The 55,108-nt window shown below is 62.4% G+C and carries 55 protein-coding genes, 2 tRNA genes and 1 pseudogene (2 of these 58 cut by a window edge); 35 read left to right on the forward strand and 23 right to left on the reverse strand.

Translation table 11 applies throughout. The features are described from left to right. A protein-coding gene (locus tag NKI19_RS25115; RefSeq protein WP_352490650.1) for an aminotransferase-like domain-containing protein crosses the window boundary here: on the reverse strand, window positions 1–1,127 show its 5' portion. 277 nt of this gene lie to the left of the window's left edge; only the first 1,127 of its 1,404 coding nucleotides appear in the window; its start codon is at window positions 1,125–1,127; the stop codon falls past the left edge of the window. Between the two features lie 105 nt (window positions 1,128–1,232). On the opposite strand from NKI19_RS25115, the gene NKI19_RS25120 reads away from it, so the two are divergent. Further along, a complete protein-coding gene (locus NKI19_RS25120) occupies window positions 1,233–2,111 on the forward strand; it encodes a DMT family transporter (RefSeq protein WP_352490649.1) in 879 nt (292 codons plus the stop codon). Between the two features lie 42 nt (window positions 2,112–2,153). Here the strand turns inward: NKI19_RS25120 and NKI19_RS25125 are convergent, their stop codons facing one another. After that, on the reverse strand, window positions 2,154–3,614 hold the full coding sequence (locus tag NKI19_RS25125) for an MFS transporter (protein ID WP_352490648.1): 1,461 nt from the start codon (window positions 3,612–3,614) through the stop codon (window positions 2,154–2,156). A gap of 140 nt (window positions 3,615–3,754) precedes the next feature. Here NKI19_RS25125 and NKI19_RS25130 point away from each other — a divergent pair, with 140 nt between their 5' ends. Then, on the forward strand, window positions 3,755–4,648 hold the full coding sequence (locus NKI19_RS25130) for a LysR family transcriptional regulator (RefSeq protein WP_352490757.1): 894 nt from the start codon (window positions 3,755–3,757) through the stop codon (window positions 4,646–4,648). A gap of 19 nt (window positions 4,649–4,667) precedes the next feature. On the opposite strand, the gene NKI19_RS25135 is transcribed toward NKI19_RS25130, so the two are convergent. The 3 genes from NKI19_RS25135 to NKI19_RS25145 are packed head-to-tail and all read right to left on the reverse strand — an operon-like array spanning window position 4,668 to window position 7,107. Beyond that, complete coding sequence (locus NKI19_RS25135) at window positions 4,668–5,708, reverse strand: zinc-dependent alcohol dehydrogenase family protein (RefSeq protein WP_352490647.1); 1,041 nt, start codon at window positions 5,706–5,708, stop codon at window positions 4,668–4,670. Between the two features lie 33 nt (window positions 5,709–5,741). Then, entirely contained in the window at window positions 5,742–6,392 is a 651-nt protein-coding gene (gene maiA / locus NKI19_RS25140; protein ID WP_352490646.1) for a maleylacetoacetate isomerase, read from the reverse strand. A gap of 4 nt (window positions 6,393–6,396) precedes the next feature. Further along, window positions 6,397–7,107: a fumarylacetoacetate hydrolase family protein gene (locus NKI19_RS25145; RefSeq protein WP_352490645.1), complete on the reverse strand. Its 711-nt coding sequence runs from the start codon at window positions 7,105–7,107 to the stop codon at window positions 6,397–6,399. 370 nt (window positions 7,108–7,477) lie between these two features. Between NKI19_RS25145 and NKI19_RS25150 the strand changes: the two genes are divergently transcribed. Then, on the forward strand, window positions 7,478–8,500 hold the full coding sequence (locus tag NKI19_RS25150; protein WP_352490644.1) for an acyltransferase family protein: 1,023 nt from the start codon (window positions 7,478–7,480) through the stop codon (window positions 8,498–8,500). Between the two features lie 19 nt (window positions 8,501–8,519). Here NKI19_RS25150 and NKI19_RS25155 read toward each other — a convergent pair whose 3' ends face one another. After that, window positions 8,520–9,017 carry a GNAT family N-acetyltransferase gene (locus tag NKI19_RS25155; RefSeq protein WP_352490643.1) on the reverse strand — a complete coding sequence of 166 codons (498 nt, stop codon included), beginning with the start codon at window positions 9,015–9,017 and terminating at the stop codon, window positions 8,520–8,522. A gap of 22 nt (window positions 9,018–9,039) precedes the next feature. Beyond that, window positions 9,040–9,804 carry a copper homeostasis protein CutC gene (locus NKI19_RS25160; RefSeq protein ID WP_352490642.1) on the reverse strand — a complete coding sequence of 255 codons (765 nt, stop codon included), beginning with the start codon at window positions 9,802–9,804 and terminating at the stop codon, window positions 9,040–9,042. Between the two features lie 242 nt (window positions 9,805–10,046). Between NKI19_RS25160 and NKI19_RS25165 the strand changes: the two genes are divergently transcribed. Next, window positions 10,047–10,502 (forward strand): carboxymuconolactone decarboxylase family protein, encoded by a 456-nt coding sequence (locus NKI19_RS25165; RefSeq protein WP_352490641.1) that lies wholly within the window; start codon window positions 10,047–10,049, stop codon window positions 10,500–10,502. A gap of 26 nt (window positions 10,503–10,528) precedes the next feature. On the opposite strand, the gene NKI19_RS25170 is transcribed toward NKI19_RS25165, so the two are convergent. Next, on the reverse strand, window positions 10,529–11,437 hold the full coding sequence (locus NKI19_RS25170; RefSeq protein ID WP_352565435.1) for a LysR family transcriptional regulator: 909 nt from the start codon (window positions 11,435–11,437) through the stop codon (window positions 10,529–10,531). A gap of 128 nt (window positions 11,438–11,565) precedes the next feature. On the opposite strand from NKI19_RS25170, the gene NKI19_RS25175 reads away from it, so the two are divergent. Genes NKI19_RS25175 through NKI19_RS25185 form a run of 3 tightly spaced genes read left to right on the forward strand, consistent with a single transcriptional unit; the run spans window position 11,566 to window position 13,666 of the window. Further along, window positions 11,566–12,069, forward strand: a complete 504-nt coding sequence (locus NKI19_RS25175) for a nuclear transport factor 2 family protein (RefSeq protein WP_352565433.1) — start codon at window positions 11,566–11,568, stop codon at window positions 12,067–12,069. A 59-nt stretch (window positions 12,070–12,128) separates the two neighbouring features. Then, on the forward strand, window positions 12,129–13,112 hold the full coding sequence (locus NKI19_RS25180) for an alpha/beta hydrolase (protein WP_352565431.1): 984 nt from the start codon (window positions 12,129–12,131) through the stop codon (window positions 13,110–13,112). Next, window positions 13,109–13,666, forward strand: coding sequence for a nuclear transport factor 2 family protein (locus tag NKI19_RS25185; RefSeq protein WP_352565429.1), 558 nt, complete (start codon window positions 13,109–13,111; stop codon window positions 13,664–13,666). The genes NKI19_RS25180 and NKI19_RS25185 overlap by 4 nt, the downstream gene beginning before the upstream one ends. A 31-nt stretch (window positions 13,667–13,697) precedes the next feature. Here the strand turns inward: NKI19_RS25185 and NKI19_RS25190 are convergent, their stop codons facing one another. The 3 genes from NKI19_RS25190 to NKI19_RS25200 form a co-directional block, all read right to left on the reverse strand. After that, complete coding sequence (locus NKI19_RS25190; protein ID WP_352490636.1) at window positions 13,698–14,300, reverse strand: DUF922 domain-containing protein; 603 nt, start codon at window positions 14,298–14,300, stop codon at window positions 13,698–13,700. 50 nt (window positions 14,301–14,350) lie between these two features. Next, the gene (locus NKI19_RS25195; protein ID WP_352490635.1) at window positions 14,351–14,782 is read right to left on the reverse strand and encodes a cupin domain-containing protein; all 432 of its coding nucleotides are present in this window, start codon (window positions 14,780–14,782) and stop codon (window positions 14,351–14,353) included. Window positions 14,783–14,853: 71 nt separating this feature from the next. Further along, the gene (locus tag NKI19_RS25200; RefSeq protein WP_352490634.1) at window positions 14,854–15,684 is read right to left on the reverse strand and encodes an AraC family transcriptional regulator; all 831 of its coding nucleotides are present in this window, start codon (window positions 15,682–15,684) and stop codon (window positions 14,854–14,856) included. 85 nt (window positions 15,685–15,769) lie between these two features. Between NKI19_RS25200 and NKI19_RS25205 the strand changes: the two genes are divergently transcribed. Then, window positions 15,770–16,969 (forward strand): amidohydrolase, encoded by a 1,200-nt coding sequence (locus NKI19_RS25205; protein WP_352490633.1) that lies wholly within the window; start codon window positions 15,770–15,772, stop codon window positions 16,967–16,969. Here the strand turns inward: NKI19_RS25205 and NKI19_RS25210 are convergent. The 4 genes from NKI19_RS25210 to NKI19_RS25225 all read right to left on the reverse strand — a co-directional run bounded on the left by NKI19_RS25210 (window position 16,947) and on the right by NKI19_RS25225 (window position 21,760). After that, the gene (locus NKI19_RS25210) at window positions 16,947–19,169 is read right to left on the reverse strand and encodes a xanthine dehydrogenase family protein molybdopterin-binding subunit (RefSeq protein ID WP_352490632.1); all 2,223 of its coding nucleotides are present in this window, start codon (window positions 19,167–19,169) and stop codon (window positions 16,947–16,949) included. The genes NKI19_RS25205 and NKI19_RS25210 overlap by 23 nt on opposite strands. Next, window positions 19,166–20,155: an FAD binding domain-containing protein gene (locus NKI19_RS25215; protein ID WP_352490631.1), complete on the reverse strand. Its 990-nt coding sequence runs from the start codon at window positions 20,153–20,155 to the stop codon at window positions 19,166–19,168. The genes NKI19_RS25210 and NKI19_RS25215 overlap by 4 nt, the downstream gene beginning before the upstream one ends. Further along, complete coding sequence (locus tag NKI19_RS25220) at window positions 20,152–20,637, reverse strand: (2Fe-2S)-binding protein (protein ID WP_352490630.1); 486 nt, start codon at window positions 20,635–20,637, stop codon at window positions 20,152–20,154. The genes NKI19_RS25215 and NKI19_RS25220 overlap by 4 nt, the downstream gene beginning before the upstream one ends. Window positions 20,638–20,869: 232 nt before the next feature. Beyond that, complete coding sequence (locus NKI19_RS25225) at window positions 20,870–21,760, reverse strand: LysR family transcriptional regulator (RefSeq protein WP_352490629.1); 891 nt, start codon at window positions 21,758–21,760, stop codon at window positions 20,870–20,872. 103 nt (window positions 21,761–21,863) lie between these two features. On the opposite strand from NKI19_RS25225, the gene NKI19_RS25230 reads away from it, so the two are divergent. Further along, a complete protein-coding gene (locus NKI19_RS25230) occupies window positions 21,864–22,727 on the forward strand; it encodes an SDR family oxidoreductase (RefSeq protein WP_352490628.1) in 864 nt (287 codons plus the stop codon). Window positions 22,728–22,762: 35 nt separating this feature from the next. Next, a complete protein-coding gene (locus tag NKI19_RS25235; RefSeq protein WP_352490627.1) occupies window positions 22,763–23,236 on the forward strand; it encodes an SRPBCC family protein in 474 nt (157 codons plus the stop codon). A 423-nt stretch (window positions 23,237–23,659) separates the two neighbouring features. Here NKI19_RS25235 and NKI19_RS25240 read toward each other — a convergent pair whose 3' ends face one another. Together NKI19_RS25240 and NKI19_RS25245 are read right to left on the reverse strand one after the other, a co-directional pair. Beyond that, on the reverse strand, window positions 23,660–24,754 hold the full coding sequence (locus NKI19_RS25240; RefSeq protein ID WP_352565427.1) for an alkene reductase: 1,095 nt from the start codon (window positions 24,752–24,754) through the stop codon (window positions 23,660–23,662). Between the two features lie 59 nt (window positions 24,755–24,813). Continuing rightward, window positions 24,814–25,602 carry an SDR family NAD(P)-dependent oxidoreductase gene (locus tag NKI19_RS25245; protein ID WP_352490626.1) on the reverse strand — a complete coding sequence of 263 codons (789 nt, stop codon included), beginning with the start codon at window positions 25,600–25,602 and terminating at the stop codon, window positions 24,814–24,816. 110 nt (window positions 25,603–25,712) lie between these two features. On the opposite strand from NKI19_RS25245, the gene NKI19_RS25250 reads away from it, so the two are divergent. The 5 genes from NKI19_RS25250 to NKI19_RS25270 all read left to right on the forward strand — a co-directional run bounded on the left by NKI19_RS25250 (window position 25,713) and on the right by NKI19_RS25270 (window position 28,426). Then, the gene (locus NKI19_RS25250; RefSeq protein ID WP_352490625.1) at window positions 25,713–26,276 is read left to right on the forward strand and encodes a TetR/AcrR family transcriptional regulator; all 564 of its coding nucleotides are present in this window, start codon (window positions 25,713–25,715) and stop codon (window positions 26,274–26,276) included. A gap of 359 nt (window positions 26,277–26,635) precedes the next feature. Continuing rightward, complete coding sequence (locus tag NKI19_RS25255; protein ID WP_352490624.1) at window positions 26,636–27,085, forward strand: hypothetical protein; 450 nt, start codon at window positions 26,636–26,638, stop codon at window positions 27,083–27,085. A gap of 187 nt (window positions 27,086–27,272) precedes the next feature. After that, the gene (locus NKI19_RS25260; protein ID WP_352490623.1) at window positions 27,273–27,449 is read left to right on the forward strand and encodes a hypothetical protein; all 177 of its coding nucleotides are present in this window, start codon (window positions 27,273–27,275) and stop codon (window positions 27,447–27,449) included. Continuing rightward, window positions 27,446–27,703: a DUF982 domain-containing protein gene (locus tag NKI19_RS25265; RefSeq protein ID WP_352490622.1), complete on the forward strand. Its 258-nt coding sequence runs from the start codon at window positions 27,446–27,448 to the stop codon at window positions 27,701–27,703. Before NKI19_RS25260 ends, NKI19_RS25265 begins: the two co-directional genes overlap by 4 nt. Window positions 27,704–27,880: 177 nt before the next feature. Then, window positions 27,881–28,426, forward strand: coding sequence for a hypothetical protein (locus NKI19_RS25270; protein ID WP_352490621.1), 546 nt, complete (start codon window positions 27,881–27,883; stop codon window positions 28,424–28,426). A gap of 263 nt (window positions 28,427–28,689) precedes the next feature. Here the strand turns inward: NKI19_RS25270 and NKI19_RS25275 are convergent, their stop codons facing one another. Then, a complete protein-coding gene (locus NKI19_RS25275) occupies window positions 28,690–28,944 on the reverse strand; it encodes a hypothetical protein (protein ID WP_352490620.1) in 255 nt (84 codons plus the stop codon). A gap of 401 nt (window positions 28,945–29,345) precedes the next feature. On the opposite strand from NKI19_RS25275, the gene NKI19_RS25280 reads away from it, so the two are divergent. Genes NKI19_RS25280 through NKI19_RS25315 form a run of 8 tightly spaced genes read left to right on the forward strand, consistent with a single transcriptional unit; the run spans window position 29,346 to window position 38,213 of the window. Next, window positions 29,346–30,359 carry an ABC transporter substrate-binding protein gene (locus tag NKI19_RS25280; RefSeq protein WP_352490619.1) on the forward strand — a complete coding sequence of 338 codons (1,014 nt, stop codon included), beginning with the start codon at window positions 29,346–29,348 and terminating at the stop codon, window positions 30,357–30,359. A 29-nt stretch (window positions 30,360–30,388) separates the two neighbouring features. Further along, window positions 30,389–31,399 (forward strand): ABC transporter substrate-binding protein, encoded by a 1,011-nt coding sequence (locus NKI19_RS25285; RefSeq protein ID WP_352490618.1) that lies wholly within the window; start codon window positions 30,389–30,391, stop codon window positions 31,397–31,399. A 46-nt stretch (window positions 31,400–31,445) separates the two neighbouring features. Next, complete coding sequence (locus NKI19_RS25290) at window positions 31,446–32,453, forward strand: ABC transporter substrate-binding protein (RefSeq protein ID WP_352490617.1); 1,008 nt, start codon at window positions 31,446–31,448, stop codon at window positions 32,451–32,453. Between the two features lie 18 nt (window positions 32,454–32,471). Then, window positions 32,472–33,482, forward strand: a complete 1,011-nt coding sequence (locus NKI19_RS25295) for an ABC transporter substrate-binding protein (RefSeq protein WP_352565426.1) — start codon at window positions 32,472–32,474, stop codon at window positions 33,480–33,482. Further along, complete coding sequence (locus NKI19_RS25300; protein WP_352490615.1) at window positions 33,479–34,063, forward strand: SCO family protein; 585 nt, start codon at window positions 33,479–33,481, stop codon at window positions 34,061–34,063. The genes NKI19_RS25295 and NKI19_RS25300 overlap by 4 nt, the downstream gene beginning before the upstream one ends. Continuing rightward, window positions 34,029–36,683, forward strand: a complete 2,655-nt coding sequence (locus NKI19_RS25305) for a GAF domain-containing protein (RefSeq protein ID WP_352565424.1) — start codon at window positions 34,029–34,031, stop codon at window positions 36,681–36,683. The genes NKI19_RS25300 and NKI19_RS25305 overlap by 35 nt, the downstream gene beginning before the upstream one ends. 14 nt (window positions 36,684–36,697) lie before the next feature. Continuing rightward, complete coding sequence (locus tag NKI19_RS25310) at window positions 36,698–37,045, forward strand: response regulator (RefSeq protein ID WP_352490613.1); 348 nt, start codon at window positions 36,698–36,700, stop codon at window positions 37,043–37,045. Window positions 37,046–37,058: 13 nt separating this feature from the next. Next, complete coding sequence (locus tag NKI19_RS25315) at window positions 37,059–38,213, forward strand: response regulator (protein ID WP_352490756.1); 1,155 nt, start codon at window positions 37,059–37,061, stop codon at window positions 38,211–38,213. A gap of 258 nt (window positions 38,214–38,471) precedes the next feature. Here NKI19_RS25315 and NKI19_RS25320 read toward each other — a convergent pair. Then, window positions 38,472–38,623 (reverse strand): annotated as a pseudogene (locus NKI19_RS25320) (integrase); the annotation flags it as partial. Between the two features lie 158 nt (window positions 38,624–38,781). On the opposite strand from NKI19_RS25320, the gene NKI19_RS25325 reads away from it, so the two are divergent. Genes NKI19_RS25325 through NKI19_RS25335 form a run of 3 tightly spaced genes read left to right on the forward strand, consistent with a single transcriptional unit; the run spans window position 38,782 to window position 40,960 of the window. Further along, a complete protein-coding gene (locus NKI19_RS25325) occupies window positions 38,782–40,137 on the forward strand; it encodes a selenium-binding family protein (protein ID WP_352490612.1) in 1,356 nt (451 codons plus the stop codon). Then, window positions 40,134–40,505 carry a 2Fe-2S iron-sulfur cluster-binding protein gene (locus tag NKI19_RS25330; RefSeq protein WP_292406710.1) on the forward strand — a complete coding sequence of 124 codons (372 nt, stop codon included), beginning with the start codon at window positions 40,134–40,136 and terminating at the stop codon, window positions 40,503–40,505. The genes NKI19_RS25325 and NKI19_RS25330 overlap by 4 nt, the downstream gene beginning before the upstream one ends. Window positions 40,506–40,510: 5 nt before the next feature. Beyond that, complete coding sequence (locus NKI19_RS25335; protein WP_352490755.1) at window positions 40,511–40,960, forward strand: CoA-binding protein; 450 nt, start codon at window positions 40,511–40,513, stop codon at window positions 40,958–40,960. 155 nt (window positions 40,961–41,115) lie between these two features. Here NKI19_RS25335 and NKI19_RS25340 read toward each other — a convergent pair whose 3' ends face one another. Both NKI19_RS25340 and NKI19_RS25345 read right to left on the reverse strand, forming a co-directional pair. Then, the gene (locus NKI19_RS25340) at window positions 41,116–42,348 is read right to left on the reverse strand and encodes an NAD(P)-binding domain-containing protein (protein ID WP_352490611.1); all 1,233 of its coding nucleotides are present in this window, start codon (window positions 42,346–42,348) and stop codon (window positions 41,116–41,118) included. Between the two features lie 59 nt (window positions 42,349–42,407). After that, window positions 42,408–42,965: an OsmC family protein gene (locus tag NKI19_RS25345; RefSeq protein ID WP_292664767.1), complete on the reverse strand. Its 558-nt coding sequence runs from the start codon at window positions 42,963–42,965 to the stop codon at window positions 42,408–42,410. A gap of 723 nt (window positions 42,966–43,688) precedes the next feature. Between NKI19_RS25345 and NKI19_RS25350 the strand changes: the two genes are divergently transcribed. Further along, on the forward strand, window positions 43,689–43,970 hold the full coding sequence (locus tag NKI19_RS25350; protein WP_352490610.1) for a hypothetical protein: 282 nt from the start codon (window positions 43,689–43,691) through the stop codon (window positions 43,968–43,970). A gap of 271 nt (window positions 43,971–44,241) precedes the next feature. On the opposite strand, the gene NKI19_RS25355 is transcribed toward NKI19_RS25350, so the two are convergent. Continuing rightward, window positions 44,242–44,316: transfer RNA gene (locus tag NKI19_RS25355), tRNA-Asn, on the reverse strand. Window positions 44,317–44,536: 220 nt separating this feature from the next. Here NKI19_RS25355 and NKI19_RS25360 point away from each other — a divergent pair. Next, the gene (locus NKI19_RS25360) at window positions 44,537–44,797 is read left to right on the forward strand and encodes a hypothetical protein (RefSeq protein WP_023676401.1); all 261 of its coding nucleotides are present in this window, start codon (window positions 44,537–44,539) and stop codon (window positions 44,795–44,797) included. 62 nt (window positions 44,798–44,859) lie between these two features. Here the strand turns inward: NKI19_RS25360 and NKI19_RS25365 are convergent, their stop codons facing one another. Beyond that, entirely contained in the window at window positions 44,860–45,060 is a 201-nt protein-coding gene (locus NKI19_RS25365; protein ID WP_352490609.1) for a hypothetical protein, read from the reverse strand. 216 nt (window positions 45,061–45,276) lie between these two features. Here NKI19_RS25365 and NKI19_RS25370 point away from each other — a divergent pair. The 7 genes from NKI19_RS25370 to ilvD all read left to right on the forward strand — a co-directional run. Next, window positions 45,277–45,350: transfer RNA gene (locus tag NKI19_RS25370), tRNA-Cys, on the forward strand. 89 nt (window positions 45,351–45,439) lie between these two features. After that, entirely contained in the window at window positions 45,440–46,108 is a 669-nt protein-coding gene (locus NKI19_RS25375) for a protein-L-isoaspartate O-methyltransferase family protein (protein WP_352490608.1), read from the forward strand. Between the two features lie 186 nt (window positions 46,109–46,294). Then, window positions 46,295–47,686, forward strand: coding sequence for a TolC family outer membrane protein (locus NKI19_RS25380; RefSeq protein WP_352490607.1), 1,392 nt, complete (start codon window positions 46,295–46,297; stop codon window positions 47,684–47,686). A 198-nt stretch (window positions 47,687–47,884) separates the two neighbouring features. Further along, entirely contained in the window at window positions 47,885–48,754 is an 870-nt protein-coding gene (locus tag NKI19_RS25385; protein WP_352490606.1) for a DUF2497 domain-containing protein, read from the forward strand. A 337-nt stretch (window positions 48,755–49,091) separates the two neighbouring features. Further along, a complete protein-coding gene (locus tag NKI19_RS25390; RefSeq protein WP_352490605.1) occupies window positions 49,092–51,875 on the forward strand; it encodes a valine--tRNA ligase in 2,784 nt (927 codons plus the stop codon). A gap of 425 nt (window positions 51,876–52,300) precedes the next feature. Next, window positions 52,301–53,521: an OmpP1/FadL family transporter gene (locus NKI19_RS25395; protein WP_352490604.1), complete on the forward strand. Its 1,221-nt coding sequence runs from the start codon at window positions 52,301–52,303 to the stop codon at window positions 53,519–53,521. 279 nt (window positions 53,522–53,800) lie between these two features. Continuing rightward, window positions 53,801–55,108 carry the 5' portion of a dihydroxy-acid dehydratase gene (gene ilvD, locus NKI19_RS25400; protein ID WP_352490603.1) on the forward strand. It continues 417 nt past the right edge of the window, so only the first 1,308 of its 1,725 coding nucleotides appear in the window; it begins with the start codon at window positions 53,801–53,803; its stop codon lies beyond the right edge, outside the window.

A 55,108-nucleotide genomic window follows, 5' to 3' on the forward strand; every position in this document is an offset into this window, starting at 1 on the left:
CGCGCGCGCAGCAGATCGACGTGCTTGCGATAGAGGCCGTCCTTCAGCAGCGTCAGCACCAGTTCGGATGCAAGCCGACCGCTGCCAAACGACGTGGCGATCTTGAGATCGGTCAATCCTTCCATCCAGTCGCGAGGAGCTGCGATGAAGCCGCAGCGCACCGATGCCGACAGCGTCTTGGAAAAGCTTCCGATATGGATGACCCGGCTGAGGCCGTCGAAGGCAGCCAGCCTGGGCGCCGGCGTGTGTTCGAAATCGGCGAAGATATCGTCCTCGATGATCGTCAGCCCCGACTGGTCGGCGAGCTTCAGCACCCGATGGGCAACGACCGGGGACAATATCGCGCCGGTCGGATTGTGGAGCGCCGAATTGGTGATGTAGAGGCGCGGCCGGTGCTCGTTCAGTGCCTGCGCGAACAGTTCGATGTCCGGACCCGAGCGCTTGTAGGGGACGCTGATCACCTTGGCCCGATGGGCGCGCAACAGGGCATGGAAGTTGAAATAGCAGGGATCGTCGACCAATACCGTGTCACCCGGTTCGAGCAGGAACCGGCACAGCAGGTCGATCGCCTGGGTTCCCGATTCCGTCAGCATGATCTGGTCCGGAGAGGCTTCGATCCCGTGCTCGGCCATGCGCCGTGCCAGCAGGTGGCGTAGCGCCGGCAAGCCGAGCGGCGTGCCGTAATCGGTCAGCGCGGCATCGTCGGCGCGGGCCACCGTCCGCAATGCCCGGCGCAATCCAGCCTCGGGCATCCATGACGCCGGCAACCAGCCGCAACCCGGTTTCAGGACGCCATCGCCGGCTTCCAGCGATTGGCGCGAGACCCAGAGTGGGTCGACAGCACGGTCAAGCCTGGGGCCGATCTCGGCCAGCGACAGCGGAGCCAACGGTCCGGCGGCATAGAAACCAGAGCCCGGCCGCGAGCGGATCATGCCTTCCGCCGCTAGACGCTCATAGGCTTCGACCACGGTGGATTTGGAAACCTGCATGGCCTTGGCGAAAGCCCGGATCGAAGGCAGCCGCATTCCCGGTGTCAGGCTGCGCGCGGCGATCCTGTGCCTGATCGTCGCCATGACGCTTTCGACAAGCGTCCGGCTGCCCTCATCTGTTGTCGTCTGCTCATCCATCCGTACTGCTCGCCCTCCCATGACGGTTTTGTCAAACTGTACCTGATTGTCTCTGGCGGAGCCATACGCCCGGCCCGATAGAGAGCGAAAACGAGCAGGGCATCGATGGACAAGACGGCGAGTAGTTGGGCGGCGAGTGGCTGGGTCAACGGGTTCATAGGCGTGCTGATCTTCAGCGGTTCGCTTCCGGCGACGCGCGTGGCGGTGATGGATTTCGATCCGGTGTTCGTAACGGTCGCCCGTGCGGCTTCGGCGGGCATCCTCGGCCTGGCGCTGCTGCTTCTCTTTCGCCAGAAGCGCCCGGAGCGGCGAGATCTGTTCCCGCTGGCGATCGTGGCGCTTGGGGTCGTGGTCGGCTTTCCCCTGCTGACGGCGCTGGCGCTCAAGCACATCAATTCGGCTCACTCCATCATTTTCGTCGGCCTGTTGCCGTTGGCGACCGCGATCTTCGGCGTGGTTCGAGGCGGTGATCGCCCGAAGCCGGCGTTCTGGCTGTTCTCATGCCTCGGCAGCGCCCTTGTCGCTGGTTTTGCAGTCACCCAAGGCCTGTCGGTCTCGCCGCTCGGCGACATCTTGATGCTGGCCGCCATCATCGTGTGCGGATTGGGCTATGCGGAAGGAGCGGCGCTGTCGCGCAAGCTCGGCGGTTGGCAGGTGATCTCGTGGGCGCTGGTGCTGTCGCTGCCGGTCATGCTGGCGCTGACGTTCATCACCATGCCGCCGTCGCTCGAAAGTGTCGGCACGGGCGCCTGGATAGGCCTGGCCTATGTTTCGCTGTTCAGCATGCTGATCGGTTTCGTGTTCTGGTATCGCGGCCTGGCGCAAGGCGGCATCGCCGCGGTCGGGCAGTTGCAACTGCTGCAGCCCTTCTTCGGCCTGGGGCTGGCGGCAGCGCTTTTGCATGAGCAGGTCAGTCCCGCCATGGTCGCCGTCACCGCCGCCGTCGTGCTTTGCGTGGTCGGTGCCAAGAGATATGCGAGGTAGGTGCGCCAGCTGCCGGAGTTGCATGCGAACCAGGTGGAATCCTTAAGGATGCTTGGCAACGATATCTGTTCGCCCGGCAGTGGTGCGGGCTGAAAATATCGCAAGGATCAGCGCCATCAGCACCAGGACCGTCGCGACCTGGAAAGTGACCTGCATGCCGCGTGCGGCTGCCGCAGATGCCGATATCTGCTGACCGGTGCCTTCGCTTCCACCAGCCGACGCGAAGGCAAACACCGCGCCCATCAAGGACGCACCGGTGATCAGGCCGAGATTGCGCGACAGATTGAGCAGGCCCGAGACGACGCCGCGCTGGTCGGATGCCACGCCGGTCATCACGGCTGAGTTGTTGGAGGTCTGAAACAGGCTGTAGCCCGTGCAGACGATGATGATTGGTACGACATAGCCGGCAATACCGAATTCCGCCCGCGACAGAGCAAAGGTACCAATAGCGAGATCGAACAGGCCGACGATCATCATCCGGTGCGCCCCGAAACGATCGACCAGACGTCCGGCCGGCAGCGCCGCCAGTGCGGTAACCAGAGGGCCGGTCGACAGAACCAGCCCGACCATGGCTGCGTCCAGCCCAAGCGCGCGCGACAGATAGAATGGCGCGACCACCAGCGTCGCCATCATCACGGTGGCGACGATCAGGTTCATAACGAGGCTTGCGTTCAACGCCTGGTCGCGGAACCTGGCAGGCTGGATCAAAGGGTTCTCGGCCCTTGTCTGCGCAATGATGAACAGGAGGCCAGCCACCGCGGTGGCAATCAGCAAGCCGACATTGAGAGAGCCAAAACTGCCGCGCCCAAGGGTCATGGCGAGCGCATAGGCGGCCAGCGTCAGAGCGAGCAAGGCCGTGCCGATCCAGTCGAAACCGCGCCGATCCGATTCCGCTATCTTTTTTCTGGCCGGCAGGACGCGCCAGGCGAGCGCGAAGGCCAGCGCCCCCAACGGCAGATTAATGAGGAAGATCGCGCGCCAGCCGAGGCCGGCGATCAGCAGTCCGCCAAGTGAGGGGCCAAGCGTGGTGCCGATCGCCGACATGGCGCCGAGCAGGCCCATGGCGCTGCCGGTTTTTTCCCGGGGAACCGTGTCGGCGACAAAGGCCAGCGTCAGAGCCATCATGACGGCCGCGCCAAGCCCCTGTGCCGCCCGTGCGGCGATCAGCAGCCAGAGCGTCGGCGCGAGCCCGCAAAGCACGGATGCGAAGGTGAACAGGGCAATGCCGCCGAGCAATAGCGGGCGGCGGCCGAATATATCGGCGAGCCGCCCGGCGCTGACGATCAAGGTGGTGATGGCGAGCAGATAGGCCAGGACGACCCATTGCACGAGTTGGAACGATGCGCCAAACGCCTGCATCAGCGATGGCAGGCCGACGCTGGCGATGCTGGTGGCGAGCGACGACAGCAGCGTTGAAAGCGACAGGCTTGCCAATGCCCATCGAGCCGAGCGGACGCTCACCGGGGCAACTTCGTCCCAGGTCTTTTCAGCGGTCGATGTCACGGTGAACTCCTTTGCCGGCCAGCCCCAAATCGGAGTTGCCGCAAGCTATTCCCCTGCATGATGTGGCGGAAGGCGCAGTATTTGCATCTTATTCGTGCATGAAACGCCACATCACGGCCGAGCTGTGCTATGGTCGTTCCATGTCGTCGCCCGATCTCAATCTGCTTGTTGCCCTCGATGTGCTGCTGACCGAGGGCAGTGTGGCGCGCGCGGCCGGGCGGCTGCGCCTCAGTCCCTCGGCGATGAGCCGGACGCTGGCGCGGTTGCGGGAAGCGACAGGCGACCCATTGCTGGTTCGGGCCGGCCGTGGCCTGGTTGCGACGCCGCGCGCACTCGAATTGCAGCGACAGGTAGGCCGCGTCGTGCAGGATGCGGAAGCGCTCCTGCGCCCGGCCAGGCTCCTCGACCTCGCTGCTCTCGACAGGGTCTTCACGCTGCGCGCCAACGAAAGTTTCGTCGAGGAGTTCGCACCGCGTCTTGTCGCCCGCATCGAAGCGGACGCGCCCGGTGTGCGGCTGCGTTTTGCGCCGAAATCCGACAAGAACGACACGTCGCTGCGCGACGCGGCGGTTGATCTCGAAATCGGGGTTGCCAGTGAAACGAGCCCTGAAATGCGCATTCAGGCGCTGTTTCGCGACCGCTTCATCGGTGCGGTGCGAACGGGACATAGACTGAGCGAGGGCCTTGTGACGCCGGAACGCTATGCGGCCGGCCGCCACATCAGCGTTTCGCGGCGTGGCCGCGAAAAAGGGCCGATCGACGAGGCCTTGAAATTGCTCGGTCTCCAGCGGACGATCGTGTGCATGGTTTCCAGCTTCTCGGCCACGCTCGCCATGGCGCGCGCCTCCGATCTGATCGCCAGCGTCCCCGAACGGCACACGCTGGGCGCGCGCACGGGCATGTACAGCTTTCCGTTGCCGGTCGCTATCGAGGAGGTCACCATTTCGATGCTGTGGCATCCGCGGCTTGATGCCGATCCAGCACAGCGCTGGCTGCGAGCCTGCGTGCGGGAGGTCTGCGCGTCGTTTCGCTGATCCAGACTCGGGGCGTGATCTAGAATCTGGTCACCACGCCGATGCCGATGCCTTCGAAGCCGCCCATCGCCATCAAAGCGGCCGGCGCTTCCTCGAGGCTGATCGTCTTGCCGACCAGGAGTTCGGGTTTGAGCTTGCCGGTGCGGATCATCTCCATCATCGCCTGGTAACGAAACGCCTGCATGCCGTGGCTGCCGCGGATCTCGAGCTCGAAGGCGATCACCTTGTCCATCGGAATCTGCGGCCTGGCATGGTCGCCGAGCATCAGGCCGACCTGCACGTGGCGGCCGCGCCGGCGCAGGTTCGCGATCGAGTTGAACGAGGTACTGGGGTGGCCAAGCGCGTCCATCGACATATGCGCGCCGCCATTGGTGATCTGCTTGACCGCCTTGACCACGTTCGGCGTCTTTGCCGCATTGATCGTCGCCACCGCGCCGATCTTTTTGGCGAAGTCCAGCTTCTCGTCGGTGAGGTCGATGGCGATGACATTGGCGCCCATGGCGCTGGCGATCATGATCGCCGACAGGCCGACGCCGCCGCAGCCATGCACGGCCACCCATTCGCCGGGCGTCACCCGGCCCTGATCAACGATGGCGCGGAACGAGGTGACGAAGCGGCAGCCGAGGCTGGCGGCGGTGGCGAATTCCATCTCGTCGGGCAAGCGCACGAGATTGGTGTCGGCATGGTCGATGGCGACATATTCGGCGAACGATCCCCAAGCAGTGAAGCCGGGCTGGAACTGGTGCTCGCAGACCTGGTGGTTGCCCGAGGTGCATTCGAAGCAGCGGCCGCAGCCGACGGCAAACGGCACGGTGACGCGCTCGCCGCCCTTCCAGCGGGTCACTTGGCTGCCGGCCGCCACCACGACGCCGGCCAGTTCGTGACCCGGCACATGCGGCAGGCGGATACCATCGTCATGGCCCATCCAGCCATGCCAGTCGCTGCGGCAGAGGCCAGTCGCCTCGACCTTGATGACGACGCCTTCCGGTGCCGGCTCCGGATCGGGAACGGTCTGGATCGTCGGCGTTTCGCCAAATTTTTCGAAGACGACGGCTTTCATCAGCAGTTCCTCATCACTTCACGCAATTTGCGGCTATTCGGCATCGATCTGGTTCTCCGGCGCGGCCTTCCGGAACGCCGGCAGCGCCATGCAGGCGGCATTGATGCGCGAGATCGTCGGGTAGGGCGTCATGTCGACGCCGAAGCGGGCATTGCTGGTGACCTGTGCGATCAGGCAGATGTCGGCCAGCCCCGGCGTGTCGCCATGGCAGAATGTCTTGGTCTCGGGCGAGGAAGCCAGAATCTTTTCAAGCGGCTGGAAGCCTTCGTTGACCCAGTGCCGGAACCAGTTGACGACATCCTGGTCGCCGGCGCCGAACAGTGTGCGAAGCGAGGTTAGCACGCGCAGATTGTTCACCGGATGGATGTCGCAGGCGATCATCTGCGCCAGCATTCTGACGCGGGCGCGGCCAGGCGCATCCTTGGGCAGCAGCGGCGGCTCGGGCGTGGTCTCGTCGAGATATTCGATGATCGCCAGCGATTGCGTCAGCAGCGTGCCATCGCTGAGGACCAGCGCCGGCACCAGCCCTTGCGGATTGACCGCGAGGTAGGCGGGATCCAGATGCTCGCCGTGGCGCAAATGATGCGGCACGTAGTCGTAGGCCAAGCCCTTCATCTCCAGCGCGATCCGCACCCGGTAAGAGGTCGAGGAACGGTAGTAGTTGTGAAGGACGATATCGCTCATTGTGTCACGGGCTCGGTTGGCCGATGGTCAGTTCGATTTCGCCGATGCCGTCGACGCCACCGGTGATCTTTTCGCCCGGCCCAACGGCGCCGACGCCGGCCGGCGTTCCGGTGAAGATCAGGTCGCCGGGCCTAAGTTCTACCGCCTCGCTGCAAATCGAGACGATGTCGGGAACCGGCCAGATCAGTTCGGCGAGGTCGCCGTCCTGCCTGATCTCGCCGTTGACGGCGAGCCAGATGCGGCCGTTTTCGGGACGACCGGATTTTTGCGCCGGAACCAGCGGGCCGCAGGGCGCGGAACGGTCGAAGGCTTTCGACCAGTCCCACGGCCTTGCCGCCTTTTTCGCCTCGTCCTGAAGGTCGCGGCGGGTCAGGTCGACGCCGACGCCGTAGCCCCAGACATGGTCCAGCGCGCGCTCGCGCGGGATGCGAAAGCCGGCTCTGCCGATCGCGACGACCAGCTCGATTTCGTGATGCAGGTTTTGGGTCAGCGGCGGGTAGGGGATCGTGGCGCCCGAACCGACTGCCGCGTCGACCACTGCGTCGCCCGGTTTGGTGAAGAAGAAGGGCGGGTCGCGCTCGTCATTGCCGAGCTCGCGGGCATGGGCGGCGTAGTTGCGGCCGACGCAGAAAATCCGGCGCACCGCAAAACGCTCCGGCGAGCCGGCCACGGCCACCGACGGGGTTGCGGGCAGGGGGAGGACGAAGCCGGTCATGCACTGTCTCTGTTCAGTGGATCTGTCCGCGGCACATTCGGCCGATTTGGACAAACGGGCAAGGCATTGGATGGCGGAAGAGCAGGCCTGCCGCACGGCGCCGCGGAAATCGTGAGTACATTCTGCGTTAGCCAGCCAGGATGGCAATGTACTATTTGGCAATCAGCTGGCCATGGCGCGCAGCGCCTGCCGCCAACGCCTGAGACTACCGACCGTTGGTTTTGGGAAGGGGCTCGACGACGCTTCTGTCCATCCCCGTACTTCGGACGTGTCGTTATCTCGCACTTGCACAAAGTTCTGGTGCACTGCAATATAGCTGGAGGAATGCGGCCTCCAGCCCGCCTTTCGCAGGTTCAATGAAGGGACCGGCATGACGGATATTTCCGCGACGCGTCTTGTCGTGTCCAGGCCTGTCGCCGACAGCTCGGCAAGAACCAGGCTTGCCTATCTCGACGGCTGGCGCGGCCTATCGATCGCGCTGGTGCTGATCGGCCATTTCTTCCCCGTTCCCGGCATCAATCTCGGCGTCCTGGGCGTCGAATTCTTCTTCGTGCTCAGCGGCCGGCTGATGGCCGAGATCCTGTTTGTCGAACACTATCCGCTGAAGAAGTTCTTCAAGCGCCGGTTCTCCCGCATCTATCCGGCACTGCTGGTTTTTGTCGTTGCCGCGATGGTTGCCCTGTCCGGCACGTTCATCGCCTTCAAGTGGAAGGCGGCGCTGACGGCGTTGACGTTCACCTACAACTATGCCGGAATTCTCGTCACCCGCGCCGGCGCGCTCGACCATATCTGGTCGCTCTGCGTCGAAGAGCATGCCTATATCATCCTGGCGCTGATCAGCGTCGTCGTCTCGGGGCGGTCCCGGGTCATCGTGTTGCTGGGCGCATTGTCGGTGCTGGCCATGGCAAACGGCGCCATCTCCTACTGGGCGCTCGCAATAGGCTACGAGGGCACCTATTGGCGCACCGACGTGCACATCGCCTCGATCCTGCTGTCGGCGGTGATATGCCTGCTCAAGGCCGACGACAGGCTGCCGGCGCTGCTCAAGGGGCCGCATGTCGCCCTGGCGGCCTCGGTCGTGGCTGTGCTCCTTTTCATGGCTGCCGTGCCAACCCCCATCCACTATCTGGTCGCGGTGCCGCTGCTGGCGTTCGCCGTCAACTCGCTCGACTTCAGCAGCCGGTACCTGACCGGGTTTCTATCCTCCCGGCCGATTACGATGCTGGGGCTGTGGTCGTATTCGCTCTATCTTTGGCAGCAGCCCTTTTATCAATTCGTCGACATAAAAGGCAGTTCGCCGTGGCTGATGCTGGCGGCGGTGTTCGCTTGCGCGCTGTGCAGCTACTACATCATCGAAAAGCCGGCCCGCTCCTGGCTGAACCGCAATTGGTAGGGCGAACAGCGCCCGCAGTTTAGCCGGCGATCCGCCTTGCATAATACCGTACCGCCTTCTTGCCGCCGTGGATTACCGCGTCGCCCACTTCCACAAAGCCGAGTGCGGCATGGAAGGCGTCTGAAGCCGGATTGGGTGGCTCGGCATTGACCTCGCAGGTGACGATCGCCTGGCCCGCGCGTGACGCCTGGTCGAACAAATCCTCGTAGAGCCGGCGGGCATGGCCGCGCCCGCGCGCTGCGGCGGCGACCACGACGCGATCGACATAGACGAACCGCGCGTAGCGCTCGCGAAGCCACAGGAAGTTCGGGCTGTCGTAGCTCGCGTCCTGGTCGAAGGTCATGATGAAGGCTTCGAGCGCACCGATGCGGCGCGTGTAAAACGCTTCGCCGAGCAGGAAGGACAGGCGCTCTGGTTCGAGCCACGACAATTCGGCGGCATGCTCGTTGTTGAGCGCAAGGATTGAGGCCTCATCCTGCGGCGAGACCTGCTCGATCGGCAAATGCGTTTCGATCATGTTTTTGTTCGACGTTCCAGGATCATGTCCGGGCAGCGGCGATGGTCGCCGCCACCATCGCCTCGTCGGTCACGGTGTTGCGGTATTCGCGGTCGAGGTCGGTGCCGCCCATGCCGACTTTCGGATTGCGGTAACGCATGGCGCTCGGCACGTCCTTGAGCGCGGCGAAATGCATTTCGCTCAACCCGGTTTTCCTCCGCACCTTGCCGATGTTCTCGGGATCAAGCCCGCCGCAGCCGAGGATGATGATGCGGTCGCCGGCCTGCCTGACAAGATCGGCGAGCAGGTCCGCGCCTTCCAGTGCCGTGTCGCGCTGGCCGCTGGTCAGCACGCGGCCGACCTTGCAGCGGATCAGCGTCTCCAGCGCCTCTGTCGGGTCGCGGGTCATGTCGAAGGCGCGGTGGCAGGCGACGTTCAAGCTTCCCGCAGCCTTAACCAATTCGCTCATGCGCTGTTCGTCGATCGTGCCGTCGGCAGCGAGGCAGCCGATAACGACACCGGCGACGCCGAGCTCGGCAAGTGCGCCGACATCGGCGAGCATCGAACGATATTCGGCTTCGCTATAGAGAAAATCGCCGCCGCGCGGTCGCACAATCACGTGGAACGGGATCGTCGCCAGCTCGAGTGCCGTGCGCACCGTGCCGAAGCTCGGTGTGATGCCGCCTTCGATCAGGCTGGCACAGAGCTCGACACGGTCGGCACCGGCGGCTTGCGCGGCCAGCAGGCCGTCTATGCCTTCGACGCAGATCTCGATCAGCGGCAGGCGAGGGCGTTCGGTCTCGGTCATGGGCGATCCGTCGATGATTTCAGCTGGCCAGCGGTAGCATCGGGCATGGTGCGATGAAAGCCGGAACTGTTGGCTCAACACGCGACAGGGCCGCCGGCGGCCCTCCGATTTTGCCGCTTGACACATCCATAACCATTCAGCTATATGACGACTCATAACTGGCGAGTTATTGATTGATTAACAGCGCCGCCGACCGACAGCTGAAATGTGCGGCCTGCAAAAACACGCCTAAGGAGACCATCATGCAAGCTCGATTGAAAAACCCGGTGATGCTCATTCCCGGTGCCCTGCAGGCGCTGCTGGCGCTGGACAAGTCGACGGAAACGGCTGACCTGTCTTATGTGACGCGCAAGCTCGTCCATTTGCGCGCCAGCCAGATCAACGGATGCAGCCTCTGCGTCGATATGCATGCGCGCGAATTGAAGAAGGCCGGCGAAAAGGACGAGCGCGTCTTCACCGTGTCCGCCTGGCGGGAAACACCTTACTTCACGGATGCCGAGCGCGCCGCGCTGGCGCTGACCGAGGCGGCAACCCGGTTGGCCGACCGCCCGGATCCGGTGCCGGACGCGGTCTGGGACGAGGCAGCCCGGCACTACGATGAAAAGGCGCTTGCCGCCCTGGTCGTCCAGATTGCCCTGATCAACGCATTCAACCGGGTCAACGCAACCACCAGGCAGATGGTCGGTGCCTGGGGCTGAACGGGGCTGGGTTCTCGAAAGCCACATCAGATCCGCAGCTTGTGCGAATTCGCGCGCACGAAGTCGATGAAGGTCCGCAGCTTCGGCGGTACCAGGCGGCGGCTGGGATAGTAGAGATGAAGCGGTTCGTAAGCTGGACAGAAAGGCTCCAGCACCTTGACCAGCGCGCCTGACGCGAGAAGCGGCGCGGCGAGGCCCTCGACCACGAAGGCGAGGCCAAGCCCCTGCGCGGCGGCGGTGATGCACAGTGGAAGCGTGTTCACGACCAGACATGCGTCCGGCGTGAATGCGACTTCGCGTCCATCCACGGTGAACTCCCAGGGCGAAATCGTGCGGGTCCGGGTGAGGGCGAATGCGATGCAGCGATGTGCGGCGAGGTCGGCCGGCCGCTTCGGTGTGCCGTTGCGCGCCAGATAGTCGGGGCTGCCCACCACGACCATCTGCAGTGGCCCGCCCAGGCGCACGGCAATCATATCTTTCTCGAGAAGCTCGCCGATGCGCAGGCCGGCGTCGAAGCCCTCGGCGGTGATGTCGACGAAGCTGTCGTCGAAGATCAGGCTAAGCCGCACTTCCGGATAAGCATCCATGAACGGCCGCATCAGCGGTTCGATCAGCAGCGGCGCGGCGATCCAGGGAAGGCTGAGGCGCAGCGTGCCGGCGGGACGGTCGCGAGCCTCGCGCAGTGCCGCACCAGCCGCCCGGATATCCTCGGCTGCCGGGCGCACATGATCGAGGTATTGGGCGCCAGCTTCTGTCAGGCCAACGCTGCGGGTCGTCCGGTTGAGCAGCCGCACCCCCAGACGCTCCTCGAGCCCCTTGACCGCCTCGCTCAACGAGGCCGGAGCGACGCCGAGCTCGGCCGCGGCGCGGGTGAAGCTTTTGGCCTCCGCAACTCTGACGAAGGCGACGATGCCGCTGAACTGGTCCAGGCGCATTGTAAGGTTTTTCCAAATAGCCCTGTCGAACTCTACTGGTTTTTCCGGTGAACAAAAGGCGTCATGTTGGGTCCGACGAACGGATCTCGCTATTGCGAGGACCCGAACGGGGCAAGGAGACAGGACCGATGACCAGGCTCGCTTTACTCGCCACCGGCGCTCTTCTGGCGGTGTCTGCCGCCCCGGCGGACGCCGGGCCGCTGGAGGACAGCAATATCCAGCTCATCAAGGACTATTACGCAGCCTACGCGACCGGCAATCCCGAGGCCGTGCGGTCCTTCCTCGCGCCCGACATCGTGTGGCGCATTCCCGGCCATCATCCGCTCGCCGGCGACAAGCGCGGGCCGGACCAGGTGGTCGCCTTTTTCCGCGGCCTGGCCGAGGGCAAATTCAAGGCCGAGCCGATCTTCTTCCAGGCGCAAGGCGACCTCGTCGTCGATGTCCATCGCGGCTGGTCGAATGTCGGCTCAGGTCCCGAGATTGACCAGTTCTACGCGCTGATGTTCCGCATCAAGGACGGCAAGATCGCCGAGGCACAGAATTTTTTGACCGACATGTACCAGTCGGACGCCTTCTACTGGGCGCATTACCCGCTGAAGCCACTGCCCGGCCGACTGGCTGGCGAGCGCTGAGACGGCGGTCTTTCTCGCAACGCGCCGCGCCTCTCACTCCAAGCCAAAGGAGACTTGCGATGCTTAAAACCCTGACCTTTGCCGTAGCAACCACCGCCGCGCTCGCCGCCACCAATGCCGTCGCCGCGCCGCGCGTCGAGCGCGTCACATTCGCCTCGAACGGTGAGCAACTCGTCGGCGAGCTCTATCTACCAGAAGATACAGACGCGGCGAAACCTCGACCCGCGCTGGTTGTCACGGGCGCCTGGATGACGGTGAAGGAACAGATGCCGGCCCGCTACGCCCGCGAGATGGCCGATCGTGGCTTCGTCGCCTTGACCTTCGACTTTCGTGGGTGGGGCGAAAGCGGCGGCATACGTCGCCAGTACGAGGACCCGAACGCCAAGACCGCCGACATCGAAGCAGCCGTCGCCTATCTCGCGAGCCGGCCCGAAGCCGATCAGGACCGCATCGGCGGGCTCGGCATTTGCGCCAGCTCCGGCTACATGGTCATCGCCGCGGCCGAAAACGCCGCGATCAAATCGGTCGCCCTCGTTGCGCCCTGGTTGCAGGATGCCGAAGTGGTCGAGCAGACCTATGGCGGCAAGGACGGCGTCGCCAGGCTTGAGGCCGCGAGCGATGCGGCCGAGGCCGCGTATCGCCGCACCGGCAGACAGGCGTTCCTGCCGGCCGCGAGCCTGACCGATGAGCGCGCGGTCATGTTCAAGGTGCCTTACTACACCGAACCCGAGCGCGGCATGATCCTGGCTTGGCGCAACGAGGCCGATCCGGCTTTCTGGCGCGGCTGGCTCAGGTTCGACGCCATCCAGGCCGCCCCGCGCCTGCACCAGCCCTTTCTGATGGTGCATAGCGAGGCGGCAGCCATTCCGCAGGGTGCGCACAAGTTTTACGCGCGGCTGACCAGTTCCAAACAGGAGTTGTGGCTCGACAAGGTCACCCAGTTCGATTTCTACGATCGTGCCGCGCCGGTGAAGGCCGCAAGCGACGCCGTCGCCGCGCACTTCCGCGCGACGCTGGGCAGTGCGGGGGAGGCGGGACAATGAGCTTCGTCACCCCCCGGCATGTCCTGGTTGCGGCGGTGTCCGCTGCGACGGTTTCCGCCGTCTCGGCGCCCACGTCGAGCGCATCGGGAGATGCGCTGACGGTCGAAGACAGGATCGCGATCGCCGAGGCAGTGGCCGGGATCGGCCTCTATGCCGATCTGCGTGAATGGAACCGGGTCAAATCCTATTTCGCGGTTCGCGTCACGACCGACTATACCAGCCTCTTCGGCGGCGAGGTCGCGACCAGCGGCCGTGACGCGCTGATCGCCCAATGGCAAGGACTGCTGCCAGGCTTCGACGCCACCCAGCACCTCATCACCAACATCATTGTTGAAGGTCGGGACAACGACGCGGTTGCGCGCAGTCATGTCCGCGCAACCCACTGGATCGGCGGGCGGTTCTGGACGGTCGGCGGCAGCTATCTCCACCGGCTGGTGCGGACGCCGGAAGGCTGGCGCGTCGATGCTATCTCCATCCGCCGCTTGTACGAGGAAGGAGACCGCGCCGTGCTGGCCGCCGCTGCCGACCGGGTAAAGGCGGGAATTGCGGAGTGAGCAGCCAGGTTCCCTGGATCAATTGCGGCTCTCAAGGTTCCTTAATCAACGCGGCGGCAGCTTGGGCCACAGGTCCGTTCGGGCGCATTTGGTCTTTGTTGTATCGTTCTTGCGAAGCTTCGTATTCGCGCGTGATCAAACGTTGTCGCTGCTTCATAAAATCCTTCAGACGGAAGCACTTCGGATCATCCGTGAATGATAACCCTTTCGCTGTTTCTGTATTGAGAGCAGTATCCATCTCCTTGAAGAGACGGTTGTGATTTTCGATGCGCTTCATCATGCCGGAAAGAAAGGTATTCCATCGTTTTTTCAAGGCCGGAGAAACTTGGCCGACGAGTCGTGGGTAAATCATAGTAATGTAAACATTGTAGTCAGACCGCACCGTGTAGCAGGCCGATCCAGACACGCCGTAACTTATTTTAGAGACCACCTTGGAGGTCGTTTGAAATGTGTTTGTGGTGACCAAATTTCTCCACGGACCATGTAAATTCATTTGTTTTAGTAATTCTGCACCGGTGCTTCCCGATATATTGTAAGGGACTTCCTTACGAATGACCTTGACCCCGGCCTCGGCGACCCAGGAATTGCCTAGCAGTCCAAAAAAAACGAGAAATATCAAGAGCTTTTTCGGCATCGCTTTGTGTCCAGAATCCCGAGGGCGCGCCGCCAGTTGGCGGATGAAAGCTACTGGCGCAACACGGTGTTCTTAGTGCCTTCTTCGACCTGGTCGATGACCAGCAGCTTGACCGGATCGGCGCCGACATTGGTCGCCTGATGCCATTGTCCGATCATCTCGATGATGAAATCACCTGTTTGATAGGTGTTGCTCTTGCCGGTCTCGACATTGGTGACCCGAAGCGTGCCGGCCTCGACATAGGCATAGCGCGGAAACGGATGCTTGTGGACCGGCAAGGTTGCGCCCGGCGCGATCTGATAGGCCGAGACCAGGACCTGTACGTTCTTCTGGGGCAGCGTAATCGGCTGGCCGGACGCGGTCTCGGTGCGAGAGGCAAGCGGGGTCACGACAACCGGCGTCCCACCGGCATCGAGCGCCTGAGCGTTGTTTGCAAACAGTGCAGCCGCGAGCAGCAGCGTCGGTGCCAAGATTTTTCGCATGATTCCCCCCGGAGCTGCGTCAGCATTGCGCAGCAAGCTTTGACGCGCAAGCTTGTCTGTTGGGGAGCGCCTTATCCCGCTCTTCTGAACATGCCCGGCGTCATGCCATGCATGGCCCGGAACGTACGGGAAAGATGGCTCTGGTCGGCGAAACCTGCCGCGATAGCGGCGTCGGCGAAGCCAAATCCCCGTTCGATCAGTGCGCTCGCCCGGCGCAATCGCCGGTCGCGGATATAAGCCGCCGGCGTCAGGCCGATTGCCTTGTTGAAGTCGCGGATGACCTGGAACCGGGTCACGCCAGCCACGCCGGCAAGCCGCTTGAGGTCGAGCTGCGAGCCAAGCTCGCTTTCGACAAGATCGCGGTAGAGCGAAAATCTTCGCTGTGATCTGGAGCTTTCGAGCTCCTCGGGGCGCCCGTTCCAATCGCCATGCCGAACGATCAGCCGTCGCAGTGCCACGAGCAGGGACGTCTCGGCCGTCATTGTATCCGGGGATGTCGAGCCCTGGTGCGCTGCCTTCAATGCTGCGGCGAGACTGCTGTCTTCGATCGTCGCGCGCGAAAATACCGGTGCGCCGTCGCGGCCGAGTTCGCGGGCAAGCGCGGTCATCATCGGCACCGAGGGATAAAACGTCCGGTAGGCCCAGCCTTCGTCCGCTCCGCGTTCGCCGTCATGCCACTCCTCGGGATTGACGACGGCAATGGTGCCGGCCGGAGCGAGAACGCTTTGGCGGCCGATGCGAATCCGCTCGCAGCCGGAGGTGATCAGGGCGATCACATAGGTCGGGTGCGTGTGCAGGTCGTAGCGGTGCTGGGTGAAGCGCGCCTCGAACAGGCCAAGGTCGGGGAAGCATGGATGGCGCCAGTATTTCCCGGTCTCTGCCGCTTCGTTTGTCTTTGCCATGGTCAATCCGGTTCAAGACGCTTCTCGTCCGGCCTTCTATGGCTGGCAAACCACGCCGCTTTTTGTCGGCGTGAAAGGAGGCATCATGCTGCATAATGACCCCATCGCCGCGCTGACACCAGAGGTCATAGGCTGGCGGCACCATATCCATGCCAATCCGGAGCTCGGATTCAATGAATACGAAACGGCGCGTTTCGTTGCAGAGAAACTGCGCTCCTTCGGCCTCGACGAGGTGCATGAAGGGATCGGCGGCACCGGCGTCGTCGGTGTCCTGCGCCGCGGTGGCGGCGCGCGCGCCATCGGCCTTCGCGCCGAGCTGGATGCGCTTCCGGTGCTGGAGAAAACCGGCCTGCCCTATGCTTCGAGGCAAGAAGGAGTAATGCATGCCTGCGGCCATGACGGCCACGCCGCGATGCTGCTCGGCGCTGCCAAACTGCTCAGCGAGTCGCGCACCTTCGACGGCACCGTCACCTTCATCTTCCAGCCGGCCGAGGAGAACGAGGGCGGCAGCATGCGCATGATCGGGGACGGCCTGTTCAAGCGCTTTCCGGTCGAAGCGGTCTATGCGGTCCACAACTGGCCGGGCGTCAGGCTGGGGACGATCGCCGCCCGCGTCGGGCCGCAAATGGCGGCGGTGGATAATTTCGAACTGACCTTCGAGGGTCTTGGCGCGCATGCCGCCATGCCGCAGCTCGGCGACGATCCGATCCTGGCCGCCGGCGCCTTCGTGCAAGCCGTCCAGCGCATCGTCAGCCGCTCGGTCGACCCGCAAAGCGCGCTTGTCGTCAGCCTCACGCAGATCCATGGCGGCAATGTCGGCAACATCGTGCCGGGCAAGGTCTGGCTGCAAGGCACCTGCCGCTTCTTCGAGCCCCGGCTTTCCGACCACTGCGAGGGGCTGATCGGGGAGATCGCACAAGGCATTGCCGCCGCGCATTCGCTCAACGCAAGCCTCGACTACCGGAAGGGCTACCCGCCACTGATGAACACGGCGGACGCGACGGCCCGCGCCGTCGAGGCGGCGGCCTCCGTCGTCGGCCGGGAGAATGTCCTGACCGAGTTCAGCCCCAGTCTCGGCTGCGAGGATTTCGCTTTCATGATCCGCGACGCCGGCGGCTGCTATGCGTGGATCGGTGCCGGCGAGGTCGGCCCGGGCGAAGGCCTGCACGGCGACCGCTACGTCTTCAACGACGAGATCGTGCCGACGGTGATGCGCTATTACGTCAACCTCGTCGAGCAGACGCTTCCGCGGGCCGGTTCTTCTACAGCAGTTTTTCCGGCGTGATCGGCAACTCCCGGATCCGCTTGCCTGTGGCGTCGAAGACGGCGTTGGCAACCGCAGCGGCAACGCCGGTGGCGCCGAGCTCGCCGATGCCTTTGCCGCCGATCGGGCTGGCATGCTCGTCCACCTCGTCGACGAAGTGGATTATGATATTGCCGGGAATATCGGCATTGACCGGAATGGCGACCCCGGAAAGGTTCTTCGACAGGAACCGCCCAAGCACCGGTTCGTGCCTGCTCTGCTCCATAGCCGCCATGCCCCAGCCCCAGATGATGCCGCCCGTCATCTGGCTGCGTGCGGTGCGGGGATTGACGATGCGGCCGACGCTGTAGCTGCCGACGGCGCGACTAAGCCTGAGCAGGCCGAGCCCCGGATCGACGCCGACCTCCACGAAAATCGCGCCGAAAGTGCGCATGGCGAGGCCTTTGCCATGCTGTGCCGGATCGAACGAGCCGGAGCCGATGATCTCGCCGATGTCGGTATGACTCATCACGTCGGCGATGGTCTGGCCGCCGGCAGCGCCTTTGCGGCGAATATGGCCGTCCTGCATCTCGACCTCGTCGGGCAGCAGATTGGCAAGACGGGCAAGCTGCGAACGCGCATCTTCGGCAGCAGCGAGCACCGCCGAGCCCACTCCCATGGTCGACGATGAGCCATAGGTCGGTCCCGCCTCCGGCAGCTGTGTATCGCCCATTTCCAACTCGATCTTCTCCATCGGCAGGCCCAGCACGTCGGCGGCGATCTGCGGAAAGATGGTGAGTGTTCCGGTCCCTATGTCCTGGGTGCCGGTGCGGATGAGCACCGTGCCGTCCCTGTGCAGCCTGACCTCGGCCGCAGGCGTCGTGTGGCGGAAACAGCCCATGCTACAGGTCGCCATGCCGTAGCCGATCAGCCAATCGCCGTCGCGTTGTGGCTTGCGCGGGCGCTCGCGCCAGCCGAACAGGCGGGCGCCTTCCTCATAGGCCTCGCGCAGCTTCTTCGATGACCAGGGCTGGCCGGTGGCCGGATCCGTGTCCGCATGGTTGATCAGACGCAGGTCGAGCGGATCGATGCCGAGGCGGTGGGCGAGCTCGTCCATCGCGCTTTCGAGGGCCCAGGTGCCGGGACCCTCCACCGGCGCGCGCAGCGCCGTCGGCATGGCGACGTTTGCGCGCTCGACGCGCTGGCTGAGACGCATGGCCGGCGTGGCGTAGAGACCCTTCGAGGCTTCGGTGGCGAACTCGACGAAATCGTCGCTCACGGTGGTCAGGTTGACCACGTCCTGTTGCACGGCGGTCAGCTTGCCCGACCTGTCCGCCGCCAGCACGATCTTCTGTGCCATGCGCGGCTGGTAGCCGAGACAGGAATAGGCGTTGGCGCGGCTGAGCGCCAGCCGGACCGGGCGCTGCATGATGCGCGCCGCGGCGGCGGCCAGCACCTGATGCGGCCAGATCCACCCCTTGCCGCCGAAGCCGCCGCCGGTATGGCGGGCAATCACGCGGACCTTCTCGGCCGGGACATTCATGCGAGCGGCAAGCACCTGGCGGACACCATAGACGTGCTGCGTGGCATCGTGCAGCGTCAGCTCTCCGTCGTTCCACTCAGCGAGCGTCGCCGAGGGCTCCATGGCGTTGTGGTGGCGCGACGGCTGCAGGTAGACGGCTTCGACCGTGGCGGCCGCGTTGCTAAGCCCGCGGTCGACGTCGCCCTTCGTAAACGTCGGCTCCAGGAACCGGAAGCCGCTCTCCCTCGGCTCGACCGCAGCCTTGTCGATGGCGGTCCACTTCGGCGGTGCCGGCAATTCCGGCTCGGCGAACTCGTAGCGCAAGGCGACGCGGCGGGCGCCGGCTTCCGCCGCCTCCAGCGTCTCGCCCAGCACAATGGCAAGCGGCTGGCCCTCGTGACGGATCTCGTTGCCCTGCATGGGCATGAAGCTCTGCGCCGCCGGCGGGCCTTCGGCCTGCTGCATCTGCGTATCGGGCTCGGCCCTCGGCGATGCGAACCGGCCGAATTTGGGCATGTCCTCATGCGTGAGCACACGCACGACGCCTTCCTCGGCGAGCGCATCGTCGACAATGATCGATGTCACGCGGCCGGCGGGAACGGGCGCGGTCACCAGCACTGCATGGAGCAGATCGGGGGCAAAATAGTCGGCCGCGTAGCGGGCGCGGCCGGTCACCTTGACGCCGCCGTCAGGGCGGGCAACAGGCTGGCTGATCATCATGACGGCATCCTCGCTGCTTTTTCGATCGCCCGCAAAGCGGCGGTCTTGGCCAGTTCGATCTTGTAGGCGTTCTGCGACAAGGGACGCGCTTCGGCGAAGGATTGCTCGATGGCGGTGCTCAACGCCTCGCGATCGCCGAGTTCGGCACCGGCGAGCTGCTCCTCGGCGGCGCTCAGCCGCCACGGCCGCAGCGCGACGGACCCCAGCGCCAGGGCCGCCCGACGGATGGTTTGGCCGTCCATCTCCAGCACAGCGGCGGCAGAGACGATGGCGTATTCGTAGGATTCGCGCTCGCGCACCTTGAGGTAGGCCGATCGCGGCGCCGGTGCCGGCAGCTCGATTGCCGTGATCAGTTCGCCTTGCTGCAATACATTATCCGCCTCGGGCCGCGTGTCGGGAAGCAGGTGGAATTCGGCTGCCGGAATGCGCCGGCCGCCGCTGCGGTGCGCGGTGACGATGACCGCATCAAGTGCTGCCAGCGCCACCGCCGGGTCCGATGGCTGGGTGGCGACGCAATCCTCGGTCCAGCCGAATATCGCGTGATTGTCGTTGATGCCATGCAATGCCGAGCAACCGGAGCCGAGCCGACGCTTGTTGCACGGCAACTGCTCTTCGGCACGGAAATAGGCACAGCGCGTCTTCTGCAGCAGATTGCCGCCTATCGTTGCGAGGTTTCTCAGTTGCGGCGACGCCGCGTTGAGGATCGCCTGGCTCAACACCGGATAGTCGCGCATGACCAGCGCATGCTGCGCGACATCGTTGAGATGCGTCAGCGCGCCGATCGTCAAGCCGCCGCCGGGCAGTGCCTCGATCCGGTCCAGTCCATCGAGGCGGGAGATATCGATGATCCGCGTCGGCCCGGCAATTCCAAGGCGCAGCCAATTGAGCAATTCGGTGCCGCCGGCGAGAAAGGCGCTGTCCGGCGCGGCACCTGCCGCGATCGTGTCGCCCAGACTGTCGGCGCGCGCATAGACGAATGGGGTCATTGGTTCGCCCTCCCGGCCGCTGCGCGCACCGCCTCGACGATCTGCGGATAGGCCGAGCAGCGGCACAGATTGCCGCTCATCCATTCGCGGATCTCGGCATCGGAGCCGGCATGTCCCTCCTCGATCAGCGCCGCCGCTGACATCACCTGGCCGGGCGTGCAGAATCCGCACTGGAAACCATCATGATCGATGAACGCCTGCTGCACGGGATGAAGTGCATCGCCGTCTGCCAGGCCTTCGATCGTGGTGACCTCGCGTCCCTCGGCGGACACGGCAAGTATCATGCAGGCATTCACACGCCGTCCGTCGAGATGCACTGTGCAGGCGCCGCACTCGCCGAAATTGCATCCCTTTTTCGTTCCGGTCAGATGAAGCCGCTCGCGCAACAGGTCGAGCAGCGTGACGCGGGGATCGAGATCGGAAAGGCTGTGGTCCTCTCCGTTCACCCGCAACCGCAATAGGTGCCGATCGTGGAAGTCCATGGGGTTACCTCGAAGCACATGCCGTACTCGCCGCAGGGACTCGTCCAGCAAGCAGCCGCCCACCTGTCGAGGCGAAATAGGGCGATCGATTTTAGGGAAAAGGCGCTGTTGTGCGCAGAAAGCAAAAAACGCGCGTTTAAGATTAGCGGTGGAAAGGCTTGCACGACCAATGACCGCTCGATCCCCCAACCCTGGAGTAAGGCCTCACCTGGGTTAACCAGCTTCCTGGGCGTCATTTGCCGATATAGGCGGCCAGCTCGTCAGGCGTTCCCATCGGAAAGGCCTCCTTAAGATGGTCGATGAATGCGGAGACGCGGGCGCTCAGCAGCCGCCGAGAGGGATAGAGTGTCCACAGGGCGATGTCGGGTCGATCGAGATCGCCCCAATGTACCAGCGTTCCGTCCGCCAGATCATGGCTCACCAGCGACACCGGCAGGCGTGCCGCGCCGACGCCCGCTCGCACCGCATCCCGGACCATGATGAGTGACGACAGCACAAGGACCGGCTCGATCGCGATTGTTGAGCGGCCAGCGGGAGTCTTCACCGCCCAAGCCTTTCGATCGGCTGTCGAACGCATGACGGCCGGGGTCGCCAGACCCTCCACCGGCCGGGCGAGGTGAGGACTTGCCACGACCACCAGTCGATCACGCAGAAAGGCTCGCCCGACGAGGCTCTCATCCGGATCCGGATTGACCCGGATCACCAGATCAAATCCCTCTTCGATCATGTCGACGGCGCGGTCTTCGGTCGTGACCTCGAGCCTTACCTCCGGGTATTTCAGGGCGAAGCCGGCAGCGATCTTCCCCATCGCGGTCTGTGAGAACAGCACTGGGGCACTGATCCGCAACCTGCCTCGCGGCCTTTCGCCGCCCGAGGCGATCGCCGCCGCCGTTTCTTCGAGCTCGGAAAGCAACCGGCCGGCGCGCTCGAAAAGCGCACGTCCTTCTTCCGTCAGCTTCAAGGCGCGCGCGCCACGCTCGAACAGCCGTAGATCCAGGCTCGCCTCCAGCTCCGCCACGCGTCGGGACAAGGTGGCCTTCGGGCGCCCGGCAGCGCGCGCGGCCTTACCGAAGCCCCCATGGCGGGCGACCAGATTGAAATCAGCAAGGGCAAGTAGATCCATGTGTTCCACCTGTGGGACGGCGTGTCCAGATATAACGCCTACCGGCACAAATGTGGATCACTAATTTTCTGGGACGCCATCCGGCTCAACTCAGGAGTAACCCATGACCATTCTCGTTACCGGCGCGACCGGCAATGTCGGCCGCAACGTAGTCGAACAGCTTGTGAAGCGTGGCGCCAATGTGCGCGCTTTGGTTCGCGATCCCTCGAAGGCCAATTTCGCCGCTGGCGTAGATGTCGCGCAGGGCGACCTGCTCGACGTCGATTCCCTGCGCACGGCCTTCTCGGGCGTCTCCACCCTTTTCCTGCTGAACGCGGTGGTGGCCGACGAATTCACCCAGGCGTTGGTGGCGCTGGCCGCTGCCCGCGAGGCCGGCATCGAGCGGATCGTTTACCTGTCGGTGATCCACAGCGACCTCTACGTCAACGTGCCGCATTTTGCGGGCAAGTTCGGCGTCGAGCGGATGATCGAGCAGATGGGGCTCAACGCCACCATCCTGCGGCCCGCCTACTTCATGAACAACGACATCACGATCAAGGACGTGGTGACCGGCTACGGCATTTATCCGATGCCGATCGGAGCCAAGGGCGTCGCCATGATCGACGCGCGGGACATCGGCGAGATCGCCGCGATCGAACTCATCCGCCGCGAGCAGGCCGCCGCGCCGCTGCCGTTCGACCGCATCAACCTGGTCGGCCCCGACACGCTGACCGGCGCGGATGTCGCGGCTATCTGGACGGACGTCCTCGGACGCCAGATCGTGTATCCGGGCGACGACACCGCCGGCTTCGAGCAGAACCTGCGGCAGTTCATGCCGAGCTGGATGGCGCTCGACATGCGCCTGATGGCGGAGCGCTTCCTCACGGACGGTATGGTCCCCGATGCCGGCGATGTCGATCGGCTGACCGCGCTGCTGGGCCGGCCGCTGCGCTCCTATCGCGACTATTCGGCAGGAATTGCCGGCTGAGCCCCATCACCGACCTTCTGTCCAGGAGACACATCATGATCTACTCGACCGCTACCGTTCCGGTGAATCCCGGAGGCGAGACCAGGCTGACCCGTGCGCAGATATGGCAGGGCCTCGAACTCAAGGCGCGCGACGCCCGCCTGTTCCTGCCCCCAGGCCTCTGCACCCGTTGCGACGTCGTTGAGGAGAGCGCGACCCACTTCGTGCGCGAAGCTACGATCGCCGGTGCTGATCTGCGCGAGATCATCATGCTCGAGCCGGAAAGCAAGGTCACCTTCTTCCAGGCGACCGGTCCGCGCGAAGGCGCGATCATCAACGAGCTGTTCGAGGACGAAGCGGGCGAACTTCAGCTCAAGTTCTACTGCTACCTCGGCCTGCGCGGCAAGGAGCCGAACGGACCGGAGGAGCAGGCCGAGCAGGCGCAGTTCGACAGCGCCATGGGCTACAAGGCCGCTCTTCTGTCCACGCTGAAGCGCAGCCGCGAGTTGCTCGCGGACGGCCAGCTCTGACCATCACCTATGAACATCAACCCTGGGGCTGGCTCTCAGGAGGCGGCCCGCCTTCTGACGTCCCTACTATGCAAAATTCCGAAACCGACAACATCGCAATTCCCTCGGCGGACACGGCAAGTATCATGCCGTCGAGATGAACGGTGCAGGCGCTGCACGTGCCGAAATTGCAGCCCTTTTTCGTTCTGATCAGATCAAGCCGCTCGCGTCACAGGTCGAGCAGCGTGACGCGGGGATCGAGATCGGAAAGCCTGTGATCCTCTCCGTTCACCCGCAACCTCAATAGGTGCCGATCATGGAAGTTCATCGGGGGTACTTTGCAGCAGATGCCGTACTTGCCAACGCCCGCCTCCAGTTGGAGAGCCACTATCGCAGACAGCACATAAGGGTCGGGGGCCGCACCAAAGTGCGGCGCCGAAGGGATCAGTGGCCGCTTGCGGCTGCGATGGCGGGATAATCCGTATAGCCCGCGGCGCCCCCGCCATAGATCGTAGCCGGGTCGACGGCCGCCAGCGGTGCGCGGGTCTCAAGCCTCTCCACAAGGTCGGGATTGGCGATGAAGGGGCGGCCGAAGGCGAACAGGTCGGCCTTGTTCTCAGCCAGCCGCGACGTCGCGAGGTCGAGGTCATAGCCGTTGTTGGCGATATAGGTGTTGTTGAAGCGCCGGCGGAGCGATCCGAAGTCGAACGGTACGACATCGCGCGGCCCGGCCGTGGCGCCCTCGACGACATGAATGTAGACGATGCCCAAGGCATCGATTTGATCGACGATATAGTCGAACTGTGCCTGAGCATCACTGCTCGAAACGCCATTGGCGGGCGATACGGGCGAGATCCGGATTCCGGTGCGCGCGGCGCCGATTTCCTCGACCACCGCAGTCGCAACCTCCAGCATCAGACGGGCGCGGTTCTCGACCGAGCCGCCATAAGCATCAGTGCGGACATTGGCGCCGTCTTTGGCGAACTGGTCCAGCAGATAGCCGTTGGCACCGTGAATCTCGACGCCATCGAAACCGGCCTCAATGGCGTTAGCTGCCGCTTGCCGGAAGTCGTTCACGATCCCAGAGACCTCTTCGAACTCCAGCGCGCGGGGCTCCGAGACGTCGACGAAGCCATTGTTGACGAATGTCTTGGTCTGGGCCCGGATCGCCGACGGCGCAACCGGCGCCGCCCCGTTCTCCTGTAGGTCGACGTGCGAGACGCGGCCGACATGCCAGAGCTGCAGGAAGATCCGCCCGCCCTTGGCATGCACGGCGGTCGTGACCTTGCGCCAGCCGTCGATCTGAGCCTGGGAGTAGATGCCTGGCGTGTCCTGGTAACCTTGTCCCTGCCGCGAGATCTGCGTGGCCTCGGAAATCAGCAAGCCGGCCGACGCGCGCTGGCCGTAATACTCCGCGGCGAGATCGCCTGGAACGAAGCCCGGGCCAGCGCGATTGCGCGTCAGGGGCGCCATCACAATACGATTGGAGAGGGTTAGCGAGCCGAGAGTATAGGGCTCAAACAGCGTTTTGCTCGTCATAGGTCACCTTTGTTTGTCCCCGCTGCGGCGGGTCGTTATCGAAATGGCTTCGTTGGTGCTCAGGCGACCGTGCGGTACCGCTCGGCGGGATGTTCGTTCCGATAGTTTGGAAGCATGGCCTGGCGCGCGGCCTGAAGTGCGTCCCACTGCCCGGCATCGGGAAGCGGCGGGATGGTCACCGGTTCGCGGCGGTCGAATCCGACCAGCGCCGCGTCAACCAGATCGTCAACCTCCATCACGTTGGAAAGCGTGTTGACGTCGGCGCCGACGTGTTCCCAGATCTCCGTTCGCGTCGTGGCGGGAAGCACGGCCTGGACGTAGACACCCTTCGGCGCGAGCTCGAGGCTGAGTCCCTGCGACAGAAACAGCACGAAGGCCTTGGTTGCGCCGTAGACCGTCATGCCGAACTCCGGCGCCAGGCCAACCACGGAGCCGATGTTGACGATCGCGCCTTCGCCCGCCGCCGCAAGGCGCGGGGCGATGGCACTGGCAAGTCGCAGAAGTGCAGTCGTGTTGAGCGCTACGAGCCGTGTAACGTCATCCGTGCTCTGCTCGATGAAGCTTCCGCCGATGGCCGTTCCGGCATTGTTGACGAGGATCCCGATGCGGGCGTCGTCGCGCAGCCTCGTCTCCACCGTTGCAAGATCGGTTGGCTGCGTGAGATCAGCCTGGACGATGTCGATCGCCACGCCGGTCTCCTGACGCAGCCGCGCCGACAGCGCCGCCATTCGTGCCGTGTCGCGGGCAACCAGCACGAGGTCGTGGCCGCGGCGCGCAAAGCGATCGGCATAGGAAGCTCCGATGCCGGTGGAGGCGCCGGTGATGAGGACTGACGGAATGGCGGTCATGGGATTGCTCTTTTCTCTGCAGGAACTTATATTCATGACGGTCATCATGATTGCAGATAAATATGATGACCATCATGTAAATGTCAACGGAGCCGGCGGAGAATTTTGAAATGAAGGTCAGCCGAGAGCAGATGGCGGAGAACCGTCGCCGGATTCTGGAGGTCGCCAGCCGGCTATTTCGCGACAAGGGGTTCGATGCGGTCAGCGTGGCGGAGGTGATGAAGGCCGCCGGGCTGACCCATGGTGGTTTCTATGGTCACTTCAACTCGAAAGACGACCTGATTGCGCAGACCCTTGCCCATGTCCTCGCGGCGGATTCAAGCGGAGGGGGCGATTTTCGCGCTTATGTGGATGCCTATCTTTCACCCCGGCATCGCGACAATTGCGCCGGTGGTTGCCCGACGGCGGGCCTTGCCGCGGCCATCCGCCATCAAACCCCGGCAGCGCGCTCGGCCATGACCGAAGGTCTTCGATCGCAGATCGACCGTATTGGCAAGGCGTTCCCAGAGCTGGATGCGGCAGACAGGCGCCGCGCGGCGATCGGAAGCTTTGCGGCGATGGTGGGGGCAGTGATCCTCGCCCGGGCGATTGACGACCCAGCGTTTTCCGATGAGGTGCTGGAACAGACACGTTCCTGGGTTGATGCCGGGATCAACCAAGTGTCAGCTAGTTAGCCCCGGCCGACCTGTTGTGCTGATTTATGAAACGGGGCTTGTTCCCGACGATGTCGCTCGTTCCCCGGCCAGCATTGCAGTCCGAGCGCGCCGCGGCTGGTTCTGCCTCTAACCCGAGACCGCGCTTGCCATGCTCGTCGGTCGAAACGCGGGTGTGGATGACGTACTGCTTCACGGCTTTGGCGTTGTGCCGGACAAGGTGGTAGCCGAAGCCTTGTCTAGCGTAAACGCTGAATAGCGGCGAACCCAAAGGCTCCCCAACGCAACGTACCCCGACTACGCGCGTTCTAGTGAATGGGAGGGCGGGCGCCATAGCCGATCTGACGGGGGTGGCCTGATGACAAATCGGAGCAACAGGGATGGCAAAGTTTAAAGAAGCCCTTGAGCGCGGGAAGGAAGCTCGCCGTCAGCAGGAGGAGCCCGTCGGCGGCGCGGAGATGGGGAAGCGAGATGCCCCCATGGCGGACTTCAGCGAGCAAGCAAAGGCTTGGCTAAACGACGTCGTGATTGCATCGCTGGAGGCGGCCAAGGCTGACGTGGCAGGCGAGGTGGCTGTCGACATAGACACCGCGCCACGCCGGCAGGTCAAAGCTTTAACCCCGTCGATTCGTTTCCAGATCTACAGGAAGCGAGAATTGGAGAAGGCGCCTAGAAGAACCTTTACGGTCAACGTTAAGGTGAGCGGGGCGGTGTCCGTATCTTCGCCGGGGATGGTGACCAAAGATGTGGGAAACATAGGGGATAGGTCCGACCTACGGGTCCGCACCTTAATAGCCGAACTGATCGAGGACGCTGCCAAGGGTATATAGCAAGGCTGTGCCCACCGGCGCCGTAAGGGAAACGGAGGGGGTACGGGGGGCTTCGCGCGAGCCAGTTATCCGATCACCGGCTCGGATTTTTCTACCAAACATTCCCGGCCCTTCTCATTCCCGGCCCTTCTAAGGAACAAATCCGCTCGCGGTGGAGTTCGGTCCTATTAAGCATGTAGGCCCGAACGTGGTCGAAATTGACGCAGCCAAACGGAAGGTTATTGCCGAAGTTGTGCGGCGGTGGATCACTTCAGAGGTAATCCGCAATTACCTTCGCAACCTGCTAAATCTGCCTGTAGAACGGGAGCTGCCGGCTGAGCAAAAGCATTTGCTGCAGGAACTTGATCGGGCCGACAAAGAGTGACTGCATGGCGCTCCATTGGTTCTCCCCGCCGGTTCCCTGTCAGGACCGAGGGTAGCGGTTCGACGCGGAAGGTTAGCAACGCTGAAGCAGCCGCCGAGGAACTCCTGAAGTGGACCAACCATGGCCTGCAGCGGAAGCTCGCGGTGCACGTATGCGTCGCTGTGATTGCCGACGAGATGGAGCCTGAGGAGTGCCGCAAGGCCTTCTTGGCGGCTGCCAAGGAAGAGGGGTTGGTGCTACGCTCGTCTGATTAGGGCCGAATGTGCCAGTTACCCGAGCCCAGTTCCCAAACATTCCTGATCCCTAATGCAACCATTCCCTGATCTCCGAGTTGCGCGACAGGCGGGGAAGCTCGGCCGACATGACAAAGCGCGACAAAGCCGGACACAAGTCCCTCGCAGAAGCCGTTCGGCACCAAGGAGGGGAATGCGATGCGTGCATATTGGTTAATGTGCATTGCCGCGCTTGCTCTCAATGCCGCGCCGGCGGCAGGGGAACCTTCGGTCGAGCGAGGACTCTACATCTCCATCATCGGCGGCTGCCACGATTGCCACACCGAAGGATATAGCGAAAGTGGCGGCAAGATCGATCCGGCCAAGGCTCTCAAGGGAAATGCACTCGGCTTTCAGGGACCGTGGGGAACCAGCTATGCGGCAAACCTGCGGCTAACGGCCGCCGACCTCACAGCCGACGGCTTCGTTTCATATCTTCGAGGCCTTGGGACTTATCCACCGATGCCAGGGTATAATGTACGGGCGATGAGCGATGAGGACAAGAAGTCGCTCTATCTCTATATCCGCACGCTCGGTGACGCAGGCGAGCGAGCGCCGGCTTTCGTGCCGCCTGGCGACAAGGTCCATACGCCTTATATCGTCCTCGCCCCGCCCTTGTCGCCGCCGGCCTGCACACGCGATTTCGATTGTGGTGTAGGAGAAGTCTGCGATCCCGGCGGCTCCGGGCAGTGCATGAAGAGATAACGCTCAGACCAGCTGGCCGCCATCGCGCACTGGCGTTCGCTGGCGACCAGCTCTACTTCGCCAACCAGGTCCGGGGAGCAGAGCGTCAACTTCCGACATGAACTTACCGATCTAGCATTGCAGGAAACTGGCCATTGCTGCCACCGGCCGGCCTTTCTCAAGACCCAACGACCTGGGGTCACCTAAGTGCGGAATCGCGTGGTCAAGGTGTACGTCCGTCACCCGCAGGCCCGACGCCTCAGCGAGGCGGCAGCCGGTGCCATTCAGAATTGTCCAAATGTGTTGAAGTCTGCCTTGGCATGGCACGAGATGCGGGCGGTTATGGCGGTGACCTCGTCCAAGGTGAAAGGACGGCGCTTGTCCTTGTCGGGCTCAGCCTTATCCTTCGACGCGGCCTCCAAATTCATGAAGGGATAGGTGACGCCAGATAGGTCAAAGTCTCTTATGACGTGGTTGATGACCGCGCGAACTACGTTCAAGTAGCGATCTACCGAAGACGCTTTGCGACCGTCAAGCATGTGATCGCCGACTTGGCGGCTTTTGGCATAGCGGACGTTCAGCCGGTGGGACCAAGCTCTGAAGCTGACCCTTTGCGTCGATGACTCGGCCCGGCCGCAGTAAACTCGAAGTGGCATTCGCAACCGCGCAAACGGTCTCCTGGCAGCGAGGCGTTGGCAGGACGTTTGGCGGAGTCAGTTTTGCGCTCGCAACCAAGGCGAATTGGGCGTATCGTCGCATATCGTCGATTGCTAATACATGAGCCGGCGACTGAGAGCGCAAGACTCCCGCATCGGACTGGGCGCGCTAGAATCCACAACTACTCGTCGCGCTCACGAGACCACCTGCCTCTGCCGACATCTCTTGTGCTCGGTTCCGGCCAGAATTGGCTTTTTGCAGTTCGGAAGAGAGGAGCGTTCCGATGCAGATCATGCAAACCCGCCGCCAATTCCTAGCCGGCGCTGCAATGACTGGCGCTGCCGGTATCGTCGGTCTTCCCGAGTCACTCCACGCGGAACCGCCGCTGGAAACGACCACGGTTCGTCTGCCGCGGTGGGTTGGTGGTTCCTACTGCTGGGCAGGCGCGTACATCGCCGGAGAACTGATGCGCGCAGATGGCTTCACCGACGTTCGTTACGTAGAAGCCGACAGAAGCGTCGACCAATCGGAATGGATCGCACGCGGTGAGACCGATTTCTCTGTGAACTTTCCGCCGAATCAGATCGCGTCGATCGATGCCGGCGTGCCGATCAAGGTGCTAACCGGGTTGCACTCGGGATGCCTCGAACTGATCGCCAAGGAGAGCATCCGCAGCGTCGCGGATCTGCGTGGCAAGAGGGTGGGCGTGGATGGTTTCAATAACTCGCGACACGTGTGGCTGACTCTCATGTCCGCTTATGTCGGGCTTGATCCCGTGAACGATATCCAATGGGTCCTGACTGACGGTGCCACCCCGACGGAGCTCTTCGTCCAAGGAAAGATCCATGCATTCCTCGGCACGCCGCCCCAGCCGCAGGAGCTGCGCGCCAAGAAGATCGGCCACACGATCCTCAACAATGCCGTCGACCGCCCATGGTCACAGTATTTCTGCTGCATGATCTCCGCGACGACGGACTACGTGACCAGGCACCCGGTAGCGACCAAACGGGTCTTGCGATCCATCCTTAAGGCTGCCGACCTCTGCGCGTCGGATCCGCAGTGGGTGGCCGGGCAGATGGTCCATCGCGATTTCGTCCCGTCGTATGACTACGCGCTGCAAACGCTAAGGGATATCCGGTACGACCGCTGGCGAGACTTCGATCCTGAAGACTCCCTGCGGTTCTACACACTGCGCATGCAAGAGACGGGCATGATCAAATCGAGCCCGCAACAGATCATCGCCGACGGAACGGACTGGCGCTTCCTCGACGAGTTGAAGCGTGAGCTGAAAACCTGATCCCATTTGTCTCAAGGGGAGACGTGGACATGCAAATCGCCCCGAACCGCCGCCGTTTCCTAGCCGGCGCCGCGTCAGCCGGCGCCGCGGGCCTTATCGGCACCTCGACACAAGCCTGGGCTGAGCCGCTGCCGGAGACCATCTCGGTCCGCCTGCCGCGGTACATCGGCGGCGCCTATTGCTGGGCGGGCCTGTACCTCGCCGGAGAGATGCTGCGCGCCGAGGGTTTCACCGATGTCCGCTACGTGCAAGGTGATAAGAAGGTTGATCATTCGGCGTGGATCGCAAACGGCGAGACGGATTTCAGTGTGAACTACGTGCCGATTCATCTGGCGTCGATCGATGCAGGAGTGCCGATCAGGGTACTAAGCGGACTGCACTCCGGGTGCCTCGAACTGATCGCCAACGACAGCGTCAAAGGCATCTCGGACCTGCGGGGAAAGCGGGTTGGGGTCTTTACGCTTGATTCGCCGCAATACGTGCTGGTTTCTCTGATGGCCGCCTATGTTGGGCTCGATCCCGTCAACGACATCGAATGGGTCATCGAAGAGCACAATTTTGCGGAAGGCTTCGTCGAAGGAAAGTACGATGCAGTGCTCGGCCAACCGCCCCGCACGCAGGAACTTCGCTCCAGGAAAGTAGGCCATACGATCCTCAACTCGACCACCGACCCGCCCTGGTCGCAGCATTTCTGCTGCATGATTTCCGCGAATGCGGATTATGTCGACAGACATCCGGTGGCGACGATGCACGTGCTCAGGGCCATTCTCAAGGGCGCCGACCTCTGTGTCTCAGATCCGTCATGGACTGCAGGGCAGCTGGTCGATCGAGGTTTCGTCCCCAGCTACCAACTCGCGCTGCAAACGCTTGGCGACATCCGGTACGACAGATGGCGGGATTTCGATGCCGAAGCCTCGATGCGCTTCTACGCGCTGCGCATGCACGAAACGGGCATGGTCAAGTCGAGTCCGCAAGAGATAATCGCCACTGGAACGGATTGGCGTTTTCTCGATCAACTGAAACGGGAGTTGAAGACGTAGGCAATCGCCAACACGCCCTGCGCCCTATCGAGGGAAGGAGAGCATTATGCAGGTCATTCAGAGCCGCCGCCGTTTCCTCACAGGCCTGTCTGCGCTCGGAGCCGCGGGTCTTGCAAAGGGCCGCAACGCGGCCGCCGCTGAAGCGGCACCTGAAACCACGGTCGCCCGCTTTGCGGCGGCGCCCGGTATCTGCATTGCTCCGCAGTACGTCGCCGAGGATCTGATCCGCGCAGAGGGGTTCTCGGATTTTGGCTTCGTGGCCGCCGACGCCGGTATCGCCCAGACCGAGATGCTGGCGCGCGGTGATATCGACTTCGGCATCGACTTTGCCACGGCCCTAATCATTCCGGTCGACACTGGCGCCCCGATCAAGGTGATCTCCGGAGTGCATGTCGGTTGCTACGAATTGTTTGGACACGAGGACATCAAAAGCATCGCGGATCTCAAGGGCCGTAAAGTCGGCGTCGGCGGCAATCTGTCATCGGATCCGCATATCTTCGTCAGTGCCATGGCGACCTATGTCGGCCTCGATCCGCAACGCGACATTGAATGGATCGTCGGTGAGGCAAAGCCGGTGGAGCTTTTCGCCGAGGGCAAGGTCGACGCCTTCCTCGCTTTTCCGCCTGAGGCTCAAGATCTCCGCGCACGCAAAGTCGGCCACGTCATCCTCGACAGTTCCAAGGACCGGCCGTGGTCGCAATATTACTGCTGCATGCTGGCGGTCAACGCCGCCTATGCCGAGAAAAATCCGGCTGCCACCAAGCGCGTCATCCGCGCCATCAACAAATCGGCCGACATCTGTGCGGCCGAACCGGAACGGGTGGCACGCCTGCTGGTAGATGGCGGACGCACCGAACACTACGACTACGCCGTGCAGGCGCTCCGCGAGCTCCCATACTCCAATTGGCGCGACTTCGATCCCGAGGACACGATCAGGTTCTTCTCGTTGCGGTTGCATGAAGCCGGGATTGTCAAGTCGAACCCAAACGAGATCATCGCGAACGGCACCGATTGGCAGTTCTTCAACGCGGTCAAGCGTGAGTTGAAAATCTGAGCCTGGAGGAGGCGTGACATGCGGATCATTCAGAATCGACGCCGTTTCATGGTGGGCCTATCGGCGGTCGGCGGCGCGGGCCTCGTCAGCGTGCCAACATCGGCTCATGCCGAGCCGGCACCAGAGACCACGATAGTGCGTTTGCCAAGGACGTTCCGCGCCCTTTGCGAAGCACCCAAGAATATCGCCGGGGAGCTATTGCATGCCGAAGGGTTCACCGATGTACGCTACATAGACTTGGCCGCCGACTCCGACCCGTTCGCGATGCTCGCAAGCGGCGAACTGGATTTCATCACCGACTTTCCGCCAGCGCACATCATGGCGATCGAATCGGGCATGCCGATAAGGGTCGTCACCGGCCTGCACTCCGGCTGCCTCGAACTGATCGTCAAGGAAAGCATCAACAGCATCTCCGACCTCAAGGGAAAGCGGGTGGGCGTGTTCGCGCTGACGTCAGCTCCGCACGTGCTGGTGACCCTCATGGCTGCCTATGTCGGTCTCGATCCCGCCACCGATCTCGAGTGGGTCGCGAACCCGGACGTCAGCTCGATGCAACTCTTTAACGAAGGAAAGGTCGATGCCTTTCTGGCGGTGCCACCCGAGCCGCAGGAGCAGCGTGTCCGGAACGTCGGCCACACGATCCTCAATACAACCGCCGACCGGCCATGGTCGCAACACTACTGCTGCATGCTTGCCGGCAGCGCGGACTTTGTCGACAGACACCCGGCCGCGACCAAACGCGTGCTGCGAGCCATTCTCAAGGCCGCCGACATCTGCGCGTCGGATCCGGGACTGGCTGCGCAACTATCGGTCGATGGCAAGTTCACCGATCGATACGACTATGCGTTGGAAGGCTTGCGCGAAGCGCGCTACGACGTGTGGCGGGAGTTCGACCCCGAAGACACAATGCGCTTCTACGCACTGCGGATGAACGAAGTCGGCTTCATCAAGGCCGGTCCTAACAAGATTATCGCCAACGGCACGGATTGGCGTTTCCTCAACGAGATCAAGCGCGAGATGAAAACGTGAGCGAGTGGCCGGCGCGCATCTTGCTGCTGGCGCTGATGGCCGGGCCGGCACATGCGCACGACGCGCCGCACGACGAGCGCCTGCCGACGATCGGACAGGCGCCGGACTTTACCTTGGTATCGCAGGACGGTGTGCGAGTGTCGCTGCACGACTTTCGCGGCAAGGTGGTCGCCGTCTCATTCATCTATACGTACTGTACCGACGTCTGCCCGATGCTGACTGCCCATATGGCCAGCGTGCAGGAAAAGTTGGGTAGTGCATTCGGACCCAAAATCGCCTTCGTTTCGATCACGGTCGACCCAGAGCGCGATACGCCCGATGTCTTGAAGGAATATGCGCAGAGTTTTGGCGCCGACCTGAAGGGCTGGTCGTTTCTTACCGGTGATCCGGCCGTCGTCCATGAGGTGGGACGGAAATACGGGGTCATCGCGAAGAAGGCGGCGAACGGAGATGTCGACCATACCTTATTGACGTCGCTCGTGGACCCCGGTGGCGTCTTGCGCGTACAGTATCTTGGTGTCCGGTTCGACCTGGAGGAGTTCCGGGATGACCTTCTCAGCCTCTTGGACGAATCCAAATAGCATAACGAACCGGCTCGTTGGCTGGGTTGCCGGGCTGCCGGTGCGCGTCCAGACCAAGCTCTTGATCGCGTTCCTGTCGATCGTCGGCCTGCTGATCGTGCTCGGGGCCGTCGGGTTGCAGGTGCTGAGTGGGGTGAACGATCAAACCAACGAGCTGATCAAGCTGCAGCGCAGGATCGCGGCCTACCGCCAGGTCCAGCACGATACGACCACCCAGCTCTACGGCATCTCCACCGCCCTGTTGCTTCAGGACGACCGGATGCTGGATGCGGCGCTGCGCCAGCTCAATCAGTTCGGGTACGACCTCGACCGCATGGAGTTTGTCGCCAAAGCCGAGGTGGAAGTGCTTGGCCAGGTCAGGCAAGAGTACGATCGGCTGACGGCCGGGGTGACGCACGTGGCAGAGCTCGTCCGCGCCGACCGCACTGAGGAGGCGCGCAAGGTTCAGCTTGATGAAATCATACCGTCGGCTGATAGCCTCGAGCGGCTGACAAACCAGCTGGTCAACATGGCCGAAGCCGACATGGTGGCGGCCATCGAAACGACCGAGGGTGCGTACGGCACGTCCAGGCTGATGGTGGTCTCGTTTGCGGTGGGCAGTATCCTGCTGGCGTTGGGGCTCGGCTACATCATCTCCTGGTCGTTGATCGAACCGGTCAAGAAGATCGAGACGCGTCTCAGCCAGATAGCGGCCGGCGACTTCGCCCAACAGGTTGCCGTTGCCAATCGCGACGAACTTGGCGTACTCGCCGCTAACGTCAACCAGACCTCCGACCAGCTCGGGCGCCTGTATCAGGAGATTGAGACGCGCACCCAGCAGCTCGACGAAGCCCTTCAGCAGCAGACAGCCACCGCAGACGTTCTGAAGGTCATCAGCCGCTCTACCTTCGATCTGCAGGTCGTGCTCGATACTTTGGTGGAATCAGCTGTCAGGCTCTGCCGTGCCGACAAGGGTGGTATCGTGCAGTTGCTGGATGGCGTATTCCGCTATCTGTCGACGCATGGCTACCCGCCCAGTTTTCGTGCTTATGTCGACGCCAATCCAACTCCGGCCCTTGCCGCAGGCCGAGGCTCCGCCGTAGCGCGCGTAATCGAAGAACGGCGGATCGTCCAAATCGAAGACGTGACGGCTGATCCGGACTACCGCGTTGCCTTGATCGCCGAGGCGGGCGGCTTCCGCACCGTCCTCGCTGCCCCGCTGTTGCGGGAAGGTGATCTCGTTGGCGTATTCGTCATGACGAGGGTTGAGCCGCAACCTTTCAATCCCAAGGAAATCGCCCTCGTCGAGACATTCGCCGACCAGGCCGTGATCGCCATCGAGAACGCGCGGCTCTTCGAGGAGGTGCAGTCACGGACTCGCGAGCTTGCCGCGTCTGTTGGTGAGCTCGAGGCTCTTGGTGAGGTGAGCAAGGCGGTCAATTCGACGCTGGATCTCGACACGGTGCTGAAGACGATCGTTGCCAAGGCGGTCCAGTTGTCGGAAACGGATGCTGGCACCATCTACGTGTTCAGCAGCACGCGGCAGCAATTCCGTCCGCGCGCAAACTTCGGTATGAGCGATGAGCTTATCGCCGCAGTCTCGCACCAGACGATCGGGCTGGCCGACATGGGGATCGGCGACGCGCCCGGGCGCTGCATGCCGGTGCAGTTTCCCGACCTCAGCGAGGAGACCTCATCCTTCCTTGTAAGAAAGACGATCGTCGACGCCGGATATCGCGGTATCCTGATCGTTCCGCTGCTGAGGCCCAACAAGATCGTCGGTGCACTGGTCGTCAGGCGCCACAAGCCAGGTGCCTTCGATGAGCAAGTTGTCCACCTGCTGGAGACCTTCGCAGCCCAATCGGTGCTCGCGATCCAGAATGCCAAGCTGTTCCGCGAGATCGAGGAGAAAGGCCGGGAGCTGGAGATAGCCAGCCGCCACAAGTCCCAGTTCCTCGCGAATATGAGCCACGAGCTCAGGACACCGCTCAATTCGGTCTTGGGCTTCACAGAACTGCTGGTCGACGGCATCTACGGCGAACTCCCGGACAAGGCAAAGGCGACCGTCGCGCGCGTGCAGGCAAACGGCCGTCACCTCCTCGGGCTCATCAACGACGTACTCGACCTTTCCAAGATCGAGGCCGGCCAGCTCACGCTGGCGATCGAGGACTACTCCGTCGGGCAGATTGTTCGATCGACCGTGACGGCTGTCGAGCCGCTGGCACGAGCGAAGGGTCTTGAGCTTTCAACGACTGTTGCCGAGAACCTTCCAATCGGCCGCGGGGACGAACGCCGTTTGACGCAGGTCCTGCTCAATCTTGCAGGCAATGCCGTCAAGTTCACCGAAACGGGTGCGGTCGACATTCTTGCCGACGCGGTCGACGGGTACTTCGAGATGACCGTCCGAGACACCGGTCCCGGCATCGCGTCCAAGGACCACGCTCTCATCTTCGAAGAATTCCAGCAGGTCGACAACAGCAGCACCAGGCAGAAGGGTGGCACAGGTCTTGGCCTGGCGATCTCGAAGCGCATCGTCGAAATGCATGGCGGAACCATAGACGTCGAGTCCGTGATCGGGTCAGGGTCGACATTCCGTCTGAAGGTACCAATCCGGGTGAATGAGGACGTGAGGGCCGCATGAGCAAACGAATCCTGATGGTGGAAGACACCGAGGACAACCGCCAGATCATCCGCGATCTCATTGCCACCACCGAATACGAACTGATCGAGGCGGCGGACGGCGCCGCCGGCATCGCTGCAGCCGGAGCGCACAAGCCAGACCTGATCCTTATGGACATTCAGCTCCCGGTGATTGACGGGTATGAAGCGGCTCGCCGCATCAAGGCCGACCCGGCGCTCCGGCACATTCCGATTATCGCCGTCACCTCCTACGCGTTGTCGGGCGACGAGGCGAAAGCCCTTGCTGCTGGGTGCGATGGTTACATTGCCAAGCCATTCAGTCCGCGCCAGCTGCTTTCCGAGATTCGCGGGTTCCTTTCTTGAGGGAGGCAGCACAGTGCACGATCCGCCTCGCATTCTTGCGGTCGACGATACTCCGGAAAACCTCGAGATCCTGCGCATGCGCCTCGAGGCGAATGGCTACGAAGTTGCAACCGCCACCGATGGTGAAGAGGGGCTTGCGAAAGCCCGCGAACTCACGCCGGATCTGATCCTGCTCGACATCATGATGCCGAAGCTGGACGGCATCAGTGTGGTGCGGATGCTCAAGCAGGACATCTCCCTGCAGGCGATTCCGGTCATCCTCGTCACAGCGAAAGCCGACACGCGCGATGTGGTTGAGGGACTGGACGCCGGTGGTGACGACTATCTGACAAAGCCCTTCGAGCACAGGGCGCTGTTGGCGCGAGTGCGCTCGATGCTGCGCCAGAAGGCGCTTCACGACACCGTCGCGAGCCAGGCCAAACGCCTTGAGGACCAAGCCGCGCAACTCTCCGACTGGAACCGCTCGCTCGAGCAAACCGTGGCTGGGCAGGTGACGGAGCTCGAGCGAATGGCGCGGCTCAGGCGGTTCCTTCCCGAGCAGGTCGCCGACCTCATCGTTGCGGCGGGCAACGGAGACGCGCTCTTGCAGAGCCACCGTCGCGAGGTGACCGTTGTTTTTTGCGATTTGCGCGGCTTTACTGCGTTCGCAGAGACCGCCGAGCCCGAAGAGGTCATGACAGTTCTTGCCGAGTATCATTCCTGTCTCGGTGAACAAATCGTCCGCCACGAGGGAACTCTAGAGCGGTTCGTGGGCGACGGTATCGTCGTGGTTTTCAACGATCCACTGCCATGCGCCGACCATTCCGAGAGAGCCGTCTCAATGGCTGCTGCGATGCGCGATGCAATTGACGAGCATTCAGAGCGATGGCGCAAGCGCGACTATTTGCTGGGCTTCGGGATCGGCATTGCCAGGGGCCACGCAACCATCGGGCGCATCGGTTTTGATCGGCGCTCGGACTATGCCGTCATCGGCACTGTGTCGAACCACGCCGCTCGATTGTGCGAGGAGGCCAAATCCCGCCAGATTCTCGTCAGCCAACGGGTCCTCGGCGCTGTCGAGTCGCTGGTCGAATCAGTTCTTGTTGGCGAACTGACGCTGAAGGGTTTTCGCCGCCCGATGCCTGCCTATGAAATCGTACGGTGGATCGGTCGGCCAAGCTCGCGTTAGACGCACTCCGGTCTCTTTTGGACGATACGGCCCGTCGAACCGTCGGCACAAAGCATCCCAGCCATCGACCGATCTCGAAATCGCCGCAACAGGGAGAAGCGGTCGTTCCCTGAGTAACAACCTAATGGCAACCTATGGCGCGACCATGACCTCCAGCATTGTCACCCGCGATGTCCGCTTCGGGTGGAGGCAAAGGTTGCCTCTATGGTGGAGGTGAGACGTACCCTGGTCCTCGTTGGTCGCAAGGAGCTGGGGTGGTCAAATTTCTGTCGCTTCCGCCAAAGTGAGTGCATCCTCGACGCCGACGTCAAAATGCGCACCGTGTTCTCGATCTTGGTGTGGCCGAGTAGGATTTGCACCGCTCGTAGGTTGCCAGCCGCTTTGTAAATGATGGATGCAGGCGGCGGACGCCGAGGCCAAGCTCACGCGCTTGTACGAGGCGATCGAAAATGGGGCGCGCGCTTGACCAGCCACCCCGGCCATAGCGCCAATGCCAAGCATGCACTAACATTCCAGCTTGACCCCAGTTGGGGCTGGCCAGTGATCTGTTCAAATTGGGGAAGTACCCATGACCAATCATTGCTGTGGACCGGGCTATGCTTCTCCAGCAGAGGCGATGAGGGCACCTCGCGAAAAGCTGCTCTATACGATTGCCATCTACACTGGCACGGGCATTCAGAAGCCGGACTATTTGTGTACCATTGATGTCGACCCGGAGAGTTCGACCTACAGCCAAGTGATTTCACGTTTGCAAATGCCGGGTATTGGCGATGAGCTTCATCACATGGGCTGGAATGCCTGTTCGTCCTGCCACGGCGATGCGAGCATGGAGCGCAAGTATCTGATTGTGCCGGGTGTGCGCTCGACCAGTCTGCATATTGTCGATTGCGCAACCGATCCCCGCAATCCGACACTGTTCAAGGTCATAGACGGCGCTGAAATCAAAACCAGGACCAACTTGTCGGCGCCGCACACAGTGCATTGCCTCGGCTCGGACATCATCGTTTCCATGCTTGGCGACGCTCAAGGCAATGCCCCAGGCGGCTATTTGCAACTCAACAAGGAGTTCGAGATTGTCGGCCGTTGGGAAAACTCCATGGGCAGCATCAAGTTTGGTTATGATTTCTGGTACCAGCCGCGACATAACGTGATGGTCAGCTCGGAGTGGGCGGCGCCCAATACCTTCATGCCTGGTTTTGACCTGGAGGAGGTTGGCCATCTGAAATATGGCCGAGAGATCCATTTCTGGGATTTTGAGAAGAAGAAGCCAAAGCAAACATTCTATCTCGGTGAGGATGGCTTGCTCCCACTCGAAGTGCGATTCCATCACAATCCAGACAGCAGTCACGGCTTTGTTGGCGCGGCCCTTTCTGCAAACATCATCCATTGGTGGAAGGATGCGGCGGGTGACTGGCAATGGGAAAAAATTGTCGATGTTGGCAATGAGCCGCATCCCGAATGGCCGATCCCGATACCGGGCGTGATCTCGGTCATTCTGCTCAGTATGGACGATAGATACCTCTATCTCTGCAACTGGTTGCATGGCGACATCCGCCAATATGACATCTCGGACCCGCACAACGCCAAGCTCACCGGACAAGTGTGGATGGGCGGACTTCTCGGCCGTGCGCCTGAGGTCAATGGCGTGAAAGTGACTGGCGGGCCTCAGATGATACAGCTCAGCCTCGACGGCAAGCGCCTTTATGTGACGACCTCGCTCTTCTCGACCTGGGACAATCAGTTCTATCCGGAAATCCGCACCAATGGCGGATGCATGCTGATGGTCAATTGCGATACGGAAAACGGCGGCATGGAAATTGATCCGCGATTTGTCGTCGATTTTGGCAAGGAACCAAATGGACCAAGCCGCTGCCACGAAACCCGTTATCCCGGCGGTGATTGCACGAGTGACATCTGGGTATGACCAGCTTCACCATCACCCTCGCCAACCAAGGCGGTGCGGCCTTTGACGTCGATCACCGCAAGCCCCTCTTGCAAAGCCTGCGCGAGCAGGGCGTGGACCTGCCCTACGGGTGCAAGTATGGCGGCTGCATAACCTGCGCGGCCAAGATAATCAGCGGCAAAGTCAGTCAAAAGGCCCAGCGGGCGCTGAACAACCGCCAGATCAACAATGGCTATATAATCCTCTGCGTTGCCCGCCCTATGAGCGACTGCACGCTGGAGGTCGGCGTTGAAAGCCACGACAAGCTCTATCGCAACCCCTTCCTGGATCCCTTGGCCGCACATGAATTGAAAGCCGATATTGCGACCCCGTTGGAAGCAAAGAAATGACCCATATGAATCACGATGAGCCCTATTCGGAGGCTTATCTGCAAGACATTCTCAAGTCGGTCAAAACCATCGCGATGGTGGGGGCCAGCCCCGACAAGACCAAGTTTTCCTATGGTGTTCTCAGGGTTCTGCACGAAACCGGCTATGACATGATCCCGGTCAATCCCACTCCCGGTCTGGATGAAATTCGAGGGCTCAAGGTGTACCCGTCACTGGCGGCCATCGACCGGCCTGTGGATATGGTTGAGGTTTTTCGCCGCTCCGAAGACCTGTTGGAAGTTGCACAGGAAGCCATCGCAATTGGTGCCAGGGTTCTGTGGAGTCAGATTGGGGTCCGCGATGACACCGCCGCCCTGTTGGCGGAGGAAGCGGGCTTGAAAGTTGTGATGAACCGCTGTCCCAAGATTGAGTTGTTCCGCCCCTTCTGGAAGCCGAAGTTGCACTTGGGAATATGATTGCAGGGTCACGGAATTCGGCGTTGTAGCGGTAGCCGACCTGTTCCCTTGGCCTTAGAGCCTGTTCCATCCCGATTGAATCGGGATGGGGCTCTATGTCTTTGTTTGAGCATGATCTTTTCCGAAAACCGGATTCCACTTTTCGGGATCATGCTCTAGACGGTGATTGAATTTTGCCTGAGGTACGATGCCAGATGGTCGCTGAGATCACGCGCGTCATCGCCGGCGCCGTCGATCAGAGCAGACTTGCGGCGGCGCAGAAACTGCATTCCCATCAGGTACATTCCCGGATGTTCTGCAACGCCGCCGTCGTGACGGACGTGGCCTTTGCGATCGAGGACCGGCAACTCCAGCCAGGAGTAGTCCGGCCGGTAGCCGGTGGCCCAGATGATCGTCCTGATCGCGCCTCCGGTAAGGTCGAGGCCGAGCGGCGGGTTGTCCTCGACACGGGTCGGCGGCAGGCGATCCGGCGGCCCGACCGTAGCGTCAAGGCCGTTGGCGCGCGCCCACTCGTCGATGAGGTCGAGCAGTCGGGCCATCTTGAGATCGGAAAGCGCGCACATGTTGCGCAACGACCCCGCAAACTGGGCCTTGCCGTCTTCGGTGATACCGGCGAGGCGGCCGATGAGCCTGACACCGAGGTCGACCAACGCATTGAGGTCGAGAGTCGTGCGGTCGGGTGTGCCGGCAAGCTGAAGCGAAGGAACCCGTCGCGCCCGTCTGATGTCGTCTACCTCGTCGTAACGCTCGTCGAGCACGCCTGCGGCGTCCATCCACCATTCCAGGTCCTTGCCGCGATAGACGCGGGGCGCCCGGATATGCTCGCCCACCGACAGGGTCACTTGACGCCCCGAACGTTGCAGCTCCTTTGCGATCTGGGTGCCGCTCGACGAGGCGCCCACCACCATCACGCCGCCGTCGGCGACCTGAGCCGGATTGCGGTAGGACTGTGCAGTCAGCATGGCGACCGACGGCGGCACGCGGACGGCCAAATCGGGCAGGCGTGCGATGTTGCACGCGCCCGACGCCAGCACGACAGTTCGGCAGCGCCACTCGCCGCGGTCCGTGCGCACGAGATATCCCGCCCCATCGCTGCGAACCGAGGTAACGGTCGTATGTGTTCTGACTGGAGCCGAGATCGCCCTGGCATAGTTCCCGAGGAAGTCGATCACTTCAGGCATCGTCCGGTAGCCGTCGGGGTCGTCGCCATCGTAGCGGAAGCCCGGCAGCCGGCTCTGCCAGTTCGGGGTGAGCAGCCGCAGCGAATCCCATCGCTCGGTGCGCCACGTATGAGCGATCTCGCCGCGCTCCAGCAGCACATGGTCGATAGAGCGCTCCGCGAGGCAGCGGCTCATCGCGAGCCCCGCGTGCCCTGCGCCGACGATCACTGTGGTGACGGAACTAATCGCGCCCTCTCATCAGGAGAGTCTACGGCTCGAAGCGCCTTTCAATTCACCACGACCGTGACGTTCGTCGGATTGGTAACAATGTCATAGACAGCCGACCGCTTCTGCGACTGAGCGACGAGAGCCTCGATGTCCTCGCGCTTGGCGTCGGCGTCGATGTTGTACTTCACCGTGATACCACTGAAGCCGTTGCGGACGTCGCTGTCGATGCCGAGTATGCCCGCGATATCCATGTCGCCTTCAATGGTCGCCTTCACCGACTTCAACTGAATGTTCCGGTTCTGGGCAACAGCGGCGATGCCGGCTGTCAGGCAGCTCGCCAGCCCGACCAGCACGTATTCGACAGGCGTGGCGCCCTGATCCAGGGATGCGAAGACCTCCGGATGGTCGGCATCGAATGCGAAGGTGGTCTTGCGATGCTGGTCCTGGCCGAGACCGTAGAAGCTCTCGACCGTCGAGTGGCTGTGGGTGCCATCCTTCCATTCGCAGGCCGCGCGCCACTTGAACTGCGCGGCCTCTGGGGCGTTGGTAAGCGCTTCGCGTGCGCCGAGCAGCGCCTCGACGTTAACGCCATTGTTTGCCTGTACTTCGGAAGCCATAATTATCCTCCCTACTTTGCACTGGCTTAAAAACCCGACCGATCCCACTGACCTCCTGATCAGATTTTCACCAGGGGGTGGCATGCTATGGGTAGCGAAGCGTTTCTTCAAGTTGTTTCCGTAGAGATATAGTCGCCCTCGTGTACCGAGTTGCGCCTTTCCAGGCTAAGGGTGCCCTGCGTGTCTGTCCGGGTTGGTTCCGCAGCCCGGGTGCCGGCCATAGGCATCGTGATGCAGTTCTTGAAGGTTGCCGGCAAGCTAGCGGACTGCATTTCCGCAGGGCGATCTTCCTGGCGTTGCGAACAGCTCGTTCGCCGCCGTTAACGGGCATTCAGAACCTGTGAAATCGATTTCGGCTGCTGGCCGCGACGACGACCTCCAGCGCGGTCAACTGCAATGTCTACTCCGGACGGAGGCAAAGTTCGCCTCTATAGCCGACATATGGCGCAAGGCGGACCTGCCCAATGTTTCATGCGCGAACGCCTGGGATGCGAGCGCCGCCATTAACCATCGATTAACTATCCGGTCGCCTTTAATTCAATTTTGCGGCATACTGATTTGGGTAGCGAGGCTGCTCAAGCAGACTGCAACAAAAAGGGTAATTCTCCTGTTCGCGCATTGTCCCTTCACTCGTGCGCGACAGTCGAAATTGTAAAAAGAAACGACGGAACACCGTCGTCTCATGGGGAGGCGCCAGCATCATGTTTGATGAGGAGCGCCTGAATGAAGATCGAAGACGCAGTTACGGCTGTGACGTCAGAAGCGAGCACGCTCATGTCTTGCCTCGGCCAGCCCGTTGTCGCCTACCACGTCATGGAAATCATGACAGAGACAGACCTGGTCCACGCCCGCGAGATGCAGCACGCCCTGATGCGACGAAGCATCGAGGCTCTTGTCGATGATGGCCTGGAAGGCGTCGCCGCCGAACATTTCGCATCCCAGTTCGACGGCCGCGTCGGCTTGACCTGGAGACTCCTGCACGCATCCGACGGCGTGGCGCATTGATCACGACCAGAGCGGTCTTGGCAGGGTCAGCTTCGCGGAGCGAAGCCGATGATCGACGAAGCCGCCGATCGTCGGTAATTTCCGCACGGCTGCCGCCGATCTTGAGATTGCGGCTTGCGAGGAATAGGCATGGGCGGGCGAGGCCGATATTCTACGCGTGGATTCGTCGGTCCTCGACGCTCTGCCACTCTGGAAGCAGGACTAACGCGATCAAGGCGTAGGAAAAAAGCACGCAGGCCCGTAATATAGCGCCCCGGCGTGGAAAAGGCGCTGGCTCCCCGGGCCGGATTCGAACCAGCGACCAACCGGTTAACAGCCGGTTGCTCTACCACTGAGCTACCGGGGAACAGAGGCTCTCATGTGAGTGGGGCAGCCTATAGCAAACCCGTTTCGGCTTTGCAAAGAAGCATTTTGCATTTTTTCGGTGCTTTTTGGCGCAGGGCTTTCTGGCAATGGCCGGCGAGCGCCCTCATATGAGCTGTCTCTCGCCTGTCACGGAACAGAAAAGGCCGTTGCGGCTTTCTCCGGCTGACGGTGCTACTGATGCAAACGGATCGACCTTTCACATGACGGCAATGAGCGACGAACAGCCACCGGCCCGGAAAATCTCGGTCTTCGGCCGCCAGTTCACCATGCCGCGCTCGCGCGGCCTCAGGATTGCGATCGGCGTTGTGCTGATCATCGGCGGCATTCTCGGCTTCCTGCCGATCCTGGGTTTCTGGATGGTACCGATCGGATTGCTGGTGCTCTCTTACGAATTCGCATTGGTGCGCCGTCACCGGCGCCGCTTCGTCGTCTGGTGGGAGCGACGGCGCCGGCCGGATTGAGGTTGCCTGCTGACAGGCCGGAAACAGGCAATTGTTTGAGAGCGGTGTGCTCCGCCTATGCACTACCGAGGTTGGTCGAAGCAGCTTTCCAGGCGTTCGCAGAGCTCCTTGAGAACGGCGGTAGCCGATGCCAGCCGCGCCCGGTCGCGCGGCGGCAGGCTGTTTGCGCCTTCTATGCCGAGGCGGTCGATGGCGTAGCGCACAAGCTCTGCAGACTGCGACAATCCGCGCGGTGTGCCGTCTTGCGTCGCTGCTCGAGCCATGGCGGAGCCTCCTATCTGCCCAATGTGATCGCCGGTATCGGGTTCCTCTCGCCGAGAATCATGCTTAACGATAAGCTAATATGTTATTGCTAGCATGGCATTGCATTGATAAGCAGGTGCCTCGATGTCGGAAGAACCGTTGGGAATGCATGGTGGCCGCTTGACGGCATTTTCGCCGCAACCTATTGGAGCCGGGTGGAACGCCGGGAGCAACGAGGCCTCGTGGCGGAGTGGTTACGCAGAGGACTGCAAATCCTTGCACCCCGGTTCGATTCCGGGCGAGGCCTCCAATACCCGAGCTCCCGCGCGTCAGCGCCAGGGGGCTTCAGTTCCGGTCGAAACAGCCGCGGCCTTCGCGCGGCAAGCGGATGGTTGGAACATGAGCGCTGATTTTGCCGAACGCCGCGTGAAGATGGTCGACGGCCAGATCCGCACCACCGACGTGACCAGCGCGCCGTTGCTCGAGGCGATGCTTGTCGTGCCGCGCGAGGCCTTTGTTGCCTCCGGCCAGCGCGATCTTGCCTATATCGATGAGGACATCCGCATTGCCGATACGGCCGATGGTCCGCGCTATCTGATGGAACCGTCGCCATTGGCCAAGCTGATGCAGCTGGCCGATATCGGCCCAAGCGATTCGGCACTCGACGTCGGCTGCGGCACCGGCTATGCGGCGGCGATCCTGTCGCGGCTGGCAAGGTCCGTGGTCGCGCTGGAAAGCGATGCGGCGCTGGCCGAGACCGCCACCTCGACGCTTGCAGAACTTGGTTGCGGCAATGTCACTGTGGTCCACGGGCCGCTGCCGCAAGGCCATGCCGCCAAGGCGCCTTACGACGTCATCCTGATCGGCGGCAGCGTCGGCGAGGTGCCGGCGGCGCTGCTCGACCAGCTTGCCGAAGGCGGCCGACTCGTCGCCGTTGAAGGGCAAGGCAATTCGGGCGTAGCCCGGCTTTTTTTTAAGACTGGAGGGGTTGTAACGGGAAGACGCGCATTTAATGCGGCAATTAAGCCACTACCGGGATTCGAACGCATTCCCGCCTTCGAATTCTGAGTGATTTTGCCTTGCAGCGAAGGCGTTGTCATGATCGCTTGCGTTTGAACAATCGTTGCTGATCTGCATAACCGGGCGTTTCTGGGGGCTTTCAGCGGGGGAACGATAAAAAACGCGGCGCCGGCTGATCAGAAGGAGAAGCCAGCGTGGCGCAGTTCCCGTGCAAAACGAATGAGGGAATATAACGTGCCGTCTGTACGCAAGTTGCTTTTTACCGCTGTCCTCGTTTCGGCGACAGCGCTTTCTCCACTGGCCGCCTCGGCCGAAACCATCCTCGGGGCACTTTCAAAGGCCTATCAGAACAATTCCTCGCTTAATTCTTCACGCGCCGGCGCCCGCGTCACCGACGAGGGCGTTGCCATCGCCAAGTCCGGCTGGCGCCCGACCATCACTGGTTCCGGAAGCATTGATTATAGCGCCAGCCACAGCAACCGGTTGCACCGGAACATCTCGATAACCACCGGCAACTTCGGCGTCGAGATCGACCAGACGCTGTTTGACGGTTTTCAGACCAGGAACAATGTGGCGGCCGCCGAATCGCGGGTCCGCGCTTCGTTCGAAAGCCTGCGCAACGCCGAAGAAAACACGCTTTTCAACGCGGCAAGTGCCTATATGGACGTTATCCGCGACCGCCAGGTCGCCGTGCTGACCGAACAGAACCTGCAATTCCTGACCGAGCAGGCGCGTGCGGCGCGTTCGCGCTTCGAGGTCGGCGAAGGTACGCGCACCGACGTCGCGCAGGCCGACGCCCAGCGTGCCTCCGCGGTGGCGCAGTTGAGCGCCGCCCGTGCGACGGCGCTGGCAAGTGCTGCGACCTATCGCCAGATCGTTGGCGACGAGCCGGGCAGGCTCAGGCCGGCTTCGCCGGTGTCGAAGCTGTTGCCGTCGAGCCTCGATGCGGCGATCGCGATCGCATCGGCCGAGCATCCGGCCATCCTCGCTACCGCGCATCTGGTCGACGCGGCGGCGTTTTCGGTGAAGTCTGCCGAAGGCGCGTTGCTGCCGCAACTGTCGGCGTCGGCAGGTGTTTCGAGCGCCCTTCGCGGCACCGCGCCCGGCTCGCTCTCCTCGACACAGGATGGCGTAACCAATTCGGCGAACATCGGCGCGACATTGACGATACCGATCTATTCCGGCGGCCGGACCTCGGCATTGGTTCGCCAATCAAAGGAATCACTCAGCCAGGCCCGCATCGAGGTCGATGTCAGCCGCGACACCGTGCGCCAAGCGGTGACCTCGGCATGGTCGCAATACACAGCCGCGCAGCAGAGCGTCACGGCCAACCGGCAGGTGGTCGCCGCCGCACAGCTTGCCTTGAACGGCGTCATCGAAGAGCGCAATGTCGGCCAGCGCACCACGCTCGATGTTCTCAACGCGCAGGCGACGCTCATCACCGCCAAGATCAATCTTGTCAGCGCCGAACGCGACGTGGTGGTGGCAAGCTATGCCATCCTCTCGGCGGTTGGCCATTTGTCGGCAGAGCGCCTTGCGCTCAACGTGACGAAGTACAGGCCGGAAGAGCATTACAACGCCGTCAAGGACAAGTGGATCGGCCTGCGCACGCCGGACGGCCGCTGATCGCCAGGCCGTGTTTTCAGCCCGCGCTCGAACGACGCGCGGGCCTCAACTCCCGACCCTAATCTGTTGAAATCCGAGATGTCGCCAGATTGGGGATTCTCGCAAGGCGTTCCGTCGGTTACGCTGTTGCCATGATTCGAATCCGGCATTGCCGGACAGGAAATCTGAGAACGAGTCACAAGGGCGGCGGATGTGACGATGGCGACGGCAAGCAGCGTACAGCGCGAACCTTCCATGGAAGAAATACTGGCTTCCATCAGAAGGATCATCGAGGACAGCGATACCGGCCGCAAGCAGCCGGGCGACGCGGACGAGCTGCGCCAGGACCTGCAACCGGCGCCGGCTGCGGGACGGGCAGCGGAGGGGGATACGTTCCGTTCCGAACTGCGCGGCGGACTGGAGATCGCCAAGCCGGCCACGCGGGCCGAGGTGCAGCCAACGGTCGCGCCGGTCATTGAGCGCCTGGAAACGCCGCTCCGCCCCGGCCCGGTAAAAGCAGCGGTGACGCTGGCTGAGGTGAACGCCGCTCCCGAACCGCCCGCAAAACCGGATCGGCCTGCGACGGCCAAGGCTGCCGAGACGACCGACACCATCATTGCCGATTGGCGGCGCGAGATCGCCGCGGTCGGCGACGCGATGGGCAAGCCGGAGCGCGCCGAGCCATCCCATACGCCGGACGCCGAGCCGAAGGCCGAGGTTTTCGAGGGCGAGGCGACTGCTGGACCTGCGCCGGAGCCTTCGGAGATTGGGCTGGAGCCTTCGGAAAGCAGCCCGGGACCTTCGAAAATCGGCCCGGAACCTTCGAAAATCGGATTGGCGCGTCCGGCGGCCAGCGAGGCGCCGCCCGCACGTCCGGCGATCCTTTCGGAGCATACGGGCCGGCAGGTTGCCGCCGCCTTCGGCGAGCTTTCCGACGCGTTTGCCAGCCGCAGCAAGAAGACGTTCGACGAGATGGCAGAGGAGATGCTGCGGCCCATGCTGCAGGACTGGCTGGACAACAACCTGCCGACGCTGGTCGAGCGGCTAGTGCGCGAGGAAATCGAGCGCGTCGCGCGCGGCGCGCAATAGCAATTCGGAGAGCCGCCGATGGGCGGCGCTCGACCGGCGAATTGTCGAAATCGTCGCTGCCCCTCATCCGCCTGCCGACAGGCGCCATCGGCGAAGCATCCAATCTCCCCGCAAGGGGGGAGATCGGATGTCTCTTTGGCTTTCGCCAACCACTAAGGCTGGAAGGCACGGCAAGGGGCAGCGCAAACCTGACGCGATTGCCTTGTAACATTCAGTTCCGCGAGTTGCCCCGAACCATCCCGGCGCTATCTATCGGCCATGCCCTTGCGGTTGACTTGGCAACAACCTTCCGATTTACACCGGACCACAAATTCCGGACAGCGCGGACCGTTTTCCCATGCTCGAAAAGACCTACGACGCCAAAGCCGTCGAGCCGAAGATTGCCAGGATCTGGGAAGAGGCCGACGCGTTTCGGGCCGGCGCCGGGGCCGAGGAGGGGGCTGAAGCCTTCACCATCGTCATCCCACCGCCGAACGTCACCGGCTCGCTGCATATGGGCCATGCGCTCAACAACACGCTGCAGGACATTCTGGTGCGCTTCGAGCGCATGCGCGGCAAGAATGTCTTGTGGCAGCCGGGCATGGATCATGCCGGCATCGCCACGCAGATGGTGGTCGAGCGCCAGCTGATGGAAAAGCAGATCCACCGCCGCGACCTGACGCGCGATGAGTTCATCGACAAAGTCTGGGAGTGGAAGGACGAGTCCGGCGGCGCGATCCTCAACCAGCTGAAGCGGCTCGGGGCCTCGGCCGACTGGAGCCGGGAGCGCTTCACCATGGACGAGGGCCTCTCCAAGGCCGTGCTCGAAGTGTTCGTGACGCTCTACAAGGAAGGGCTGATCTACAAGGACAAGCGCCTTGTGAACTGGGACCCGAAGCTGTTGACCGCCATCTCGGATCTCGAGGTCGAGCAGCAGGAGGTCAACGGCAACCTCTGGCACTTCCGCTATCCGGTCGAAGGCACGACATTCGATCCGGAAAATCCGAAGACCTTCATCACCGTTGCGACGACCCGGCCGGAGACGATGCTGGGCGATACGGCTGTTGCTGTGCACCCCGACGACGAACGTTTCCGGCATCTTGTCGGCAAGAACCTTGTTCTGCCGATCGTCGGCCGCGGGATCCCGGTGGTCGCGGACGAGTATTCCGATCCCGAAAAAGGCAGCGGTGCGGTCAAGATCACGCCGGCGCATGACTTCAACGATTTCGAGGTCGGCAAGCGCCACCGGCTGCCGGCGGTCAACATCCTCACCGTCAATGCGGCGGTGAGCCTCAAGGACAATGAGGACTTTCTCGCCGGACTGGACGTGACGCCGGAGCGCCAGGCCGTCTGGGACAGCCTCGACGGCCTCGACCGTTTTGATGCGCGCAAGAAGATCGTCGAGCTGATGGAGGCGGGCGGCTTTCTCGAGAAGGTCGAGCCGCATCGCCACGCGGTGCCGCATGGCGACCGCGGCGGCGTGCCGATCGAGCCGTTCCTGACCGACCAATGGTATGTCAATGCGGCGGAACTGGCCAAGCCGGCGATCGCCTCGGTGCGGGAGAGCCGTACCAATTTCGTGCCCAAAAACTGGGAAAAGACCTATTTCGACTGGATGGAGAACATCCAGCCCTGGTGCATTTCGCGCCAGCTGTGGTGGGGCCACCAGATCCCTGCCTGGTATGGGCCGGACGGGCACGTCTTTGTCGAAAAGACCGAGGAAGAGGCGCTCGGTGCCGCCGTCGAATATTATCTGGCGCTGGAAGGGCCGTGGAAGGCCTGGGTCGAGGACAAGCTCGAGAATTTCCAGCCTGGCGAGATCCTGACCCGCGACGAGGACGTGCTCGATACATGGTTCTCGTCGGCGCTGTGGCCGTTCTCGACGCTCGGCTGGCCGGACCAGACGCCGGAGCTGAAGACCTATTACCCGACCGACGTGCTGGTCACCGGTTTTGACATCATCTTCTTCTGGGTCGCCCGCATGATGATGATGGGCCTGCATTTCATGGATCAGGAGCCGTTTCATACCGTCTATGTCCATGCGCTGGTTCGCGACAAGAACGGGCAGAAGATGTCGAAGTCGAAAGGCAACGTCATCGATCCGCTCGAGCTCATCGACGAATACGGCGCCGATGCGCTGCGCTTCACCTTGACGGTGATGGCAGCGCAAGGGCGCGACGTTAAGCTCGATCCGGCCCGCATTGCCGGCTATCGCAATTTCGGCACCAAGCTGTGGAACGCGACGCGCTTCGCCGAGATGAACGAAGTGGCGCGCGACGACGATTTCTGGCTGCAGGACGCGAAGCTGGCGGTCAACCGCTGGATCCTGACGGAGCTGACGCGAGCCGCGCGCGACATTACCGACGGCATCACCTCGTACCGCTTCAACGAGGCGGCGGGTGCTGCCTACCGGTTCGTCTGGAACCAGTTCTGCGACTGGTACCTGGAACTGCTGAAGCCGGTGTTCATGGGCACCGACGAGGCCGCCAAGGCCGAGAGCAGGGCATGCGTCGCCTTCGTGCTCGACGAGATCTACAAGCTGCTGCATCCGATGATGCCGTTCATGACCGAGGAACTGTGGGCCGAAACCGCCGGCGAGGGCAGGCAACGGCCATCGTTGCTTTGTCATGCAGCATGGCCGTCGCCCGACTTCGAGGACGAGGCGGCCGCCGCCGATATCAACTGGCTGGTCGATCTCGTCTCCGGCATCCGCTCGGTGCGTTCGGAAATGAACGTGCCGCCGGCGGCGATCGCACCGCTCGTGGTGATCGGCGCCAACGAAGCGACACGCGAAAGGCTCGAGCGTCAGGGCTCGGCTATCAAGCGTCTCGCGCGGGTCGGCGACATCTCGCTCGCCGAGGCGCCACCGAGGGGATCCGCCCAGATTGTCGTCAACGAGGCGACCATCTGCCTGCCGCTCGGCAGCCTGATCGACCTTGCCGCCGAGGCAGCGCGCCTGCACAAGGAGCTTGCCAAGGTGACCGAGGAAATAGCGCGGCTCTACAAGAAGCTGTCCAACGAGAAATTCGTCGCCAACGCGCCGGAAGAGGTGGTGGAGGCCGAGCGTGAAAAACTCGCCGAATATCGCGAGGCGCAAGAGAAGCTTTCGGTGGCATTGGCGCGGGTGCGCGACGCTGGCTGATCGAACAGATTGGGCCGGCTGATCGAACAAATTGGGCCGGTTGATCGAACAGATTGGGTCGGCTGGCCGCAACAGATTCGCCGGTCACGAATCTGCTTTCAAGACAGGCCGCTTGCCACGAAAACAGGCATTCCGCAGCGTAAATCTTGAGGCAAACTGAATGTTTTTGCCCCATTGTTGCCGTAATGTAACAATGGCTGACTGGGCACGCAAAATGCCCTGTTCTGTAGTGTTTTAGGTGGTATTCCCGAGTTTTCTCGTCAATTTGTATTGAGGCGGCCATTTTCCCGCCTCGGGAAAAAGACCGCAACCTTGTCGGAAATGCGTTCCGCCAAGGTGTACATGTACGCACGGCGAATTCGTTGTTGCGCCGTTAACCTGAATTGGTTCTAGCTTGATGCAAGGATATTTCGGGGAGGAGATTCATGTGTTATTCGCGTCTGAAAGTGCTGCTGGGCGCGGGGGCTTTTTCGCTGGCTTTGGCTGGGACGGTGCAGGCCGGGGGCTTTGACCGGGGCGGCGTCAACATCGACCAGCTGTTCGACGCGGCGCCATATTCGTTCGATGCGGGCGTCACCTATGTTTCGCCACAGCGCAAACTCAAGAATGTGCAGCGTCTGGATGGCTCGGGATTGTCGACGTCGGCGGTGGATGTTGGCGGCGACTATGCGGTGCCGCATGTCGGGCTAAAGGCCAACCTCTTTGAACCGGTGGATTGTCTTGCGACCTATACGGAACCGTATGGTGCGGATGCAAAGTTCGGCGCCAACAACGCCTATTCGCCGACAGCGGTCAAATACGCCGTCGACACAAACGATTTCGGTCTTACCTGCTCCTACAAAGTGAACGTCGGCAAGGGCGCCTTTCGGTTCATCGGCGGTGTCTCGTACCAACAGGTCGACGCGTTTCTGTCCCGCCAGACACTGCTCGCCTTCGGCAATACCGGCCTCGGCGTGTTCAAGCTGTCCGACGAGGCGTGGGGTTGGCGTGCGGGCGCAGCCTATGAGATCCCCGAGATCGCCCTGCGCGCCAGCCTGATGTACTCTTCCAGCTACAAATACGATGGGCTGTCGGGAACCGTCGACACGACCGGCTTCAGGGGCGGCTTTCCAGCGGATCTGGTTCCTGGCTCTACCGGCGTGTACCCAGTCTCGGCGTCGGCTGAGATACCTCAAGCTCTGGAATTCAAGCTGCAGAGCGGTATAGCTCCTGGCTGGCTGGCCTTTGGTTCCATCCGCTGGCAGGAGTGGAGCAAGCTTGGCGTCATCGCCATCAATGGCGTGCGCAGTCCGGTGACCGGTGCTCCCTCGCCCGTTTCATTCGACCTGCTTTATCGCGACGGCTGGACGGTCACGGGCGGTATCGGTCACAAGTTCACCGATCAATTGTCGGGCGTGGTTTCGCTGACCTGGGATCGCGGCACCTCGACGACCTCCGGCTATCAGTCGGATACCTGGGCCGTGGCTAGCGGCGTCTCCTATTCGCCGAACGATCAGGTCGAGGTCAGGCTAGGCGGCTCGATCGGTGTGCTGACGAGCGGGTCGTCGACTTTCAGCGGTGTCGGCGACGTGGCAAATGCCGTCACCTATACCTACGGCAACGACCTGCTTCTCGCCGGTTCGGCTTCCGTCAAGATCAAGTTCTAACCACAGATTTTTAAACGACAAAACGGCCGGGCACTGCCCGGCCGTTTCGTTCGCTGGGTCGTCCGGCGTCCGGCGGGCGCAACAATTGCCCCACATGATGTTCGTTCCTGTAATTGTGACGTTTTGGCAACAGTTTCTGAACAACCCTCGCGCCAACCGGCCGCCCGGGAACATTGCCCATTTCCCGCCATAAACCCGGCGCACCTCGAACTTGTCTCGGGACACGCGCCAAAAGGCTAGGCGAAGAGGCAGGCCGCACCGCCCGCGGCAAGGACGAGTATGGACGCCAGAGGGATCTCCAAGGCCAAGCTGCCGAGCCGCCACGTGACCGTTGGTCCCGAGCGGGCGCCGCATCGCTCCTACCTCTATGCGATGGGGCTGTCGGCGGCCGAGATCGCGCAGCCTCTGGTCGGTGTCGCCAGCTGCTGGAACGAGGCCGCACCCTGCAACATCTCGCTGATGCGCCAGGCGCAAGTGGTCAAGAAGGGCGTGGCATCCGCCAACGGCACGCCACGCGAATTCTGCACCATCACCGTTACCGACGGCATCGCCATGGGCCATCAGGGTATGAAGTCGTCGCTGGTGTCGCGCGAGGTCATCGCCGACTCGGTCGAGCTCACCATGCGCGGCCATTGCTACGATGCGCTGGTTGGATTGGCCGGTTGCGACAAGTCGCTGCCTGGCATGATGATGGCCATGGTGCGCCTCAACGTGCCGTCGATCTTCATCTATGGCGGCTCGATCCTGCCCGGCAGCTACCGTGGCCGGCAGATCACCGTGCAGGACGTGTTCGAGGCGGTCGGCCAGCATTCGGTCGGCACCATCGGCGACGCCGAGCTGCTCGAGATCGAGCAAGCTGCCTGTCCGTCGGCCGGCTCCTGCGGCGCCCAGTTCACCGCCAATACCATGGCCACCGTCGCTGAGGCGATCGGCCTGGCGCTGCCCTATTCCTGCGGTGCGCCGGCACCCTACGAGATGCGCGACCGCTTCAATTTCGCTTCCGGCGAAAAGATCATGGAGCTGATCGCAAGGAACATCCGCCCGCGCGACATCGTTACTATAAAAGCGTTGGAAAATGCCGCGACCGTGGTCTCGGCCACTGGCGGCTCGACCAACGCGGCGCTGCATCTGCCGGCGATCGCGCACGAGGCCGGGATAAAGTTCGATCTTTTCGACGTGGCCAGGATATTCGAGAAAACACCCTATATCGCCGACCTCAAGCCGGGCGGCAAATACGTCGCCAAGGACATGTTCGAGGCCGGCGGCATTCCGCTCTTGATGAAGACGCTGCTCGACCATGGCTATCTTCATGGCGATTGCCTGACGGTGACCGGCCGCACTTTGGCCGAAAATATGGAACATGTTTCCTGGAATGACAGCCAGGATGTGGTCCGTCCCGCCAACAGGCCGATTACCCAGACCGGCGGGGTCGTGGGCTTGAAGGGTAACCTTGCCCCCGAAGGCGCGATCGTGAAGGTCGCCGGCATGACGGAGCTGAAATTCTCGGGTCCGGCGCGCTGCTTCGATTCGGAAGAGGAATGTTTCGAAGCGGTTACGCATCGCAACTATAGCGAAGGCGAGGTTCTC

Source organism: Mesorhizobium sp. M0751, from assembly GCF_040320265.1.
Lineage (GTDB): Bacteria > Pseudomonadota > Alphaproteobacteria > Rhizobiales > Rhizobiaceae > Mesorhizobium.

What these genes read in the sequence shown, in the direction of transcription:
- NKI19_RS25120 (WP_352490649.1), top strand. Translation starts at nt 1,233, where the DNA reads ATGGACAAGACGGCGAGTAGTTGGGCGGCGAGTGGCTGGGTCAACGGG.
- NKI19_RS25130 (WP_352490757.1), top strand. Translation starts at nt 3,755, where the DNA reads ATGTCGTCGCCCGATCTCAATCTGCTTGTTGCCCTCGATGTGCTGCTG.
- NKI19_RS25135 (WP_352490647.1), bottom strand. Translation starts at nt 5,708, where the DNA reads ATGAAAGCCGTCGTCTTCGAAAAATTTGGCGAAACGCCGACGATCCAG.
- maiA (WP_352490646.1), bottom strand. Translation starts at nt 6,392, where the DNA reads ATGAGCGATATCGTCCTTCACAACTACTACCGTTCCTCGACCTCTTAC.
- NKI19_RS25145 (WP_352490645.1), bottom strand. Translation starts at nt 7,107, where the DNA reads ATGACCGGCTTCGTCCTCCCCCTGCCCGCAACCCCGTCGGTGGCCGTG.
- NKI19_RS25150 (WP_352490644.1), top strand. Translation starts at nt 7,478, where the DNA reads ATGACGGATATTTCCGCGACGCGTCTTGTCGTGTCCAGGCCTGTCGCC.
- NKI19_RS25155 (WP_352490643.1), bottom strand. Translation starts at nt 9,017, where the DNA reads ATGATCGAAACGCATTTGCCGATCGAGCAGGTCTCGCCGCAGGATGAG.
- NKI19_RS25160 (WP_352490642.1), bottom strand. Translation starts at nt 9,804, where the DNA reads ATGACCGAGACCGAACGCCCTCGCCTGCCGCTGATCGAGATCTGCGTC.
- NKI19_RS25165 (WP_352490641.1), top strand. Translation starts at nt 10,047, where the DNA reads ATGCAAGCTCGATTGAAAAACCCGGTGATGCTCATTCCCGGTGCCCTG.
- NKI19_RS25170 (WP_352565435.1), bottom strand. Translation starts at nt 11,437, where the DNA reads ATGCGCCTGGACCAGTTCAGCGGCATCGTCGCCTTCGTCAGAGTTGCG.
- NKI19_RS25175 (WP_352565433.1), top strand. Translation starts at nt 11,566, where the DNA reads ATGACCAGGCTCGCTTTACTCGCCACCGGCGCTCTTCTGGCGGTGTCT.
- NKI19_RS25180 (WP_352565431.1), top strand. Translation starts at nt 12,129, where the DNA reads ATGCTTAAAACCCTGACCTTTGCCGTAGCAACCACCGCCGCGCTCGCC.
- NKI19_RS25185 (WP_352565429.1), top strand. Translation starts at nt 13,109, where the DNA reads ATGAGCTTCGTCACCCCCCGGCATGTCCTGGTTGCGGCGGTGTCCGCT.
- NKI19_RS25190 (WP_352490636.1), bottom strand. Translation starts at nt 14,300, where the DNA reads ATGCCGAAAAAGCTCTTGATATTTCTCGTTTTTTTTGGACTGCTAGGC.
- NKI19_RS25195 (WP_352490635.1), bottom strand. Translation starts at nt 14,782, where the DNA reads ATGCGAAAAATCTTGGCACCGACGCTGCTGCTCGCGGCTGCACTGTTT.
- NKI19_RS25200 (WP_352490634.1), bottom strand. Translation starts at nt 15,684, where the DNA reads ATGGCAAAGACAAACGAAGCGGCAGAGACCGGGAAATACTGGCGCCAT.
- NKI19_RS25205 (WP_352490633.1), top strand. Translation starts at nt 15,770, where the DNA reads ATGCTGCATAATGACCCCATCGCCGCGCTGACACCAGAGGTCATAGGC.
- NKI19_RS25210 (WP_352490632.1), bottom strand. Translation starts at nt 19,169, where the DNA reads ATGATGATCAGCCAGCCTGTTGCCCGCCCTGACGGCGGCGTCAAGGTG.
- NKI19_RS25215 (WP_352490631.1), bottom strand. Translation starts at nt 20,155, where the DNA reads ATGACCCCATTCGTCTATGCGCGCGCCGACAGTCTGGGCGACACGATC.
- NKI19_RS25220 (WP_352490630.1), bottom strand. Translation starts at nt 20,637, where the DNA reads ATGGACTTCCACGATCGGCACCTATTGCGGTTGCGGGTGAACGGAGAG.
- NKI19_RS25225 (WP_352490629.1), bottom strand. Translation starts at nt 21,760, where the DNA reads ATGGATCTACTTGCCCTTGCTGATTTCAATCTGGTCGCCCGCCATGGG.
- NKI19_RS25230 (WP_352490628.1), top strand. Translation starts at nt 21,864, where the DNA reads ATGACCATTCTCGTTACCGGCGCGACCGGCAATGTCGGCCGCAACGTA.
- NKI19_RS25235 (WP_352490627.1), top strand. Translation starts at nt 22,763, where the DNA reads ATGATCTACTCGACCGCTACCGTTCCGGTGAATCCCGGAGGCGAGACC.
- NKI19_RS25240 (WP_352565427.1), bottom strand. Translation starts at nt 24,754, where the DNA reads ATGACGAGCAAAACGCTGTTTGAGCCCTATACTCTCGGCTCGCTAACC.
- NKI19_RS25245 (WP_352490626.1), bottom strand. Translation starts at nt 25,602, where the DNA reads ATGACCGCCATTCCGTCAGTCCTCATCACCGGCGCCTCCACCGGCATC.
- NKI19_RS25250 (WP_352490625.1), top strand. Translation starts at nt 25,713, where the DNA reads ATGAAGGTCAGCCGAGAGCAGATGGCGGAGAACCGTCGCCGGATTCTG.
- NKI19_RS25255 (WP_352490624.1), top strand. Translation starts at nt 26,636, where the DNA reads ATGGCAAAGTTTAAAGAAGCCCTTGAGCGCGGGAAGGAAGCTCGCCGT.
- NKI19_RS25270 (WP_352490621.1), top strand. Translation starts at nt 27,881, where the DNA reads ATGCGTGCATATTGGTTAATGTGCATTGCCGCGCTTGCTCTCAATGCC.
- NKI19_RS25275 (WP_352490620.1), bottom strand. Translation starts at nt 28,944, where the DNA reads ATGCTTGACGGTCGCAAAGCGTCTTCGGTAGATCGCTACTTGAACGTA.
- NKI19_RS25280 (WP_352490619.1), top strand. Translation starts at nt 29,346, where the DNA reads ATGCAGATCATGCAAACCCGCCGCCAATTCCTAGCCGGCGCTGCAATG.
- NKI19_RS25285 (WP_352490618.1), top strand. Translation starts at nt 30,389, where the DNA reads ATGCAAATCGCCCCGAACCGCCGCCGTTTCCTAGCCGGCGCCGCGTCA.
- NKI19_RS25290 (WP_352490617.1), top strand. Translation starts at nt 31,446, where the DNA reads ATGCAGGTCATTCAGAGCCGCCGCCGTTTCCTCACAGGCCTGTCTGCG.
- NKI19_RS25295 (WP_352565426.1), top strand. Translation starts at nt 32,472, where the DNA reads ATGCGGATCATTCAGAATCGACGCCGTTTCATGGTGGGCCTATCGGCG.
- NKI19_RS25305 (WP_352565424.1), top strand. Translation starts at nt 34,029, where the DNA reads ATGACCTTCTCAGCCTCTTGGACGAATCCAAATAGCATAACGAACCGG.
- NKI19_RS25310 (WP_352490613.1), top strand. Translation starts at nt 36,698, where the DNA reads ATGGTGGAAGACACCGAGGACAACCGCCAGATCATCCGCGATCTCATT.
- NKI19_RS25325 (WP_352490612.1), top strand. Translation starts at nt 38,782, where the DNA reads ATGACCAATCATTGCTGTGGACCGGGCTATGCTTCTCCAGCAGAGGCG.
- NKI19_RS25330 (WP_292406710.1), top strand. Translation starts at nt 40,134, where the DNA reads ATGACCAGCTTCACCATCACCCTCGCCAACCAAGGCGGTGCGGCCTTT.
- NKI19_RS25335 (WP_352490755.1), top strand. Translation starts at nt 40,511, where the DNA reads ATGAATCACGATGAGCCCTATTCGGAGGCTTATCTGCAAGACATTCTC.
- NKI19_RS25345 (WP_292664767.1), bottom strand. Translation starts at nt 42,965, where the DNA reads ATGGCTTCCGAAGTACAGGCAAACAATGGCGTTAACGTCGAGGCGCTG.
- NKI19_RS25350 (WP_352490610.1), top strand. Translation starts at nt 43,689, where the DNA reads ATGAAGATCGAAGACGCAGTTACGGCTGTGACGTCAGAAGCGAGCACG.
- NKI19_RS25360 (WP_023676401.1), top strand. Translation starts at nt 44,537, where the DNA reads ATGACGGCAATGAGCGACGAACAGCCACCGGCCCGGAAAATCTCGGTC.
- NKI19_RS25365 (WP_352490609.1), bottom strand. Translation starts at nt 45,060, where the DNA reads ATGGCTCGAGCAGCGACGCAAGACGGCACACCGCGCGGATTGTCGCAG.
- NKI19_RS25375 (WP_352490608.1), top strand. Translation starts at nt 45,440, where the DNA reads ATGAGCGCTGATTTTGCCGAACGCCGCGTGAAGATGGTCGACGGCCAG.
- NKI19_RS25385 (WP_352490606.1), top strand. Translation starts at nt 47,885, where the DNA reads ATGGCGACGGCAAGCAGCGTACAGCGCGAACCTTCCATGGAAGAAATA.
- NKI19_RS25390 (WP_352490605.1), top strand. Translation starts at nt 49,092, where the DNA reads ATGCTCGAAAAGACCTACGACGCCAAAGCCGTCGAGCCGAAGATTGCC.
- NKI19_RS25395 (WP_352490604.1), top strand. Translation starts at nt 52,301, where the DNA reads ATGTGTTATTCGCGTCTGAAAGTGCTGCTGGGCGCGGGGGCTTTTTCG.